Origin of the sequence: Hydrogenophaga taeniospiralis (assembly GCF_020510445.1) — a bacterium.
In the GTDB taxonomy this organism is placed as follows: Bacteria; Pseudomonadota; Gammaproteobacteria; order Burkholderiales; family Burkholderiaceae_C; genus Hydrogenophaga.
On record NZ_JAHBAG010000001.1, the window covers coordinates 274,739 to 330,244 of the forward strand.

Consider the following 55,506-nt stretch of genomic DNA (forward strand, 5'->3'; position numbering starts at 1 on the left):
ACCGGTGGACCGCATCTTTCGCGAACTGCCGGGGCTGCTGCAGCCCGGCGACTTGCTGGTGTTCAACGACACACAGGTCGTGAAGGCCCGGCTGTTCGGCGAGAAGGCCTCGGGGGGCAAGTTCGAGATCCTGATCGAGCGCGTGCTGCTGCCGCACGAGGCACTGGACGGCTCGGGGCAGGAGGTGGTGGCCCACATCCGCGTGAGCAAGAAGCCACAACCCGGTGGCCTGCTGCACCTGGCCGGTGGACTCAAGGGCGGCGGCTTCGACGCCGTCTTCCTCGGCCGCTGGCCCGACGAACAGGGACAGCTCTTCCGCCTGCGTCTGCAAGGCCCAGCCGGCGAAACGCCCTACGAGCTGATGGCGCGCCACGGCCACGTTCCGCTGCCGCCCTACATCACCCACGCGGACGACGCCGACGACGAGCGCCGCTACCAGACCGTGTTTGCCCGCGTGCCCGGCGCCGTGGCCGCGCCCACGGCTGCGCTGCACTTTGACGAAGGCGTGTTGGCCGCGCTCGAAGCGCGCGGCGTGCGGCGCGCCAACGTGACGCTGCACGTGGGCGCGGGCACCTTCGCCCCCATGAAAACCGAGCGCATCGAAGAACACGTGATGCACCACGAGCGCTACGCGATCCCGCCCGAGACCCTGCGGGCCATCGCCGACTGCCGCGCGCGCGGCGGGCGCGTGGTGGCGGTGGGCACCACGACCGTGCGCACGCTGGAGAGCTGGGCGCGCTCGGGCGAGACCACGGGCGACACCAACATCTTCATCACCCCGGGTTTTCGGTTTCGGGTGGTGGACGTGCTGGTGACCAACTTCCACCTGCCCAAGAGCACGCTGATGATGCTGGTGAGCGCCTTCACCGGCCACGAACACGTGATGGCGCTCTACCGCCACGCGGTGGCGCAGGGTTACCGCTTCTTCAGCTATGGCGACGCGATGCTGCTGCACAAAACACCGGTGCCTGGCCAGTCCACTCTGTAACATTTGCTGGCATTTTTCTCAGGTTCGTAACGAGCCCACCCGGCACAATCGCCCCCCAACATCCCAACCCGCACCGAGTGGCCACGTGATCGAAATCTTTCTCCGCCTGGGCCTGGCCCTGATCGTTTCGCTCGGACTGGCCGTGCTGCTGGCCTGGGGCTGGGACAGCTCGGAACGCAGCGCGGCGGGCGACGAAACGATCCAGCTCAGCGCCGACACTCCCCTCGCGCCGAAGCGCTGAGCCAGCCCCCACGCGCCGGCTCCCTAAAATCGGCCGATGCGCTCCCCAGGGCTCCCGGCCCATCCGCTTCCTCTCCACCCGCACGCCCCCGGCCCCATGCCAGCCCCGAGCGCAGGCAACGCATGGTGGCGGGTTGGCCTGTGGCGCACCCTGGCCGGGGTCGCCCTGGCTGGCCTGGGTCTGACGCCCCTGGCCCAGGCCGCCCCCACACCGCTCTACACCCCGCAAGGCCAGTGCGCCGGCCACCCCGGCGTGGCGCTCACCGTGCCGCCGGGCTGGTGCGTGGGCCTGGTGGCCGACGCCCGCGACGGCCTGCGCATGCCGCGGCGCCTGTTGGAGGTGGCGCCGGGCCGGTTCTGGATCGTGGACATGGGCAGCTGGGAGCCGCGCCGGGGCCGGCTGCTCGAACTGCGCAGCGCCGGCCAGCCCGGCGAACCCGGGCGGCTGCGCACCCTGGCCAGCGGGCTGGACCGGCCGCACGCCCTGGTGCGCGGGCCCGACGGCAAGATCTACGTCGGCGAGGCCGGCAGCATCTGGCGCACGCCCGTGGGCGAGACGGTGCAGCGCGAAGACCTGATCACCGGCCTGCCCGCCGACGGCGCGCACCCGCTCAAGGAACTCGCGTTTGGCGCCGACGGCCGGCTCTATATCAATATGGGGTCCATCACCGACGCCTGCCGCGACGAACAGCAGCGCCAACCTCAGCCCTGCCCCGAAACCGCGGGCACGCGGCCGCGCGCGGCGGTGTACGAAGCGGTGCTCGGCGGTCCCGGCTTCACGCTGCAATCGCTGCGGCCTTACGCCACCGGCTTGCGCAACTCGCTGGGGCTGGCCGTGGTGCCGGCCCGGGGGCGCCAGCCGGCGCGGCTCTGGCAGGCCGAGAACTCGGTGGACTACAGCGACGCCCAGGCCCCGGCCGAAGAGCTCAACGAACTGGTGGACGGCGCGCATTTCGGCTGGCCGTACTGCGTGAGCGACGCGCGGGCGCGCAGCGTGGTCGCCCGCGGCTACGAAGGCCGGGCGCGCTGCAGCGGCCCCACGCACCGCCCGCCGCACCAGGCCTGGCCCGCGCACGTGGCGCCGCTGCAGTTGCTGCTGGTGCCACCGGCGGGCGCCGGGCAGGCGGCGACGCCCTGGAGCGGGCGGCTGCTGGCGGTCTGGCACGGCTACCGCGCCCAGGGCCAGCGCATCGTGGCCTGGCGGCTGGGCGCCGACGGCCGGCCGCAGGGTCCGCGCGAGGACCTCGTCTCGGGCTGGTCGGCCGCACCGGGCCTGCGCCCGCTGGGCAACCCGGCCGGCGCCACGGTGGACGCGCAGGGCCGCCTGTGGGTGGTGGAAGACCGCAACCACACCGTGCTGGTGGTGGCCCCGGCCCCGGCCGCGCGCTGACGGCGCCCGTCGCGCCGGCGCGGCGCGACTGTTTCGGATTGAGACGGACACCGCGCGCCTTGACAAAGATCAATCCCGCGCCGGATCCGGCTGCTAGCCTGAAAACATTCCCAGCAAACCCACGGAGAAATGCCCCATGAACCGCCTCTTGATCGCACTGACCACCGCGCTGCTCGCTGCCCAGGCCTGGGCCGCTCCCGGTGACGACCAAATCCTGAAACTCGCCACCAACGCGGGCTGCATGACCTGCCACCACATCGAACCCGGCGGCAAAGGCCCGAACGGCCTGCCCCCCATCGGCCCGGCCTGGCGCGAGGTCGCCGCCAAATACAAGAGCCAGAAAGGTGCCCAGCAGCAGCTCACCGCCACCGTGATGGCCGGCTCCAGCCCCTACGAGAGCCACTGGAAGGGCAAGGTCAGCGGCCTGGCCATGCCACCCAACAAGGTGGTGGTGTCCGAGGTCGATGCCGCCAAGCTGGTGGCCTGGATCCTGGCGCTGGAGTGACCCCCTGCGCCGCTGACGCGGCTTCCCCCTGGAAGGGGGGCCGCGCTGGCGGCCCGGCGAAGCCGGTTCCTCGGCGTGTGCTGAAACAGACACCGGCTTTCCCGCCTGAGCACTCGGCGACAATCGCCCCCATGCTCCAGTTCGACCTGCTCAAGACCGAAGGCCACGCGCGCCGTGGCCGCCTCACGCTCAACCACGGCGTGGTGGAAACCCCCATCTTCATGCCCGTGGGCACCTACGGCACGGTCAAGGGCGTCATGCCCTCCAGCCTGGAAGACATGGGCGCCCAGATCATCCTGGGCAACACCTTTCACCTCTGGATGCGGCCTGGCCGCGAGGTCATGGCCAGCTTCGGCGGCCTGCACGCCTTCGAGCAGTGGCACAAGCCCATCCTCACCGACTCGGGCGGCTTCCAGGTCTGGTCGCTTGGCGCCATGCGCAAGATCACCGAAGAAGGCGTGCACTTCGCGTCGCCGGTGAACGGCGACAAGCTGTTCATGTCGCCCGAGGTCAGCATGCAGATCCAGACCGGGCTGAACAGCGACATCGTGATGCAGCTCGACGAGTGCACGCCGTACGAGACCAACGGCCACCTCACCACCGAGGCCGAGGCGCGCAAGAGCATGGAGATGAGCCGGCGCTGGGCCGTGCGCTCCAAGGACGAATTCGCGCGGCTGGAAAATCCCAACGCGCTGTTCGGCATCGTGCAGGGCGGCATGTTCGAACACCTGCGCCAGGAGTCGCTGGAAGCGCTGGTCGAGATGGACTTCCCCGGCTACGCCATCGGCGGCGTGAGCGTGGGCGAGCCCAAGGAACAGATGCTGCAGATCATGGCGCACACGCCGCACCGCCTGCCCGCGCACAAGCCGCGCTACCTGATGGGCGTGGGCACGCCCGAAGACCTGGTGCAGGGCGTGGCCGACGGCGTGGACATGTTCGACTGCGTCATGCCCACGCGCAACGCGCGCAATGGCACGCTGTTCACCCGCTTCGGCGATCTGAAGATCCGCAACGCCCGCCACAAGACCGACCACCAGCCGCTGGACAGCACCTGCACCTGCTACGCCTGCGCGGGCAAGAGCGGCGTGAGCTGGGACGCCGGCGGGCGCGATGGTTTCAGCCGCGCCTACCTGCACCACCTGGACCGCTGCGGCGAAATGTTGAGCCCCATGCTCGCCACCGTGCACAACCTGCACTACTACCTGAACCTCATGCGCGAGGTGCGCGAGGCGCTGGACGCCGGGCGCTTCGAGGCCTTCCGCGCGCAGTTCAAGGCCGACCGGGCGCGCGGCGTCTGAGACCTGCGGTGACGAGGATGCTCGCCGCCATTGCGCGCCTGCTGGCCGCTGCGTCCAGCGGATTGATCGTGGCCGGCTGCGCCACCCAGGTGGACTTCGCGCCCGTACCCGGCCAACCCGCCTTGCGTGTGCAGCAGCGCCTGCTGCTCACACCGAGCAACGGCGGGTTGCGCATCACCCCCGAAGACCTGCGCCCGGGTGACATCGTGCTCAGTTCGACCCACAGCGTGGTGTCCATGGGTGTGCGCCTGATCACGCTGGCGCCCGTGAGCCACGCCGCGCTCTACCTGGGCGATGGCACCTTCGTCGAAGCGGTCGGTGCGGGCGTGCGCACACGCAGCACGCAGGAATACATGGACGGCGAATCCACCATCGTGGCCTTCCGCCACCCGGGCATTGCCGAGCCCCAGGTGGACGCGCTCAACGCGTTCTCCCGCCTGCACGTGGGCAAGAAATACAACACCGCCGGCATCGTTCTGCAGGCGCCGTTCAGCATCGGGCGGCAGTACTGCGAGCTGCCGCTGATCCCCGGCCTGGTGCGGGATTTCTGCATCCGCGGACTGGCCGCCGTGCAACTCGGCGCCCTCAAGAACGACCGCTTCTTCTGCTCGCAGTTCGTGCTCGAAGCCTACCGCCACGCCCGGCTGCCACTCACCACCGCCGACCCCAGGCTCATCAGCCCGGCCGACCTGCTGCACATGCGCGAAGGCGATGTGCCCTCGGTGCGCACCGAGCAGGCTCTGTTGTATGTCGGGCACCTCAAGTCCGGGCCGGTAGCGGTGGAGGCCGAGGTCGCATCCCGGCAACCGGACTGAACCCAGCGCCGGGCCACCCCAAGCCGGATTCACCCCCCCCTTGGGAGGCAGCGACCTGCGCAGCGGCGGAGCGTGGGAGGTCAATTCCCGACGTGCATCGTGAACATCGCACCGGTGTTCAAACGACAAGTCCCCGAGCCCAACGTGGCCGAGTTCATCGTGTACTGGCAGCTCAGGTAGCTCCCTCGGTTGCCTGCGCCGTTGGCCACGCCATCGCGTGACGAACCGGCCTTGCGCGTGGCCTCGCCCGTGAACGTTTCACCGTTGATGGAGGTGTTGAAACTGCCACGCCCGTGCAGATCGTTCGTCACCGTGGCGTTGACGACGCCGTAAGCGCTGGCCAGATCGTTGGCCGGGTAGAGGCGGGCCGGAAAGGTCAGGGGCAGCGCGGGCGCAGCGACCACTGCGGCATGGGGCGGCGGCACCGCCTGCCCGGTGCGTGGGTCGATCGGCACGACATAACAACCCGCCAATGTGGCGACCGTGGCGGCCAAGCCCAACACAGCCACCCCGCGACGGGTGAAACGAGCAGCAGAAAAGACATCCATAGGGATCCTCAAGGCCCAAGCACATGCTTGTGTCGCGATCCTCGCCAGCGTCGACAAAGAAGTATCGATTTCCGGACAAAGGATCAATACGTTAAACCTTGAGTCGATCCGAACGGTACTTTGAGCCTGGAAACGAGGGTGGCAGTCGGCCTCGAGACCATGCGCCGCCCGGTTTTCCGCCTAGAGTTCGGCCATGACACAGCCCGTCGTCCCCCGCCACATCCTGCCCGTGCTGGTGACGGCGCAGTTCGCCGGCACGTCCCTCTGGTTCGCGGTCAACGCGGTCATGCCCGACCTGCAGCGCGAGCTGGGCTGGCCGGCCCGTGCGGTGGGGCCGCTCACGTCTTCGCTGCAGTTCGGTTTCATCGTCGGCACCCTGGTCTTTGCCTTGCTTGCGATCGCCGACCGCTTCGCGCCGCGGCGGGTGTTCCTGTTCTGCGCGCTCGCGGGCGCGGCCTGCACCGTGGGTGCGTGGGCCATGGTCACGCACTACGAGGCCTTGCTGGCCTGGCGGTTTCTCACTGGCGTCTTCCTCGCCGGCATCTACCCCGTAGGCATGAAGATCGCTGCGCAGTGGTACTCCAAGGGTCTGGGCGCTGCGCTCGGCCTGCTGATCGGCGCGCTGGTGCTGGGCTCGGCCAGCGCCCACGCGCTGCGCGCGCTGAGCGGCGCCCTGCCCTGGCCCACGCTGATGCTCGGGGTGGCCGCGCTCGCGGCAGCGGGTGGTCTGCTGCTGTTTTTCGGCACCAGCGACCCGCCGCACGCGCAGGCCCGCGTGACCACGTTGCAGTGGCGCGCGCTCGGCACGCTCTGGACCGACGGCCGTGTGCGCGCCTCGGTGCTGGGCTACTTCGGCCACATGTGGGAGCTCTACACCATGTGGGTCATGGTGCCGCTGGTGCTGGCCACCCGGCTGCAGGGTGCCGATCTGTCGTGGGCCGCGTTCTGGGTGCTGGGCGCGGGCGCGATCGGCTGCGCCGGCGGCGGCTGGGTGGCGCAACACTGGGGCAGCGCGCGTGTGGCGGCGGCGCAGCTCGCCACGAGCGGCCTGTGTTGCCTGGCCACGCCCTTCGTCATCGATGCATCCGCGCCGCTGTTCTATGGCTGGCTCGTGCTCTGGGGCATCACCGTCTCGGGCGACTCGCCGCAGTTCTCCACCCTCACCGCTCGCAACGCGCCGCCGCAGGCCGTGGGCAGCGTGCTCACGCTCACCAACAGCATCGGTTTCGGCATCTCCATCGCAAGCATCCTGCTGTTCGTCTCGCTGACCGAAACCACCCGCTTGGGCGCGCTGCTGCCGTGGCTGGCCGTGGGCCCGGCGCTGGGCCTGTGGGCGATGGCGAGGCTGGTGCGCGAGGAGCGACAAAAAGTAACAGGCTTCCGGTAAAGTCCGGCCACCAACAACCACCCTGGAGGATTCCCATGCCCGCTCCCGCCTATGTCGCTCAACGCCCCACCGGCGCCTTCATCGGAGCCTCCTGGGCCGCCTTGCTGCTCGGTGCCGTGGTCTACCTCTTGGGTCTGTGGAACGCCCAGATGCTGCTCAACGAAAAAGGCTACTACTTCACGCTGCTGATGTACGGCCTGTTCTCCGCCGTGTCGCTGCAGAAGTCGGTGCGTGACCGCATCGAGGGCATCCCCGTCACCGGCATCTACTACGGCCTGTGCTGGGTGTCGCTGGGCCTGTCGGTGTCGCTGCTGACCGTGGGCCTGTGGAACGCGACGCTGGCCGCCAGCGAAAAAGGCTTCTACGCCATGGCCTTCCTGCTGGCGCTGTTCGGCGCGGTCGCGGTGCAGAAGAACATCCGCGACGTGGCGCAGTTCCGCAGCGCCCACCCCGAGATCGACGGCGCAGCGGCCGAATAAACCTTCCCAGCCGCTGCACTGACTTCAGGCGGCTGCAGCGCCGTCGGGTTCCTGCGGCGGCAGGCCCGCCATGGCTTTCGTCGGCTCAGCCACCGGCTCCTTCGCCGACGCCCCACACGAGAAGCAGTAGCGCGCAAACGCGTTCTTGCGCGTGCTGCAGTGCCCGCAGTGGTCGAACAGGCACAGGCCGCAGTGCGGGCAGAAGTCGGTCTTGCCGTCCTTCATGTCCACCGTGCGCTCGCAGCCCGGGCAGATGTTTTTCGTCATGCGCGCCTGCGCCTGGTCGTAGTCCATCTCGCGCTGGCGCGTCTGGGCCGGCTGCGCCTCGGCGAGCTTCTGCCGCTCCAGGTAGCGCTGCAGTGCCTGGATCGCGTAACGCCCGCCGATCACCGTGAGCACGATGCCGACGATGTAGCGCACATAGCCGCCGTAGCTCGGCAGGTAGGGCACCAGCTCCACGAAAAACGCGAACAGCGCGAAGAAGATGAAGCCCCACACAAAGGGCCACGACGAGCCCTTGCGGTGCTTCTTGAACAGGTAGCCCGCCAGCGCCAGCAGCGGCAGCGTGAGCGCCAAGCGGTAGCCGAACACGCGCAGTTCCTGCGCGCGCTGCTCGTCCACATAGGTGCTGCGGGCCGCGTCTTCGAGGGTGCGCAACTCGGCCTGCGCACGCTGCTGCGCCTGGCGCGCGTCCAGCGCGACCTGCTGCTGCTTTTCCACGGCCGTCAACGCGCTGCGCTCGGCCTGCCGCAGGCCGTCGAGTTCGCGCGTGCGCTGCAAGACCTCTTCGTCCTGCTCCGCGCGTTGCGTCACGCGGCGTGTGGCCAGCCAGTTGTCGAAGGTTTCGCGCGCGGCGCGGTTGTCGGCGCGCGCGGTCTGCAGCTTGAGCTGCGCCTGGTCCAGTGCGGCCTGCGCCTCTTCGGCGGTGCGCTCGGCGGTCTTGATGGACTCTTTGAGCACGGGCGTGCGCTGCGGGTCCATGAAGTCTTCGAGCGAGCGGGTCTGCTCCACCTGCGGCAGGTCGCCCACGATGGTGCTGCCCAGCCCGGTCAGGAACCACGCAAACAGAAACGCCACCAGCCACAGGCCGCGGTGGAACCACTTTTCAGACAGACGCAGGGTCTTGCTCATGTTGTTTCCCTCAGAAGCTGTTGGTTGGGGGCCATTGTGAACCCGCTCACAGCGCCACCCGCTGCGCTGACGAGCCCAGGCCGGTGCGCGCCAGCCAGTCGAGCACCGAGTCCACCGTCACGGTCTCGATGCGGTCGGAAAAGCGCTTGTCATTCGGGTGGTCGTCGAAGCGGATGTGCGCGGAGCTCGCGCTCGCGCCCAGCCGCGTGAGCGCGCCCAGGCGCAGCGTGCTCGGCTGGTAACCCTTGAAGCCCAGCCAGGCCTGCGCCTGCGCGCGGCTCGTGACGCCCGGCTCGGCCGCCATCGCCATCGTCTCCAGCGCCCACTGGTTCGACTGCTGGTAGCGCGTGCCCCAGGCGTAGGCCACCATGTTGTAGTCGCGCTGATGCAGGCGCAGGCTGCGCGCAGGGTCCGTCAACAGCTTGAGCAGCGGCGCCTGCAGCTGCGGCGCAGGCACCGACCACACCGCCTCGTGCCGCCACAGGTCGTCCAGAAAAAACTCGCCCAGACCCTGGCGATAGATCGAACCGGTGCCGGTGCCGCACTGGTTGAGCTTGTGCAACACGCGCCACGGCCCCTCGGCCGTTTTGTAGGCCCAGCCCAGGTGCGAGTAGCGCAGCTGGTACTTGCCCAGGTCCTGCCCCGCGCGGCCCAGCACCACCACGCGTGCGCCGCTGCGGGCGAACTCCGCGTCCAGCGCCTGCACCGTCTGCTGCGCCAACGCCAGACCCTGCGTCAGCGTCTGCGGCGTCATGGGCCGCTGCTCACAGGAGCGGCCAGCGTGCGCGGTGGGCGCCATCAGCAGCGCCGCGGCCAGGGCCAGTGCGGTGGGAATCGCTTGCAACGTCTTGTTCATGGTGACCTTCTATTAATAGGTGATGCGCTCGTTGTGGAGAAGAGCGCGCCCTATCTCGTTGGGGATGAAGCACAGCACCTCGCCCGCCGCCGAGAGCAGCACGCCCGTGCCGATCACGCTCACCGCCACCGCCGTTCCCACGCTCGCCGCCACGCCAGAAGCCGCGCGCCCCGTCAGCTCCACACTGGCCCGCGCGCCGTCGGACGCCCGCTCCAGCACGATCACCGTGCCGCGCGCCGACACCTCAACCGTTTTCACCACCAGCACCGCGCCACTCACCGTGAGCGCCACCGGCAGCGCACTCACCGCCACCGCGCCCGCCGCGGCGCTGCCCGCCACACCCACCACTGAGGCCACCGGCAAAGCCGAGAGCACCAGCGAAGCCTCGCTCTGCGCCCGCGCCGGGCCGGCGGCCAAAGCAAGCGCCAGGCCCATCGCACCGCACACCCGAAGAGGCCAGGCGCTGATCTCGCGCATCACGGAAAAAGGAGAACGGTTGCTGCTTGCCATGTGAAACCTCGTGAGGTTGTTGAAGATGGCGCGGATGGTGCGGGCCGGCACCGGGGACACAGGCCGGATTTATCCACCGGGATCGGAAGAGCCGCCTTCGAGGCTCGTTATTCGGTACTTTTGGCCGCTTACCTCATGGCCCCACAACACCGAGAAACCGTCGATCCTCGAAAAGAGGGTTGTCGTTCACAGCCCTTCAAACCACCATTCACACAGAAAACCATATAAATAACATCACAATATCCAGCTATTTTTGATAGTATTTCGTGCAAATGGTCGGAACCTGCACACTCCAACTCCATGCCCACGGCGCCTGGCACGACGTGGCCAGCGTGCGCCTGCGCGGCCCGGAGAACGAAGGCTGGAAGGCCAAAACCTACTCGGGCTATGCGGTCGAGTGGGCGTTTGAGCACTCGGGCGCGACCGACGCGCACGCCCTGTGCGCCCAATGGCCGGTGGGCCTGGCGCCGCTGCAGGCACCGCACTGGCCGGTGTTCCTCATCGACATGCTGCCGCAGGGCTTTGGCCGGCAAGAGCTGCTGCGGCGCATCGGCCAGTCGGCCACCGCTGGCACCGTGGCCGACTGGAAACTGCTGCTGGCCGGGGCGGGCAACCCCATCGGCCACCTGCGCGTCAAGGAAGCCGCCGAGTGGCTGGGCGCCAACGCCGGCGCCGTGCGCGGTTTCACCGACGACGAAGTGGCGCAGCGTGGTGACGAATTTTCCGAGTACCTGGCCTCACACGGCCTCTTTGTGGCGGGTTCGTCTGGCGTGCAGGGCGAGTGGCCCAAGGTGCTGCTCACAAGGGCCGACGACGGGCTGCTGTACCTGGACCACACGCTGCCCGACGAGCGCGCGGTGCAGCATTTCATCGTCAAGTTCGGGCGCGGCACCGACCCGCAGCTCGCCAGCATCCTGCGGCACGAAGCGCCCTACATGGGCATCGCCCAACAGCTCGGCCTGCGCGTGCACGCGCCCCTGGTGCTGCGCGAGCGCGCGCTGTTCATCCCCCGGTTTGACCGCCAGACAGATCGACGGAACCACGCCGGCGCCGTGACCCGCCTCGCGCAAGAGAGCATCGCCACCCTCACGGGCATGCCCGGCTTCGAGACCGTGCCCAGCCACGACCAGGTCTGCCTGGAGTTGATGCGGCATTGCACCGACCCACAAAGCGAGGTGCTGGAATACCTGAAACGCGATGTCGCCAACCTCGCCCTGGGCAACAAAGACAACCACGCCCGCAACACCGCCGTGCAGCGCGACTTCAACGGCCGCATCGCCCTCACCCCGCTGTACGACTTTGCCCCCATGGTCTTGCACCCCGACGGCATCGCGCGGCGCATCCGCTGGAAAGACAACGACGGCGGCCAGCCCGACTGGGGCCGCGTGCTCGACCGCGTCGGCGAGCTGAGCGCGCAGGTGCAGAAAGAACGCCGCAAAAAAGGCCCTGGCCCGGTGCAACGCGCACCCCTGGTCGAAGGGTTGAAAGCCATGGCGCCCGTGCTGGCGCGCATTGCCGCCGAGGGCGAAACCATGGGCCTGGAATCCGAGCTGCTCCAGCTCCTGCGCCCCGGCATCGTGGCCCGCGCCCAAGAACTCGCCGCACTGGCCTGAACACCATGGACAAGCGCTACAACACCCTCAGCATCGCGCAGCAACTGGACCTGCGCCAACAGGCCGTGGAAGACGTGCTCGCGCACCCGGAATGGTCGCTGCCGCAAGCCGTGCGGCACCTGAAAAAGACCATGCGCCTGACCACCGCCGAAATGGCCAAGCTCTCCGGCATCGCCTACCGGACCATGCAAGACATCGAGCAAGAGCGCAGCGAAGGCAGCGTGCAAACCATGAACCGCATCTTCGGCATGCTGGGGCTCAAGCTGGGTGTGGCGCGGGTGGTTCGGGAGGTGGGAGAGGGCTCTCTTGATCAGGGTTCGGGTGAGGACTGAAGGTGTGGCGATTTGCACACAGGTCTCGAGGTTGCTCTGTGCGCACCGCATGGGCGGACGTGGCGGTAAGTCCCCTCTTGAACCAAAACCGTCGAATATTGACGCGGTTGATTTCTGAGTGCATGGCGACTTGGGTTCAACCCATGTTCCAAAATGGGCAGCGGCCAAGCCGAAACAGCACTTTCCTCTGCGCGCGGCGCAGGCCACCGGTCAAGGTGGGCATCATCCATTGGGGGTATGTCGATGGGGTGCAGCACCATGGAACGCTTGATGCCTGCCTGCCCTGCACGTACCCTGAGACCTTCTTTGACCACCCCTTCGGAGGTTTCCATGCGTGCACCGTTGTCCGTGTTGCTCTTGCCACTGTCAGCCATGGCCCAGAGCGCCATGCCCACCGAATTCCCGGCCGATACGGTGGTGCTCGCCGCGGATGTGCTCCAGCTGCGCATGGCGGGCAAGGTCTACAAGGCCAAGCTGACGGACGGCGCCACCTGGCGCCTGGAATACAAAAGCAACGGCTACATCTTCCTGAACACCGGTTCCGGCTTCAGCGACAGTGGCAAGTGGTCTGTCAAAGGCGAACAACTGTGCTCCGAGTGGACCCGTGCTCCCTCGGGCTGCTCGGAAACCCGGGCCAACAACGAGGCGATCTACATCAAGCGCAGCTCCACGGGCGAGGTGGTGGCTTTGCGCCCCGATTGACGCAGTGGCCGGCCAGACTCCGTCAAGGCACCCACCAATACCGCACCGCATGGAAAAACACCGGGGCGGCGAAGATCACGGAGTCGGTACGGTCGAGCATGCCGCCGTGGCCTTCGATCATGCTGCCCCAGTCTTTCACGCCGCGGTCGCGTTTGATGGCGGACATGACCAGCCCGCCGAAGAAGCCCATGAGGCAGATCAGCAGCGCCATGCCGGCGGCCTGCAGCGGTGAAAAAGGTGTGATGCCGTGCAGGGCCGCGCCCAGCAGGGTGGCGCTGGCCACGCCGCCGATGAGGCCCTCCCAGGTCTTGGAGGGCGACAGCACGGGCGCCACCTTGTGTTGGCCCAGCAGCTTGCCCCAGATGTACTGCAGCACGTCGCTGCCCTGCACCACGATCACAAGAAAGGCGATGAGCAGCATGTTCTTGCCTTCAAACCCGATCACCGGCAGCGTGAGCAAGGCGGGCACATGGCTGATGCAGAACACGCTGACCATCAGGCCCCACTGCACCTTGGAGGCGCGCTCCAGGAAGCGCTGGGTGTCGCCGCCCGTGGCCGCCAGGATGGGCAGCAGCAGGAAGGCGTAGACCGGGATGAAGATGGAGTACATGCCATACCACTCGGTCCACACGAGGAAGTACTGCATGGGCAGGGCCACGTAGAAGGCTGCGGCCATGGCGGTGTGGTCGCCGCGCCGGGTGTAGGCCAGGCTCAGGAATTCGCGCAGGGCGTGGAACGAGATCAGGAAGAACAGCGCGACGACCCCGTTCTTGCCAAACAGGAAGGCGATGCCAATGGCACCCACCATGATCCACCAGGCGTTGATGCGCGAAGTCAGGTTGTCGATGACGGCGTGCGGTGCGCCGTGGGCCACGCGCCACTTGAGCATGGCGGCGATGCTGGAGGCGAGCACGAGCACGCCCGTGACGCCGACGAACAACCAGCCCGTGGGCGTGAAGAGCGCCAAGAAGGTGTCTGCGTTCATGCGCCGCTCCCGGGTGTCTGGGTGTCGTGGCTCGCGGGCGCTGGGGGCGTGGGGTCGGCCTCGCGGTCGTATTCGGGCCGCAGATCCAGCAGAGCCTGGCGCGCGCGCTGCAGGAACTGCTGTTTGTCTTCCTGGGGGATCAGGGCCAGCGGCTCGCCAAAGCGCACGCTGCAGGCCAACGGCACAGGCAACAGGGCGCCTTTGGGCAGCACGCGTTTCAGGTTTTCGATCCACACGGGCACGAAGCGCACATGGCCGAACGACCGAGCGAGGTGGTAGATGCCGCTCTTGAGCGGCAGCAGCACCGCTTCGCTGGTGTTGCGCGTGCCTTCGGGAAAGAGGATGAGCGAGTCGCCGGCGGTGAGCGCCGCGCCCATCTGCGCCAGCGGGTCGCCGCTGCTGGGGCCGCCCGCGCTGGCGTCGCGCCGGATCATGAGGGCGTTGAACACGTCGCGGCCGATGAAGCGGCGCAGCGCCGACGTGTCCCAGTAGTCTTCACCCGCCACGGGGCGGGTGAGCGTGCGCAGGTCGGGCGGCAGCGCGGCCCAGAGCAGCACGAAGTCGCCGTGGCTGGTGTGGTTGGCGAAGTACACGGTCTGGTTGGCTGTGGGGCCGGTGCGGCTCCACAGCGAGCGCAGGCCGGTGATCAGGCTCGCCCCGGTGACGATGGTTTGCCGGGCCAGCCTGGCCAGCAACCGGCGTGGCGACGAACCCTCAGGCTCCATGGGTGGAAGAGGCTGCGGGCGCGTGGAGGGAGAGGAATCTGAGTTCACAACAAACCTAAAAAAACAAGGACGCCAGCGCTGCGGCGGTTTGCAGCAGCACGAGAGCGAGATGCCGCTGGAGAAGGTTGCGGGCACCACGCATGCGGTCGCTCCAAGGACGCTCGGGCAAGGCACCTTTGCGCAACCCGAGGTGGGCCAATGAGGTGTCCAGCGCGTGCAGGCCGGGCATGTGCCCATGGCCCAATTGGTGAAACAAGCGCTCGTCCAGCGCCAGGCGAAAAGCGAAGTACCGCTCCATCAGACCACACAGCAGCACCACGCCCCACAGCCCGGCCGCCGCCCATGAAGCGGGCGGCCAGGCCACGCCCACCAACACGGCAAGCAGGCTCAAGCCCAGCGACCACGTGCCCAGGGTGCGCACGCTGGCGCGCAACAGGGCGGAGAGCGCCAGCGCGTCGGCGCGCTCCGGATCGCCCAGCGGCGACCGGCTCTGCGGCGGGCTCACAGGCCGCCTCCAGCGGCCGCGGGTGCCAGACGTTTCAAGGCATCCAGCCAACCGGGGCCCAGCACCAGCTGGGGCCGGGCCTGGCGGGTGCGGGCTTCGGCCTGGGCCAGATCGGGCACGCCCTCGTGCAGCAACTGCCAGGCCACCACCGCCGCGGCGCTGCGCGAAAAACCCAGCGCGCAACACACCCACACCGGCCCGCCCTGGCGGGCGCCGCGCTGGGCCTGCACCAGGTGCGCCGCGCGCTGCAGGCGGGCTGGGCTCGGCACCACCAGGTCCAGCAGGGGCAGGCAGCGGCTCACCGGCCGGGCGGCGGCGTGCAGCGGCAGTTCCGCGCACAGGCTCACCAGCGCCGGCTGGCCGGCGGCCAGCCACTCGGCGTGGCGCGGGCGCCGCCCCAGCCAGACGCCGGGCACCACCTCCACCCGGGGCGGCAGACCGCGCGTCCAGGCCCAGGCGTTGAGGGCTGCGCCCCATCGGTAAGGCGCCAGCAGCCAGCGCGCCGACCAGTGCATGCGGCCCGAGCGGTCCATGCGAAAACCGCGCGCGCCAAAGCCCAGGTAGTTCAGCGCGACCACGGCCAGCGACACCGCCGGCCAGGCCAGCCAGAGCGCGACACCGCCCCACCCGAGCGCCAGCGCCAGCACGCCGGCACCGCCCGCGAAGTACAGCGCGGCCAGCTTCAGGCGCTGCGGCTCACGGCTCAGCCGCCATGCCGCAGGCAACGCCACTTCGCGCTCCAGCGGCCACAGCCACACGCAGAGCAGACCGAGCAAGGCGCCGGTGGGGATGTCGATGAAATGGTGCTGGTAGGTGGTGAGCACCGAGGCGCAGATGGCGAAGGTCCAGACGTGCAGCAGCGCGCGCTGCCAGGCGCTGCGCATCAACGGCCTGTACCAGTCCCACAGGATCACGGCCAGCGCGATGTGCAGCGAAGGGGCCTGGTTGAAGGGCTGGTCAAAGCCGCGCAGGGCCGCAAACAGGAACCCGGCGGCGCCGTGGGCCTCGGGCTGCCCGAAGCTGAAATGCAGCGGCCACACCACAAAGCAGGCCACGGCGACGAACTGCGCCGTGAGCAGGCGGGCGGCGTGGCGATCGATGCGGTGCTTGCTGCGGCTCAGGAACAGCGACAGGCCGTAGAAGGCGTTGATCGACCAGTAGGGGAAGACCGTCCAGTCCCAGAACGGGATGTGCTGCTCCCAGTCGAACACCACCGTGGGTACCTGCCCGGCGGCCCAACGCTGCACCGCCCACCAGTTGGCCAGGCCATAGGTCAGGTAGAACAGCGGCGCCAGCAGGGCCAGCCAGGCGAGCGAGCGCCGCCATGGCCAGGCTGCGGGCAGGCCGTTGGTCACAGGACGGTCCGGCGCCGTCACTGGACTACCCTCCGGGCTGCGCACTGCGGGGCTGAGCGCCTTCGGAGCGGCCGGGCGGCGCTCATGCCGCCTCGCGCACCGCGAGAGACACCGTGAAGATGCCCCACTCGTCGATGCGCTGGGTGATTTTCCGGAAGCCCGCCGCGGCCACGAGCTGGTCCATCTCCGCCTGCGTGCGGCGGCGCATCACCCAGGCCTGGCCCTGGCGGTGGCTGGTGAGGGCGCGCGCGATCATCTCCAGCTGTGGGTGCCAGGGCTGACCGGTGTAGACCAGGTAGCCGCCCGGCTCCACCGCGTCGGCCACACCGGCCAGCGAACGGGCGACCATGGCGTTGTCGGGGAACAGCTCGTACAGGCCCGAGACCGTGGCCAGCGTGGGGCGCGGCGTAGCGCTGGCCACCTGGGCGCGGTCGAAGGCGTCGGCCTTCTCGAAACGGGCGGAGGACTGCAGGCCGCGCTGCGCGATCAGCGCTTGGCCGTCGCGCACGTTGATGTCGCTGTAGTCGCGCAGCAGCACCGAGGCCACCGGCACCGGGCTGCTGGCCACGGCATCGAGCACATAGCGGCCATGACCGGCGGCGATGTCCATCAGCCGCACCTCGCGCCCAGCGGCGGCCAGGCGTTGCATGGCCTCGCGCAGCAGCTCTTCGACGTGCAGCTTGCGCTGGCGGATGCCACGCCAGCCGATGGAGTCCAGGTACGCGCGGTCGATCAGGCTGCCCACCAGCGGCGCGCCCTTGGCCTGGTTGCGGTACACGTAGTCCAGCGTGCTGCCGGAGTCGAAGCCGGTTTCGTGACCCAGGCGCACGCCGTCGGACAGCAGGCCCCCGAGCTGGAGCCCGGCCCGCGTGCCGGCCCAGTACAGGCCGCGCGGTGACAGCGGCGAGAGCGGTTCGGCGAGCGCGCGCGCCTCGTCGGCCGTGGCGCCGCGCTGGTCGGCTTGCAGCAGGTTGACCGGGGCGGCCGGGGTGTCGAACTGCCTGAGCAGAAAGCCCCGAAGGGCCTGCAGGGCGCTGGCGCGGTCGCGCTCACCCAGGGTGTCGTGAAAGAAGCCCGGCAGCTCCAGTTTCTCTTTCACCGCACTGCCCAGGCGCTCGAAGAACCGGTGTTGCGGCGGGTGGTGCACCACCCAGTCGGCGCCCGAGATGAGCAGCTGCGTGGGCACCACGATGGCCTGGGCGTCGGCCACCACGCGCTCGGCCGCGGTGTACAGATCGAGCAGGATGTTGACCGCGATCGGGCGCGAGATCAGCGGGTCGGCCTCGTAGCTGGCAATGCGTTCGGGGTCGTGGGTGAGGAACTTGGCCCTCACGTAGCTGTTGACGAAGAACAGCCCGCGCAGCTTGTGCATCAGCGCCAGGCCGGCGCGCGCGAAGGGCACGTACAACTTCACCTTGAAGGCGGGCGAGGCCAGCGTCATGCCACGGATGGCGGGGGCGTAATCGTGCGCCCAGGTGGACACCAGCACCGCGCCCACGCTTTGCGCGATGACGTATTGATCGGTCACGGCCACGCCGTGCTCAGAAGCGATGTGGTCCACGAAGGTCTGCACGTCGCGCACCGAGGTGGCGAAGCTCGGGCTGTGGCCGCGCTGGCCCGGCGAGCGGCCGTGACCGCGCGCATCCCAGGCAAAGAAATCGAACTCGGGCAGATTTAGTTCGTCCACCAGGTGCGCCATGCGCGCCCCGTGCTCGTGGCCCCGGTGAAACAGGACCACCGCGCCACGCCGCTGTGCCGCCGTGGCCGGCCAGTGCCGGTAGAACAGCGAGACCCCGTCGTGGGTGGAGAAGTGGCGCTCTTGCGCCGGTCGCGTGGTGTTCATGAACTCCCTTTTGTTGTGGATGGCAAAGATGCAGCGGCGCGCTCGGCCAAAGCCGAACGAACGCGGCGCGCGGTGGTGACAGCAATGAGAAAAGCCAGCGACGGCATCAGCAGCGCCGTCCAGCCCGGCATGGGCAAGCCCAGCGCCAGCACCAGGCCCAGCGCGCCAAACACGAAGGCCCGGTCGCTCTTGCCCATGGGGCCGTCGTAGCGGCGGCTGGCCCCCACGGTGGGGCCCAGCGCGCCCGCGAACTCGGACAGCCCGGCCAGCACGATCACCAGCCCGACCCAGAAGGGGTGGCCCGGCAGCACCAGCGCAAATGGCAGGTACAGCGCTGCGTCGGACACCACGTCGGTGAGTTCGTTGAGGAACGCGCCCAACGGCGTCTGCTGCCCGTGCTCGCGCGCCAGCATGCCGTCCACCGCGTTGAACGCCATGCGCACAAACATCCACAGCGGAACGAGCGCAAAGGCCCGCGGCGATGGCGCCAGGAAGAACAAACCCAGCCCGAGCGCGACCGAGATCACACAGGCCAGCACCGTGACCTGGTTGGCCGTCACACCCCAGGCGTGCAGACGCACCACGCCCGGGCGCAGCAGGTTCTGAAACGCGGGTTTCAATTGATAGATCGACACACGGACCTCCCCTCGCAAACGCTGACCATCATGCGATCAACCCAGCCACGCGCTCCCTCAACCCCTCCGGCGTCACCGCCTCGGCCCGCACCGGCTCACCCACGTTCAGCCCCACCCGGTTGAACACCCCGCGCCGGAAGGGTTTGACCATCGCGGTGGGTTCACCGCCGGCCAGCTCCACGCGGCTGAAGAACGAGCCCCAGAGGTTGGTGAGCGCCATGGGAATGACGTTCACCGCCACGCCGTCGGCCTGGGCGCGCTCCAGGATCTTCATGACGCCGGCCTTGAAGGGTTGCAGCGTGCCGTCGCGGGTGATGCCGCCTTCGGGGAAGATGGCCAGCAGATCGCCCTCGCGCAACACGGCGGCGGCGGCTTCGAACGCGGCCTCGTAGGCGGCCGGGTCTTCCTTCTGCGGCGCGATCGGAATCGCCTTGGCCAGCTTGAACAGCCAGCCCAGCACCGGCACCTTGAAGATGCGGTGGTCCATGAGGAAACGCATGGGCCGCGGGCTGGCGGCCATGAGCAGCACGGCGTCGACAAAGCTCACGTGGTTGCAGACGATGACGGCCGCGCCCTGGGTGGGGATGTGTTCGTCGCCCGCCACCTTGAAGCGGTAGACGAAGCGCGACGCGATCCAGGCCACGAAGCGCAGCAGGTACTCGGGCACCAGCATGAAGATGTAGAACGCGACCACGGCGTTGGCCAGACCCACCAGCAAGAACAGCTGCGGGATGCTCACCCCGGCGCCGAGCAGCGCACCCGCGAGCACCGAGCTGCCGATCATGAACAGCGCGTTGAGGATGTTGTTGGCCGCGATGATGCGGGCGCGGTGCGTGGGCTGGCTGCGCATCTGGATCAGCGCGTACATGGGCACGCTGTAGATGCCGGCAAAGAGCGAGAGCAGCGCCAGATCGGCCAGCACGCGCCAGTGCGCGGCCTCGGCCACGAACTGGCCGAGCGTGAGGGCCGCGGTGGACGGCGGCAGGCTGTGGGAGGCGAAATACAGGTCGATGGAGAACACGCTCATGCCGATGGCGCCCAGCGGCACGAGGCCGATCTCGACATGGCGGCGGCTCAGGATTTCGCACAGCAGCGCGCCGATGCCGATGCCGATGGAAAACACCACCAGCAGCAGCGAGGCCACCTGCTCGTTGCCGTGCAACACGTCGCGCGCGAAGCTGGGGAACTGGCTCAGGAACACGGCGCCGAAGAACCACATCCAGCTGATGCCCAGCAGCGAGCGGAACACAACGACGTTCCCGTGTGCCAGCTTGAGGTTGCGCCAGGTTTCGGTGAAGGGGTTCCAGTTGATCCGCAGCGCCGGGTCGGTGGCGGGTGAGACGGGCACGGCCTGGGCCAGCGCGCGGCCGACGATGGCGAGCAGCAGGCAGGCTGCGGCCACGTAGGTCGGGCCCACCAGCGGCATGGCGATCAGCAGGCCGCCGGCCACGTTGCCGAGCAGGATGGCCACAAAGGTGCCCATCTCGACCATGCCGTTGCCGCCGGTGAGCTCGCGTTCGCTCAGGTGCTGCGGCAGGTAGGCGAACTTCACCGGGCCAAACAGCGTGCTGTGCAGGCCCATGAGGAACACGCAGCCCAGCAGCACCGGCACGTTCTGCTGCATGAAGCCCCAGCCGGCCAGCAGCATGATGGCGATCTCCAGGTTTTTCACGAAGCGGATCAACACCTCCTTGGGGTACTTGTCGGCGAGCTGGCCGCTGGTGGCCGAGAAGATCAGGTACGGGAAGATGAACAGCGCGCCGATCACCAGGCCCGCCATGGCCGGCGGCAGCCAGCTCACCTGCAACTGGTAGGTGACCAGCACGGTGAAGGCGAACTTGAAGATGTTGTCGTTGCCGGCGCCGAAGAACTGCACCCAGAAGAAGGGGCCGAAGCGGCGCTGGGTGAGCAGGGCGAACTGGCCGCCCTCATGGGCGCCGGGGCTGGCGTGGCCGGTGGTCGCCGTGGGAAGCGCGGTGGACGTGGTGGCTGGGCTGCTCATGCGGATCTCCTCCAGAGATGTTGTGATCAGGGTTCCGAGGGCGCCGCGCCGCGGCCCGTTGCCCGCGCATTCTGCCGCATGGCCCGCAGCACCGGCCAGGCGGCCAGACCGGCCACCAGGTGCTTGAGGCTGTGGCCCGACACCACCTCGCCGGTGGCGTGGAACACGGCTTCGTCGCCCAGCTCCAGCAGCTTGGCCAGCGCGTACAGGCCGATCAACACGCCCAGGCGCACCCCCAGGGCGCCGACCCGGGGCTGGTGCAGCGCGAGCCAGACCATGAGCGCCATGCCGCCGAACTGCACCACGGCCCAGGGCAGCACATTGCCGTGGGTGAGCGGCATCGCCGCCGACAGCAGCGCCACCACCAACGTCAGGCGCATCACACAGGCGGCGGGTTTCTGCCCCACGCGCTCGGCCACCGCCAGCGCCAGCGCGCCGGCGAAGGTGACCGCCATGCCCATGCGGTCGAGCACCAGGCCCTGGGCATCGGGCGCCCAGTGGTACCAGGCCGAGCCGAAACCCGTGGCCAACAGGCCACCGAAGAACACGGCCAGGGCCAGCCGCGTACCCGGCGCCCAGGGGCCACCGCGCAGCAGCGCCCACCCGCCCAGCAGACCCGCGACCGCCAGCGACAGGTTGGTCCAGACGTCCATGAAGTTGGGCACGCCCCAGAGGCTTCTGGCGTCCACGAACGGATGGCCGTGGGCATGCAGCGCGGCGTGGCCGTGGGCGTTGAGCGCCAGGCCGCTGTGCGCCAGCCAGGCCGGTCCGGCGATCACGGCCAGCAGCCAGAGCACGAGCAGCGCGGTGCCCACGGTCACCAGCCGCTGCCCGACGGGTGACAAGGGCATGGATCGCAGCACACACAGGGTGGCGGGGCGGGGGGTGACAGACCTGGCGGACAAGGACATAGAGGCACTCCGGTGGCGCAGGGGCCGGGTAAACCAAAGGAACAAGGGGTGAGACCGGGGCGCAGTGTCTGAGCGTCGGGCGCGCAAACGGGTCAACTTCCGATACAGTGCACCCACTTCCAACCCAAGGTATCGGTATTCGATACCCGATCCGCACGAGCGCCGCGCCGCGCCGCGCCAAGCCGGTTCGCGCCGCCATGCACAACACGAAGGCATTCCCATGAGCACCACCCAGGACTTGGTCACCGCCCTCAAGAAGGAACTCAAGACCGCGCAGATGACCTACGCCGACCTGGCGCGGGCCATGGGCATGGCGGAATCGAGCGTGAAGCGCATGCTGGCCAAGGGCGATATGTCGCTCTCGCGCGTGGACGAGATCTGCCGCGCGCTGCGGCTGGACTTCGCCGACCTCGCGCGCCGCGTGGCCGACGCCCAGCCGCTGCTGCGCGAGATGACGGCCGAGCAGGAGCGCGCCGTGGTGGCCGACAAGAAGCTGCTGCTGGTCGCGATCTGCGTGCTCAGCCAGTGGACGCTGGAGCAGATCACCGCGGCCTATCGGCTCAGCGAGGCCGAGTGCGTGGCCTGCCTGGCGCAGCTGGACCGCATCGGCATCATCGAGCTGCGCCCGCTCAACCGCTACCGCCTCAAGCTCGCCAAGACCTTTCGCTGGCGGCCGCACGGCCCGGTGATGAACTACTTTCGCGACCACGCCCTGCTCGACTATTTCGCCGGCGGCTTCGACGGCTCGGGCGAGGGCCTGCTGCTGGTGCACGGCTCGATCAGCCGCGCGCTCGCGCCGATCTTCGTGGAGCGGCTGCAGCGCGTGGCGCAGGACTTTGCCCAGCAGCACCAGACCGACCAGAAGCTGGCCGAGAAGGACCGTGGGGGCTACACGCTGGTGCTGGCGATGCGGGGGTGGGAGTTTGAAGCTTTCGGCAAGTTGAGGAGGTGACCTCAAGCGCTGGCATGATGTCGGGCTTGCCCGACAGCGGGCCCACTTCTTTTCCTGCTCCGCACGCCCCCATGAACGCACCCGCCAACGACACGCCCGACCACACCGCTGCGGCCCCCGCTGAAGCCCGCGCCCCTGAGCCCACCGGCGCCGCACCACGCGGCCAGCGGCCCAACCGTGGCCGCCGCCCGCAACGCCCGGCCGCCGAGCGCCCTGCGGGCCCGGCCCCCGCGCGCCAGCACCCGGTGCTGGACCAGTTGGCCAGCCTGTACCCGGTGCTGTTCGGCGAGGTGCTGCTGCCCCTAAAGCGCGGCATTTTTCAGGACCTGCTGGCCGCGCAACCCGACACCCTGGACAAGGACGGGCTCAAAGCAGCGCTGGCGCTGCACACGCGCTCCACGCGCTACCTGACGGTGGTGGCTTCGGGCCTGCCGCGCCACGACCTCAACGGTCAGGCGGTGGAAGAACTCACGCCAGAGCAGGTGCACCACGCGCTGATCGAGGTGTTTCGCCGCCGCGGCGCGCGCAGCCGCGAAGACCTGCGGCCCAAACTGCGCCAGCGCATTCTGAAAGCGTTTGAGGCCTCCGGGCTGGAACGCGACGAATACGCCGAGCGCGTGCACGGCCGCGACGAGGAAGTGAACCAGCTCACCCGCGACGCGCTGGCCGAAGCCGCCCGCCACGCCGCGCGCGAAGAGGCCCTGCTGCGCACCTTCGAGGCCAGCGGAAAGACGCTCGCCGAGTTCGCCGACATGTACGGTCTGCACGTGCTGGACGCCAACCGCACGCTGGAGCGCGCCCGGGCCCGCCTGAGCCGGGCCACCACACCGGCCACCGAGGCCCCCGCCGCCAACACCGACGCCGCCAGCGCCGAACCCGCGACCGAACCCGGCGACCCCTCCCCCGCCCCATGAACCCGGCCCCGCCCGCCGCCACCGCCGAATCGCCCTACGCCTGGGCCCGGCTGGTGGTGTCGCTGGCGTTGATGACGCTGGGCGGCGCGGGCATGTATGCGGTCACGGTGGTGCTGCCGCGCATCCAGGCCGACTTTGACGTGGCGCGCGGCGACGCCTCGCTGCCCTACACGTTGACCATGGTGGGCTTCGGCCTGGGCGGCATCCTCATGGGCCGCTTGTCGGACCGCTTCGGTGTGATGGTGCCGGTGCTGGGCGGCTCGGTGGGTCTGGGCCTGGGTTTCATCGCGGCGGGCGCGGCCCAGAGCCTGTGGCAGTTCAGCCTGGCGCAGGGCCTCCTGATCGGCCTGCTGGGCACCTCGGCCACGTTCGCGCCGCTGGTGGCCGACACCTCGCGCTGGTTCACCCGCCGCCGCGGCATCGCGCTGGCGATCTGCATGAGCGGCAACTACCTGGCCGGCGCCGTCTGGCCACCGGTGATCCAGCACTTCATCGACCACGGCGGCTGGCGCCAGGCCTACACCGGCATCGGCGTGTTCTGCCTGCTGGTGATGTTGCCGCTGGCGCTGGTGCTGCGGCGCCGCCCGCCCGCGCAGCCCGGCCCGGAACCCGCAACCAAGGGCGGCCACCACCCCGCCGACGCACAGGGCGAGCGCCCGCTCGGCCTCTCGCCCGGCACGCTGCAGGCCCTGCTGTGTGTGGCGGGGGTGTCGTGCTGCGTGGCGATGTCGATGCCGCAGGTGCACATCGTCGCCTACTGCACCGACCTGGGTTTTGGCGCGGCGCGCGGTGCGGAAATGCTCTCGGTGATGCTGGGCATGGGCATCGCCAGCCGGCTGATCTCGGGCTGGATCTCGGACCACATCGGCGGCCTGCGCACCCTGCTGCTGGGCTCGGTGTTGCAGGGCGTGGCGCTGCTGATGTTCCTGCCCTTCGACGGCCTGGTGCCGCTGTACCTGATCTCGGGAATGTTTGGCCTGTTCCAGGGCGGCATCGTGCCGAGCTACGCGCTGATCGTCCGCGAACACTTCTCGCCCGCCCAGGCCGGCGCGCGCGTGGGCACGGTGCTCATGGCCACGCTGCTGGGCATGGCACTGGGCGGCTGGATGTCGGGCGCGATCTTCGACCTGACCGGTTCCTACCAGGCGGCCTTCCTCAACGGCATCGCCTTCAACCTGCTCAACATCGGCATCGTGCTGTTCCTGCTCAAGCGGGCCCGTGGCACGGGTGCCGGCCAAGCACGGGCTGGGGTTGTTACGGCCTGAGCGTTTGCCGTCAGTGTCACCGCCATGCAGAAGCGGTCCAACCCAAGGGCACCGCCGGGCCGGCTTTGCCGGACGGCCAGTGCCGCCCCCCTGAGGGGGTAGCGCGAAGCACTGCGGGGGTGTCGTTCTACGCGGGCATGGTGAACACGGTCAGCACGCCGGTGTAGCCGTAGAGCCTGTGGTGCGCGATTTCGCCGCCGGCGAAAAAGCCGACCAGGGGCACGTCGCCCAGGGCCCGGCGCACGATCTGCAGCTCGGCGCTGGGGGCGCCAAAGTGCGGGCCACCCCGGCCGGCGCAGCTCACGTACACCGCGCCGGCGATGCGACGCGCCGGGTGGGGCGCGGTCTCCAGCTCGTGGGCCGCCAGCGCCGTGGCCACCGGCAGGCTGAGTTCTTCGGGTTCGAGTTCCTCGCGGATCTCCGCGCACACCCGCGTGAGGTCGGCGCGCGCGGCCTGCGCGTTGCGTTCGCACAGCGCCAGCCGCGTGCCCGGGGGCGGCGTGTCGGCGATGGCGATGCCCCGGCGCCCTGGGTCCAGACCGATGATGTGGCGCACCAGGACTTCGGGGCCGAACTGGCCACGCGCCTGGCGCTCGCGCGGGCCGGCGGCGTCGGCCAGCCGGTGCTGCGGCAGGGTGAGGCCCACCAGGGTGGTGCGCAGCCGGTCGATGGCTTCCTGCGGCCGCTCCAGCGTGATGCCCAGGGAGCGTAGCAACACGTCCAGCGCCGGCTCGCCGTCGAGCGAGAGCACGAGGTTTCCTTCGATGGCGCTGATGCCGCGCTCCCGGTCCACCGGTTGCGCGCCCTGCGTGACGCGAGACACCAGACCCACGTCGGGCCCGAAGGCCACGCCGCTCAGACCGCCGTGAAACACGCCACTGGCCGCGCCATGGCCGCGCAGATTGCCCGCGCTGCTGAAGGCGAACTGCACGCTGGCGTCGCGGCTGCCCGCCAGACCACCGAACAGATACCCGCTGGTGGTGCGCTCGGCCACCTCGGCGATCAGCTCGGCCAGCTCGGGGGTGCCGCTGTCGGCGTGCACCAGCGCGGTGTGGGCCACGAAGCCGTCGGCCCCCGGCTCGCGCCCGCTGGCCGAGAGCGGGGCCACGCCGCTGAACACGCGGTACTGGTCGGGGCTGAGGTCGCACAGCATCACGGCCAGCGCGGGTTCGTCGAAGTACTCGACGTTGTTGGCCGACACCCCCACGCCCACCGTGCCGGCCCAGTCGGTCACCTCGGGCAGCTCGGCGCTGAGGTGCTCCAGGATGGCCCGGGCCTCGCTGGCGTAGTGGTCGGTGATGTAAAGCAGCGCCAGCGCAGGCGCCTTGGCGTGGTCGGGCAGCGCCATCTGCGCGCGCAGCTGCGCCAGCACCAGGGCGGCGGCCATGCGCCATTGGGGGTGGGTGGCGTGGGCGTAGGGAAAGAGTTTCATGGGGTATGGACCACGCCGCCGGCGCCGGGTTCAGTCCGCCCGATCAGCGTCGGCGTGCGCCGCGCGCGGCCTTGCCGGTGGCGGCTTTTTTGGCCGTCGCTTTCGGGGGCGCCGCCTTCGCCTTCTTCGCGACCGTGCGGGTGGTGGGGGCCTGGGCGGGCGGGGCCGGCTGGAAGCCGGTCATGGGGAAGAACGAGGTGGGCAGCGGCCAGTCGCCCGCGGACAGCGGCTGGACCGGCGCCGAGCGGGCAGCCGGTGCCGCGGCGGTGCGCGTGCGCGCGGGTGCCTTCCTGGCCACGGGCGCGGGGGTGGCCTTGCGGGGAGCGGTTTTCTTCGCCGCCGGCTGGGGCGTGCTCTTGCGCCCGGTCACGGCCCGCGCCGCCGCCTGGCCCAGGCCGCGCGTGACCTTGCCGGCCACGCCGGTGGCGGTCTTGACGGCCTGCTCGGTCAGGCCGCTGGCCACCTGACGGGTGGTGTCGAGCGCGGTCTGTTTGGCCACGTCTTTCAGCGCGCTGGCCGCGATGGTCTGGAACTGCTGGGACAGGGCGCCCCACCACTGCATGGGGTCCACCACGCCGCCCGCGGGCGCGGTGGCCTGGGCGGCGGCGGCCGGTCCTGCCCGGGTCTTGCGGGGCCGGGCTGCGGGCGGAGGCGCCGGTTCGTGGTCTTCCTCGTCCTCGTCGTCGGTGGTTTCGTCGGCACCATCCGCCCCCGCCTCGGCGGGCGGGGGGCTGCCGTAGGTGCGGGGCGGGATCTCGAGACCGGCGAAGGCGGTGTGGGCGGGGGCGGCGGCGGGCGCGCCACCGGTGAAGCTGGCCACGGTGTCGGCGGCCTTGATCTTGAGCGCGTTGGCCACGTCGCCCAGGCTGAAGTTCATGTTCTTCAGCGTGGCCAGGGTCATCTTCTGCACCTCCAGCGCCTGGATGGTCGCCCCCAGCGCCTTGGAATTCTGGTCGAGCCAGAAGTGCACGGCCTTGAGCTCTTCGATGCGTTTTTCCAGGTCCTCCACGTTGAAGGTGGGAGCCACCCAGTTGCCCAGGTTGGGCAATTGCGGAATGCTGTTGCCGATGCCTTGTGCCACGCCCCCGGCGGCCTGGCCGGCGAGGTTCTGCAGGAACTCAAAGCCCGGCACGAATTTGCCGAAACCGCTGCCCGATGTGTCGCTCATGAAGGTCTCCTGATGGGTCGTTCCGCGGTGGCTCTCAGCCGTCCACGCCGTAGCGGGGCACGCGCCGTTCCCGCAAGGATGCCACACCTTCGTGCACGTCGGGGCCTCCAAATCCCATGAATTCCAGGGCCAGCGAAGTGTCGAACGCCGGGCCTGCCTGGCGCAGCCAGTTGTTGAGCGAGTACTTGGTCCAGCGGATCGCGGTCTGGCTGCCGCTGGCCAGGCGGTCGGCCACTTCATAGGCCTTGTCGAGCAGGGCTTCATCGTCCACCGCGAGCGACACCAGGCCGATGCGTTCGGCCTCTTCGCCGCTGATGGGGTCGCACAGCATCAGGTAGTACTTGGCCTTGGCCAGGCCGCACAGCAGCGGCCAGACGATGGCCGCGTGGTCGCCGGCCGCCACGCCCAGGCGGGTGTGGCCATCGACGATCTTGGCGGACTTCGCGGCGATGGAGATGTCGGCCAGCAGGCCGGCCACCAGGCCCGCGCCCACGGCCGGGCCGTGCATGGCGCTGACGATGGGCTTGTCGCAATTGATCACGTTGTAGACCAGGTCGCGCGCTTCTTTCCAGACGCGGGTGCGCACCCCGAAGTCGCTCGCCATGTCCTGCACCAGCGCCAGATCGCCGCCGCCCGAAAAACCCAGGCCGCTGCCGCGCAGCACGGCGCAGCGCACGCTGTCGTCGCGCCCCACGTCGCGCCAGATCTCGCTCAGTTCCCAGTGGCCTTCGTGGCCGGCGGTGGGCAGCTTGCCGTTGCCCCCCGGGCCGTCGGCGCGCATCTGGATGTCGAGCACCGAGGGCACGCCCTCCACGGGCGGGCCACGACGGGTGATGGCGAGGGTCTGGTAGCGGCTGTAGTCCACAGGGGTCATGCTGGTCTCCGTTGCCGGGGTCTGACGCCCCGGGATCTGGGTGGAATGATCGGGCGATTCTGCCCCGTTTGACCGGCCGAACCGGCCCGATTCGCCGGAAATCCGCGCCACGGCATGGCGCTGGGGCGCAGGCCAAAACCGCGTCCCATCAGGTGGGACTTGACGTGTGTCAACGCCCCTGTCACGGTACAGGCGCAGTATGTCTGTCATGGCGCCGTCGCGAGCCATCGCCCGGAGCGCTTCCGAGAACCACGAGGAGAGCTTGCATGAGTCAGAACGTTTCCGACACTTTCGCCAACCAGCTGCGCGAGATGCGCACCGAGTTGCTGGGCCAGTTGCGTGGGCAGCGCGGCGGCAGGATTGGCCGCGCCGAGGCGGCCGCGGACGCCCGCGAGGCCAGCAGCGATGACTGGGCGCGGGCCGAGACCGAGCGCGACCTGGCCTTCGGGCTGGAGGAACGCGAGTCCGCCGAACTGGTGGCCATCGACGAGGCGCTCAAACGCATCGCCGACGGCAGCTACGGTCTGTGCATCGACTGCGGCGTCGCCATCGCCACCGCACGGCTGCACGCCAACCCGACCGCGTTGCGCTGCGTCGCCTGCCAGGAGAAGGCCGAGCAGGCCTGACCCCGACCGCACCGACCCGCGGCCCATTGCTTTCATTTGTTCAGGAGGTTTCCCATGCCCACTTTTCACGCCGTCGTCTGGATGGACCGCCGCGAGGCCCACGTGTTGAAGTTCGATCGTGAGCATGTCGAGTCCGAGAGCATCAAGTCCCGCTCGCACCACAAAGCCACCGGTGGCCACGTGGGCTCGCACCAGCTGATGCACGGTCGCGGCCCCGCGGCCAGTGGCAACCACTCCCCCGAAGGCGGGCACAGCTCGACCGACGAAAACTTCTACCACGAGGTCGCGCAGGCGCTCCAGGGCGTGCGCGAGATTCTGGTCACCGGCCCGGCCCAGGCCAAGGACGAGTTCCGCACCCATTGCCAGCACCACGAAAAGGACATCGCCAGCGCCATCGTCGATGTGGTCTCCGCCGACCACCCCACCGACCGCCAGCTGGTGGCCATGGCGCGCCAGTATTTCCTGAAGCACGACCAGAACGCCGGCGACCCCACGCAGCGCTGAGCCGCGGCGGCGGCGCTGCACATTCACGGGGGGTTTGCTATCCTGCCCGGATGCCGACCCACAGCCCTCAGACCCTTCCCGCCCGAAGCCTGTTCCACCTGGCGTTTCACGTCACCGACCTGGACGAGGCACGCCGCTTCTACGGTGGCGTGCTGGGTTGCGCCGAAGGCCGAAGCACCGACACCTGGGTGGACTTCGACTTCTTCAGCCATCAGATCTCGCTGCACCTGGGCGAGCCCTTCAAGACCACAAGCACGGGCCGCGTGGGCGACCACCTGGTGCCCATGCCGCACTTTGGTCTGGTGCTGTTGCTGCCCGACTGGCGGGCGCTGGCCGAGCGGCTGGAGCGCGCGGGCACGGACTTCGTGCTGCGCCCGCAGGTCCGTTTTGAAGGCCAGCCGGGGGAGCAGTGGACGATGTTCTTCTGCGACCCGTTCGGCAACCCTATCGAGATCAAGGGTTTTGCCTCGCTCACGCAGGTGTATGCCCAATGATGGCGGCGCGGGTACCGATGCGGTGGGTCGATGAGCGGCCCGTTCGCGGCGCCAGACGTCGCGACACGCGCGTCGGTTGGCCGGTAGCATCGACCCCCTGAACGTCGCTCAAGAGGCGCGCACCCAGCGCCCGAGCCTGCATCCCCAAACACCCCCATTTCCCCACCAAGCCATCATGTGTTCATCCTCTTCCTCCTCCGGTCTTTCGCGACGCACTTTCAGCGGCCTGATCGCCGGCGCAGCCGTGCTGGGCACACCCGCCTTGAGAGCCCAGTCGGGCAACCGGGTGGTGCTGGGCCAGTCGGCCGCGTTCACCGGCGCGGCCGCCCAGCTGGGCATCCAGTTCCACGCCGGTGCCAAGCTGTATTTCGACCAGCTCAATGCCCAGGGGGGCGTGAACCAGACCCAGATCGAGTTGCGCCAGCTCGATGACGGCTACGAGCCCGACCGCTGTGCGGAGAACACGCGCAAGCTGCTGGACGATGAGGTGTTCGCGCTGTTTGGCTACATCGGCACGCCCACCAGCGTGGTGGCGCTGCCGCTGGCGATCAAGGCCCAGACCCCGTTCTTCGCCCCGTTCACCGGCGCCATGGGGCTGCGCCAGCCGTTCAACCGCATGGCGTTTCACATGCGGGCCTCGTACAACGACGAAACCGCACTGATCGTGCGCCAGCTCACCAACCTGGGTCTGAAGAAGATCGCGGTGTTCTACCAGAACGATGCCTATGGCAAGGCCGGCCTGAGCGGCGTGAACCTGGCGCTGGAAGCCCAGTCCCTCAAGCCGGTGGCCACCGCCACCGTGGAGCGCAACTCGGTCGACGTGGCCAGCGCGGTGAACACCATCAACGCGGCCCAGCCCGACGCGGTGGTGCAGATCAGCGCCTACGCGTCCTGCGCCGCCTACATCCGCGCCGCGCGCAAGGCGGGCTACGGCGGCAGCTTCTACAACGTGTCGTTCGTGGGCACGCAGGCGCTGGCCGATACCTTGGGCAAAGAAGGTGCCGGCGTGGCGGTCACGCAGGTGGTGCCTTCACCGTACAGCTCGGCCCGGCCGCTGACGCGCGAGTTTCTGGCGATGATCGCCCAGGGCGGCAACAAGGTGCAGCCCAACTTCTCCAGCATGGAAGGCTTCATGGCGGCCAAGCTGTTCACCGAAGGCCTGCGCCGCGGCGGTGCGGGCCGGCCGACCCGCAACAGCCTGATCGAGGGACTGGAGAGCATCCGCGACCTGTCCATGGGCGGGTTCAACGTGTCGTTCGGCCCCGACAACCACGTGGCATCGAAGTTCGTGGAGCTCTCCATGCTCACCGGCGACGGACGGATCCGCACCTGAGGCCCTGATCGGACAAGCCCCGGGCCGAGCCACCGCTGTGCCCGGACCCGGGACGTGCCCGCGGTCTCAGCGATCCAGCGGCGCGATCTTCTGGTCGATCGCCCCAAAGACGCTCTGGCCGTCCTTGCCCTTCATCTCGATGCGGATGGTGTCGCCGAACTTCATGAATTCGGTGGTCGGCTGGCCGTCCAGAATGGTTTCGATGCATCGCTTCTCGGCGATGCAGCTGTAGCCCTTGGGCCATTCCTGGCGCCCGTCCACCTCGATCGCCTTGTTGCTCACGGTGCCCGAGCCCACGATGGAGCCGGCGCGCACGTTGCGCGTCTTGCATATGTGGGCGATCAGCTGGCCGAAGTGGAAGGTCATCTCCGGGCCGGCGTCGCACATGCCGACCTTGCGGCCGTTCCAGGTGGACTGCAACGTGAGGTTGACCCGGCCACCGGCCCAGGCGTCGCCCAGCTCGTCGGGCGTGACCGCTACCGGGCTGAAGGCGCTGGCGGGCTTGCTCTGGAAGAAGCCGAAGCCCTTGGCCAGTTCGGCCGGGATCAGGTTGCGCAGCGACACGTCGTTCACCAGCATCAGCAGGCGCACGCCGTCCAGCGCCTGCTCGGGGCTGGCTCCCATGGGCACGTCGCCCGTGACCACGGCGATCTCGGCTTCGAAGTCGATCCCGAAGTCTTCGCTGGGCACGACCACGTCGTCGCAAGGGCCAATGAAGTCGTCGCTGCCGCCCTGGTACATCAGCGGATCGGTGTAGAACGAAGCTGGCACCTCACTGCTGCGCGCCGCGCGCACCAGCTCCACGTGGTTGATGTAGGCCGAGCCGTCGGCCCACTGGTAGGCCCGCGGCAGCGGCGCCATGCACTGGGCGGGGTCAAACGGGAACGCGTGGCGCGCCTTGCCCTGGTTGAGCGTGACGTACAGGTCGTGCAGCTGGGGGGCGTGGAAGTTCCAGTCGTCCAGCGCCTGCTGCAGCTTGTGGGCGATGCCCGTCGCATAATGAGCGGTTGACAGATCGCGTGAAACAACCACCAGTTGTCCGTCGCGTGAGCCGTCTTTGTAAGTGGCGAGTTTCATGCAAGTCTCCTGCTGCGGGTTCTTTGAGATGCCATGATTCTGCCCCCGGCCAACCGCTCACGCGACCGACCGCCGGGTGGCGCTCCCCAGGGAGCCATCATGCACATGGAATTACGAATAGTGAAATCAGTTAACCTATCCGTAAGAACCGGATTCTAGAACAAAGTCCCGACGCGCATGCAATGACCCCGGAATTCCCCCTGGAACCCGCCCACGGTCCCACCGTGCAAAACCGAACGCCCACCATGCCCGCTGCCCCCCGCCCCTCCGCCACCGCTGTCGCACCGGCCCGCGCACCGCGGCGCACGGCCCCACCCGCCACGGAACCGAGCGACGATGACGAGCCCTTGCGCGCGGGCATCCAGTCGGTCGAGGTCGGCTTCGAGCTGCTCAACGCGCTGTCCAACGCGCCGGGCTCGCTGATGCTGCGCGACCTGGCCGCGGCCGCCGGCATGAGCGCGGCCAAGGCACACCGCTACCTCGTGAGCTTCCAGCGCATGGGCCTGGTGATGCAGGACCCGGCCACCACCCGCTACGACCTCGGCCCCGCGGCCCTGCGCCTGGGCCTGGCCAGCCTGAGCCGGATCGATGGCGTCAAGCTCGCTCGCGAGCGGGTCGAGGCCCTGCTGCTGGAGACCGGCCACACCCTGGCCATCGCGGTCTGGGGCAACCAGGGTCCGACCATGGTGCACTGGGCCGAAGCCCCCCAGACGGTGCCGGTCACGCTGCGCCTGGGCGACGTGATGCCGCTGCTGACCTCGGCCACCGGACGCTGCTTTGCCGCGTTCATGGGCCACGAAGGACGCGATGCCCAACGCATCGCGCCCATGATCCGCGACGAGCTCGCGCGCCTCAAGAAACTGCCGCGCAACGGATTCGCGGTGGCGGATCTGCCGCAAAGCCAGGCCGACGTGCAGGCCATGCTGGAGGAAACCCGCCGCCACGGCCTGGGGCGTGTGGTCCACAGCCTGCTGCCGGGCGTGGGGGGCTTCTGCGCCCCGGTGTTCGATGCCCAGGGCCATCTGGCGCTGGGCCTGGTGGTGCTGGGCTCGGTGACCACGCTCGACACGGCCTGGGACGGTGCACCCGCCACCGCCCTGCTGCGCTGCGCGCGCCAGCTCAGCGCCGATCTGGGCCACACCCCGTCGCGCTGAAAACGGTCCTTCCCGCTTGCTCCGCCCCATGTCCCGTTCCCGTCTCGATGCCCCACCCCGCTGGACCGTGCTGCTGGGCCTGGCCGCCGCTGTGCTGGCGCTGCACCTGCTGCTGTTGAGCGGCGGCGTGTCCAGCTGGTCGCTGGACCTGCTGGATGCCCCCGAGTCGGACACCGGCGTGGCGGCCTTGCCCGCGGATCCAACGGCCCAACCCGAGGCGGCCGCAGCGCCGCTGCCAGACGCGCCGCCCCCCGTGACCACCAGCACGGTGCGCTGGATCGTGCCCAAGCCCGTGCCCCCGGCGCCGCCACCGCCTCCCCCAAAACCCAAGGTGGAGAAGAAACCGCCGCCACCGGCGCCCGAACCCGAAGAACCGCCACCGGTCGAGGTCGCTGAAGCGCCGCCGGAGCCACCGCCGGTGGAACCCGAACCCAAGCCGACCCCACCCGCCGAGCTTGCTCCGCCGCCGGAGCCTGCGCCCGAAACACCCGCGGTCGACACCGCGGCGACCAGCGCGGCCCGGGAAAGCGCGAGCGCGGTCGACGCTTCGTTGCAGAACGCCCTGCTCTCGCCCAGCGCCGATCTGCGCTACGACGTGAGCGCCGACGCCAAGGGCATGCCCTATTCGGCCCGGGGCCATCTGACATGGGAACAAGACGGGCGGCGCTACAAGGCCCGCATGGAAATCAGCGTGCTGTTCCTGGGCAGCCTGGTACAGACCAGCGAGGGAACGATCGGCAGCAAGGGCCTGGTGCCCGAGCGCTTCACCGACCGCAAGCGCAGCGAACGCGCGGCCCATTTTGACCACGCCACCCAACGCATCCGCTACAGCAACAACGCTCCCGACGCCCCCCTGCTGCCCGGGGTCCAGGACCGGCTCACGATCAACCTGCAGCTGGCCGCCCTGTTCAACGCCCAGCCATCGGCCTTTCACGAGGGCCAGACCCTGCGCTTGCCGGTCAGCGGCATCGATGCGGCGGAAATCTGGCTGTTCCAGATCGGACCCCAGACCCGACTGACCGTGCCCGCGGGCGATTTCGATGCCCGCAAGCTGACCCGCAACCCGCGCCGGCCCTACGACCGCATGGTCGAAATCTGGCTGGCCCCGGCCCTGCACCACCTGCCGGTCCGCATGCGCGTCACCGAGCCCAACGGCGACTACTTTGATCTGCAGCTGCGCACGATGCCGGAACTCGGCGCCGCGGCGCCGCCTCTGCAATGAGCCGGCACGCTCCGGACCCGGTCGCACACGAGTAAGTCCCCACACACAGATGTGGCCGATCCGTGCCTTGAACCTCGGGAATGTGCCAAAAATGACACGCATCTTGAATCTTCACCGGCCGTGACCATCTAAATCACCAGACGGACTGCATAAGTCCGACCAATTGCCGATATAAGGTTCATGAGGAACACAGGTTTCTCTCTTTCAAGGATGTCAGTCATGCACATGCTCTACGACTCGGATGCCTTTGCCGTGGTCCACATCCTCGCCAACGCCCAGATCGAAGGCGAGGTCGAGCAGGACCAGGGTCCACAAATCCCGCGCCACGGTTTCGAAATCGTGGACAAACGGTCGGGCAAAGAGGTCTACCTGGACGGCTCCTGGGCCGAAATGTTCCAGATCCAGATCACCGCCTGGCAACAGAACACCCCTTCGCAGGAAGAGGTGGAAGACACGCTCGAAGGCTATGCCACGCTGGCGCAGATGCCGGTGGTGATGCATTGAGGCTCCCCCCGCGCCGCGCCTAGGGGCGCGTCACCCCCCGGGGGGCGATGCCTGCGGTCCGGCGGAGCCGGTTCCGCGGCATCCTTGGTTGAACTGCCCCTCACTCCCACAGCCCGGTCAAGACCGGGCTTCGTTTTTTCAGGCCTTGTCTTTGCGACTCAGCCAGCGGTACACCGGCTCGGCCAGCACCAGCACCGCCACCAGGCGGCAGACCTGAAACGCGGTGACCACCGGGACGCCGAGCTGCAGCACCTTGGCGGTGATGGCCATCTCGGCGATGCCGCCGGGTGCCGTGCCGAGCACCAGCGTGGCCGGGTGCAGGCCGGTGAGCGCCGCCAGCAGCCAGGCGAAGCCGGCGCACAAGCCCATCATCACGGCGCTGGCGAACGCCACCGAGGCCAGCCAGCGCGGGGCGGTGTGCACAAACGCCGGGTTGAAGCGCACGCCCAGGCTCACGCCGATGACGAGCTGGGCTGCGGCGCTGAGCCACCCCGGGATGGCCGACAGCGTCACCCCCGACAGCGTGAGCAGCATGGTGACCAGCAACGCCCCCATGAACCAGGGGTTGGCACGGCGCAGCCGCCGCATCAGCAACACCCCCGCCAGCGTGAGCAGGCCGAGCCAGAGAAGGCCGCTGGCCTGCACCACGCGCGAGGCGGGCGGCAAGGCGTCCAGGCCGCTCACGCCCCAGAACTGCATCGCAAACGGGACCGTCAGCGTCACCAGCAGCACGCGCAGGCTGTGCGCGGCGGCCACCAGATCGGTGCGCGCGCCCTGGCGCTCGGCGATCAGGGTCATTTCGGACGCACCCCCGATGGACCCCGCGAAATAGGTGGTGCTGCGCAGCTGCGCCGGGGTGAGCCCGCTCAGGTGCCCGGCGTGCACGCGGCGCATCCAGGCACCAAACCCCAGACCGAGCGCCAGCGCCCAGGCGATGCCCAGCGCCACGCCCCACCACAGCCCCGCCACCAGCGCACCGACGGCGGGCGTGAAATACAGACCCAGCGCGGTGCCGATGACCCACTGCCCCGCGTTGCGCAATGGAATCCAGCTTTCCGTGGGGGCCCCCAGCACCGACACCAGGGACGTGGCCACCAGCGGGCCGATCATCCATGGAATGGGCGTGCCCAGCCACACGCACAGCTGGGCCGCCGCACAAGCCAGCAGCAGGGTCAGGGCCGTGCGCGTCCAGGACGCGGGCCGCAACGGGAAAGAGAACATCGCGCGGAGATCGGAAAGACGGACGGCGTCGGGTGGGCCGGGGGACGTAGTATCGGCGGATGAACTGTCGAAGCCCTGTCATCCGGGTGGCGGCCTGGACCGCGGTGTGGGCGGTGGCGGCCGCGCTGCTGTCCGGTTGTGCGGCCTCCCTGGCGCCGCGGCCCGACCCCGACGCATCGGCGGGCGCGCTGCTGGAGCGCCTGCTGCCCACACCCCTGCTGCTGGTGGGCGAACAACACGACGCCCCCGAACACCAGGCGCTGCAGCGCGCGCTGGTGCAGCAGTTGGCCGCGCGCCAACGGCTGGCCGCGCTGGTGGTGGAGATGGCCGAGTCCGGCACGCGCACCACCGGTCTGCCCCGCGATGCGAGCGAAGCCCAGGTGCGGCAGGCCCTGCGCTGGGGCCCGGACAACGGCGGCTGGCCCTGGCCCACCTATGCGCCGGTGGTGATGGCGGCGGTGCGCGCCGGGGTGCCGGTGCTCGGCGGCAACCTGCCCCGCGCCGAGATGCGCGCGGCCATGGGCCAGGCCGAGCTGGACGGGCTGCTGCCCAGCGCCTCCCTGGAGCGCCAGCGCAGCGCCATCCAGGAAGGCCACTGCGACCTGCTGCCCGCGCCACAGATCGCGCCCATGACCCGCATCCAGATCGCCCGCGACCAGGCCATGGCCCGCACCGCGGCGGCGGCCGTGCGGCCCGGGCAGACGGTGCTGCTGGTGGCGGGCAACAACCATGTGCAGCGCGCCCTGGGGGTGCCGCTGCACCTGCCGACGGGGCTGGCACACCGCGTCGTGTTGTCGCTGGCCCTACCCGCAAACGCCGAAGCGGCGCCGCCGAGCGGGTCCACGCCAGGGTCCGACGCGGTCTGGAGCAGCCCACCGCGCGCTCCGCGCGACTACTGCGGCGACATGAAGCGCAGCCTGGGCCGTTGACCAGCCAGACCGGCAGCGGCACATGCGGAAGGTCTGCTTGTCAAAGCGAGCCCGTTCAGTACACCACGCCCAGGGCCATTTTGCCCACCGTCGGCAATCCCGCTGCCGTCCAGGCCGGCAGGCCACCCCGGTACCAGTACACCTGCGCATGGCCGGCCTGCACCGCCCGCAGCGCCGCATTCGCCGACAGCCAACCCGCCCTCGCTCCGCCATAGAACACCAGCGGCTGTGTAGGATCGGGTGAGGCGGCCCGGATCAAACCCTCGAACCGCTGGTGAACGGCGGCCTCCTGGGAGGCGTCATCGAAGGCACCTCCCGCCCCCAGCAAGGCGAATGCCCCGGGCACCATGCCTTCGTCGGGCGACACATCCACCACGATCGGGAGCTTGACGTCCTTGAGCATGCGCACCAGCTCCGCCGTGTCGATGCGCTCCACACCGCGCAGCCTGCAGGGCGCCGCTGTATCGAAACCCGCCTGCTCCAGCGGTTTGCGCTGCCAGACCTCGCCGCTGCAGAAGTCGGCCTTCTCATTGGCCACCGCCCCGGGAGATGCGGGCGGCAACTGGGCCAAGGCCTCCCGGGTCTGACGAGACTGCCATTCGAACAGCGGCCGGAGATCCTGGTCGTCCAGCGCAAGCAGACGGCACAGCCTGGGCTTGCCGTTGCGCTGGTTGCACCCAAGGAGCGCTCGGGCCATGGCCAGCTCGGGGGAACTGGCCCCACCCGTTACGTGCGCCCGAGTCATGGGTCCACCCGACATCCCTTCATCCCAGGCGATGGCCCGGTGCACAGGCGCCATTGCGAAGGTCTTGAAAAAATTCTCCAGTTCCGGGCAGTCCCCTTTGGGGCAAAGTTCCTGACGCACTTGTTGCGCCCAGGCCGCCAGATCGAAGGGCGCGTCGTTCACCGCCCGACCAAAGAGCCTGAGCTGAAGTCGCATCGAGACCGGCAGGTCCACCGCGACGGTCTCGCGCTGCGTCACCAGACCCAGGGTGAAGGCATCCTTGCCTTCCTGCGGCTTGCAGGTTGTGGGTTGGTGCGCATTGAGGCACAGCGCGGCCTGACTGGCCTGGGCCGGATTGCGCTCGATGTCGCGCAGGATCAGAAAACCACGGGGGTCCTTGAAACCATAGATCGCCTCGTTGATCAGTCCGTCGTTCATCGCCGTCCCGATCTGGCGGCGGAAAAACGCATAGAGGGCAGGCCCGATGCCATGGGCAAGCCGCCCCGAGTCGATGTCGTAGCCCCCGTGAATGCCCAGCAGGGTGCTGCCCGGGGTCCGGCCCGACCCGAAGCCGCGCGTCTTTCCCGCCACGAACATCACGGCACAGGCCGACAAGCACCTGCCCACGGCCACCGTGTCCAGCCCGGCATCCCGAACGGCTTCTCCGACCGTCAACGCGGTCCAGAGGTCCCCGCCCGGCGAATCCACCAGGACCAGACGACGCAGCCCAGGCTGGGACAGCTGTGCCCTGAACGACTGAAAGTCCTCGCCACCAACCGCCCCTGTCGCGAACAGGGTGTCCTCCACCCGCTCCAGGGTCATCGCCCCCGCCGCCAGGTGCGCCAGCAGGCAGATCCCGGCCAGCCACCCCTTCATTCCCCTTCGCACGGTTTCCATCAAGTTCCATTCCCCACTCTTGCGGCGTCCTCGCCGCACGGGATTTCACCATACGGGCCGTCCACCACCCTGCGACAATCGCCCACCATGAACCACACCTACGTTCTCACCCTGTCGTGCCAGGACCGTCCCGGCATCGTGCATGCCGTCTCGGGCTTCCTGCTGGAGCGCGGCGGCAACATCGAAGAAGCCGCCCAGTACAACGACCACGACACCGGCCTGTTTTTCATGCGGGTGCAATTCACCTGCAGCCAGCTCACGCAGGACGACCTGCGCACGCACCTCAAGCTGTTCGCCGAGCCCTTCGCCATGCGCTGGAGCCTGCACCCGCTGGCCGAGCCGATGAAGACCGTGATCTTCGTCAGCAAGGAAGGCCACTGCCTGAACGACCTGATGTTCCGCTGGAAGAGCGGCCTGCTGCGGCTGGACATCCGCGCCATCGTGAGCAACCACCGCGACTTCTACCAGCTCGCCGCCGGCTACAACGTGCCCTTCCACCACATCCCGGTGAGCGCCGCGACCAAGGAACAAGCCGAAGCGAAACAGCTGGAGGTGATCCGCAGCGAAGGCGCGGAGTTGGTGGTGCTGGCGCGCTACATGCAGATATTGAGCAATCACCTGTGCCGCGAACTCTCGGGCAAGGCGATCAACATCCACCACAGCTTCCTGCCCAGCTTCAAGGGCGCCAAGCCCTATTACCAGGCGCACGACCGCGGCGTGAAACTGATCGGCGCCACGGCCCACTACGTGACGGCCGACCTCGACGAAGGGCCGATCATCGAGCAGGACGTGGCCCGCGTGGACCACACCGACGACGTGGAAGACCTCACCGCACGGGGCCGGGACACCGAAAGCCAGGTTCTGGCCCGCGCCGTGAAATGGCACAGCGAGCACCGTGTGCTGCTCAACGGGCACAAGACGGTCGTCTTCAAGTGATGAACAGGACGCCCCCGATGCGGCCCTGAGGTGACTTCGTGACGATCCGCATCCCTCCGATCCAGTGCCTGCTGACGTTTGAAGCGCTGGCCCGTCTGCGCAGCGTGACGCAGACCAGCGAGGAACTGTGCGTCACACCCAGCGCGGTGAGCCACCGCATCAAGCAGCTGGAGCAGATCCTGGGTACCAAGCTGTTTGGGCGGGCCGACTTCTCGCTCACCACCGAGGGCAGCGAATACCTGGCCCACGTGCGCGAAGGCCTGGCCACGCTGCAGAAATTCCCGAGCAATGCGGCCACGCCCGGGCGGCGCAAGCTGCGCCTGGCGGTCACGCCCACCTTCGCCCGCTCCATCCTGCTGCCGCGCCTGAAGCAGTTCAGCGAGGCCTACCCGGAGATCGACCTGACACTGCAGGTCAGCATTCCGCTGCTGGACGTGGTGGCCGAGGACGCCGATCTGATGATCCGTTTCGGCACCGGCCGTTACGCCGACGTGGAACACGTCTGCCTGATGAAGGACGAGATCACGCCGCTGGCCTCACCGGCCTTCGCGCGCGAACACGGTCCGTTCGAAACACCCGAAGACCTGGAGGGCGTGCCGCTGCTGCGCAGCCCGCTGGAACCCTGGCGCACCTGGTTCGCGGCGCACGACCTGGACTGGCCTGAGCCGGTGGACGGCTCGCAATTCAACGACATCGGCCTCATGTGCGACGGCGCCGCCGCCGGCATGGGAGTGGCGCTGGTGCGGCTCAAGCTGGCCGCGCCCTGGCTGGAACACGGCACGCTGGTGCCGCTGTACGAACGGCATGTGCCCAGCCCGCACGCCCACTACCTGTGCTGGCGCACCGGCACCATGGACCGCTGGGAATGCGCGGCGTTCGCCGAGTGGCTCAAGAAGAGCCTCAGTTGAGCTTCTGCGCCAACCGGCGCGCACAGGCCTGCCGCGAAAAGGCGCACGGGACGAACGCCAGAACGGGTGACGGAGCGCGTGCCTTCCTGTCAGGGCAGCCGTGGAACCGGCTTTGCCGGGCCACAGGGCTGCGCCCCCCTCCCGCCGCAGGCGAGAGAGGGGGCTGAGGACCGCGGCTCCTAAGCCTGCCTGCGCAGGCTTGGACGGGACGAAGAGGCATCGCCTCTGGCGATGTCGCGGCCGGCAAGGCGCGCGTCAGCGGCGCAGGGGGTGCTTATTCGATATTCAGGCGTTGGCCGGCCAGCGCCACCTTCTTGGGCAGGGTCAGCGTCAGCACCCCGTTTTCGTACTTGGCCCTGGCGCTCTGGTTGTCGATGTCGGTCGCCAGCTGGAAGCTGCGGGACACCGCGCCGTAATAGCGCTCGGTGCGCAACACCTTCTCGTCCTGGCTCTGGCTGTCTTCCTGCTTGATCTCGGCCCGCAGGGTCACCACACTGCCCTCGACCGTGACGTGGATGTCTTCCTTGGACACACCGGGCACTTCGGCCACCACGGTGTAGGCCGACGGGGTTTCCTTCACATCGATCTTGATCTGGGACGGTGACGGCAAGGAGTCGCCGTGCAGGGGACGGACGTAAAAACCCGGGGCAACGTCCCTGAAGAAGTCGTCGAACAGACCGGAACGGGCGATCAGATGGTTCATGGCATGGACTCCTGAATGGATGGGAAAAACGGGCGGTCACAGCGCCGCCCATGGCGAATACATAGCGGTGCACCCGGCGGTTTCAAGACCCCGGTGTTTGAGCTGCATCAAGCCGCTGCCTCACAGGTCCTTGCAAGTTTCTTCAACCCGCGGCGTGGTCCCCTGTCCTAAACTGGCGTGCATGAACGCCCCCACCGCCAGCGCCGACATCACCCGGGCCGAACGCGCCGCCCGCCAATCCGACGTGGTGCGCGCGCTGCAGGCGGTGCTGCCCGCCCACGCGCTGCTCTGGCACAACGAAGACACGACGCCTTACGAATGCGACGGCTTGACCGCCTACCGCCAGCGGCCGCTGGTGGTGGCCCTGCCCGAGACCGAAGACCAGGTGGCGGCCGTGCTCAAGGCCTGCCATGCGCTGGAGGTGCCCGTGGTCGCGCGCGGCGCGGGCACCGGTCTGTCGGGCGGTGCCATGCCCCACGCGCTGGGCGTGACCCTGTCGCTGGCCAAGTTCAACCGCATCCTGCGCATCGATCCGCGCTCGCGCACGGCCCTCGTGCAGGCCGGTGTGCGCAACCTCGCCATCAGCGAGGCCGCCGCGCCCCACGGCCTGTACTACGCGCCCGACCCGAGCAGCCAGATCGCCTGCACCATCGGCGGCAACGTGGCCGAGAACTCCGGCGGCGTGCACTGCCTGAAATACGGCCTCACCGTGCACAACGTGCTGCAGGTGCGCGGCTTCACGATGGAAGGCGACCCGGTGCGCTTCGGCGGCGAGGCCCTCGACGTGCCCGGCCTGGACCTGCTCTCGCTGGTGATCGGCAGCGAGGGCATGCTGGCCGTGGTCACCGAAGTCACCGTGAAGCTGGTGCCCAGGCCCCTGCTGGCGCGCTGCATCATGGCCAGCTTCGACGACATCCGCAAAGCCGGCGACGCGGTGGCCGCCGTGATCGCCGCGGGCATCATCCCGGCCGGCCTGGAGATGATGGACAAGCCCATGACCGCCGCCGTGGAAGATTTCGTGCACGCCGGCTACGACCTCAGCGCCGCGGCGATCCTGCTGTGCGAGAGCGACGGCACCCCCGAGGAAGTGGAAGAAGAGATCGGCCGCATGAGCACCGTGTTGCGCGACCACGGCGCCACCGCCATCGCGGTGAGTCGCGACGAAGCCGAGCGCCTGCGCTTCTGGAGCGGGCGCAAGAACGCTTTCCCGGCCAGCGGTCGCATCAGCCCCGACTACATGTGCATGGACTCCACCATTCCGCGCAAGCGCCTGGCCGACATTCTGCTGGCCATCGGCGAGATGGAACAGAAGTACGACCTGCGCTGCGCCAATGTGTTCCACGCCGGCGACGGCAACCTGCACCCGCTGATCCTGTTCGATGCGAACGATGCCGACCAGTTGCGACGCTGCGAGCTGTTCGGCGCCGACATTCTGGAAACCAGCGTCGCCATGGGAGGCACGGTGACCGGTGAACACGGCGTGGGCGTGGAAAAGCTCAACAGCATGTGCGTGCAGTTTTCGGCCGAGGAAAACGCGCAGATGTTCGGTGTCAAACGGGCTTTCGATACCAAAGAACTACTGAACCCGGGCAAAGTCATACCCACACTGCAACGTTGTGCCGAATACGGCAAGATGCTGGTGCGCGGCGGGCGGCTGGCATACCCCGATCTGGACCGTTTCTGACTGTCAAATTTGACGATGCAAACAGAGGGGCCTCAGGTACAGTAACGCGCAATGAGCGCGCCTTTCCCCGAGTCAGAGCAACGCCAGGCTGCGCTTCCCCGCGATCTGGTCGGTTCGGCGCGCGAGCAGGCGCTTTTGCGCGAGATCGAAGTCCTGAGGGCCGAGAACCTGCGCCTGCGCAACCTGCAGGCCAGCCCCCCCGGCACGGCCACCGACACCGACCTGCTGCTGCCGCTCGACCACCCGCCGCCCGCGGCCCACGAACCCGCCGAAGCGGCCACCGACCAACTGGAATACCAGGCGCTGTTTGCGGCCTTGGCCAGCGCGTTTCCGATCGGCATTTTCCGCACCGATGGCGTGGGCATGTTCACGCATGTGGACGACGCTCTGCTGCGCATCTTCGGTCTGGACGCGCAGGACTTCCACCACATGGGCTGGCTGCGCCGGGTGCACCCCGACGACCTGGAGCGTGTGAAGGCGTGCTGGAGCCAGGGGGTCGCGCGTGCCCAGAGCCAGAGCGTCGAATTCCGGTTGCAGCGCCCGGACGGCGAAGTCGTGCACCTGTCGATGCGCAACGTGCCGGTGCACGACGCCGAAGGCCATTTCCTGAGCCAGCTGGGCTTTGTGCAGGAGATCACCCAGCTGCGCACCCTGGAGGCCGAAGCGCGCCTCAAGGACGAACTCAACCGCCAGATCATCGCCAGCAGCCCGGACTGCACCAAGGTGCTCGACCTGCAAGGCCATGTGCTGCAGATGACCGCGCAAGGCTGCCGGCTGGTGGAGGTTGACGACTTCGAACAGGTCCGCGGCAGCGACTGGACCAGCTGGTGGCCCGAGGGTGGGCAGGAACTCGCCCGCGCGGCGATCGGCTCCGCCTGCCGGGGGGAAAACGCCCGCTTCATCGCCTTTGGCGAAACCTTCAAGGGCACGCCCAAATGGTGGGACACCATGGTCTCACCGATCCGCGACGCGCAGGGCCATCCGGTGATGCTGCTGGCGATCTCGCGCGACATCACCGAACTGCACCAGCAGCAGGAAGCGATCCAGCGCTTCAGCGCCGAGCTGGAAGACCGCGTGCGGGAACGCACCGAGGAACTCGCCGCCGCCAACACCCGGCTGAGCCAGACCTTGCGCGAGGCACAGGACCTGTACGACCAGGCGCCGTGCGGTTACTACTCACTGGATGCGCGGGGCGTGATCCAGATGATCAACCAGACGGCGCTGCAGTGGCTGGGCCTCCCGCGCGAGGACGTCGTGGGCCGCCTGAACTTTCGCGACCTGGTGCAACCCGAATACCTGGCGCAACAGGAGTCCCGCCGCCATCTGCTCCACAGTAACGGACGGCTCGAACCCGAAGAAGTGGGCATCAGGATGCCCGACGGCAGGCCCTTCATCGCGCTGGCCTCCAGCACCGCCGTGTACGACGACCAGGGCGTGTTCCTGCGCACCAACAGCACCCTCCTCAACATCACCGAGCGCAAGGTGGCCGAGCAGGCTCTGCGCGAGAACCAGCGTTTCCTGCAGACCGTGACCGACCAGGTTCCCGGGCTGATCGCCTACCTCGACGCATCCCTGTGCTTCCGCTTCGCCAACGCCGAACACCAGCGCATGTACGGCATGGACCCGGCCAGGATCATCGGACGGCCGGTCCGCGAATGCATCCCGCCCGAGGTGTGGGCAGAGATCGGCCCATACCTGCAGGCCGCGCTCGCCGGCCAGATGCAGAGTTTCGAGACCTGGCGCCGGTTGACCGACGGAACGCCGGTCTACGTGAGCACCAAGTACCTGCCCGACGTCCACGAAGGACGGGTGCATGGCGTGTTCGTACAGACCATCGACATCACCGAGCGCAAACGCGTCGAGGAGCGCGTGCGCCAGCTCAACGACGAGCTCGAACAGCGCATCCAGGAGCGCTCGGCGGAGCTGCTCGAGAGCGAGCAGCGTTTCCGCCTCATGGTGGACAACCTGCGCGAGTACTGCATCTTCTTCATGGACGCCGATGGCCTCATCACCGACTGGACCGACAGCGCCCAGCGCCTGGAAGGCTACGCACCCACCGAAACGCTGGGGCGGCACTACTCGGTGCTGTTCCGACAGCACGACCCCAGCGAGGCCTTGGACAGCGCCAACCAGATGCTGCGGCTGGCGGCCTCGCGTGGGCAGCACGAGCTGCACAGCTGGCACGAGCGCAAGGATGGATCGCGGTACTGGTCCCACTCGCTGCTGATTGCGCTGCGCGACGACGGCGGTGAACTGCGCGGTTTTGCCAAGATCAACCGCGACATGAGCGATGCCAAGCGGCTCGACGATCTCATGCGCAACATCAACGACGAGCTGGAGAACCGGGTGGCCGAGCGCACGGAACAGCTGCTGGCCGCCAACAAGGACCTGGAGTCGTTCTCCTATTCGGTCTCGCACGACCTGCGTTCACCGCTGCGCCACATTTCGAGTTTCGTCAGCCTGCTGGAGGAACATCTGGACGGCCAGATCGATGAGACCACGCAGCGTTACCTCGGCACCATCGGCGGCTCGGCGCGGCACATGAGCCAGCTCATCGACGGCCTGCTGGCGTTCTCCCGCCTGGGCCGCTCGGCGGTCAACCTCACGGCGGTGGACTTCACCCTGCTGGTGGACGCGGTGGTCAGCCAGCTGGCCCACGACACCGAAGGCCGTGTGGTGGACTGGGTGATCGCCCCCGACCTGCCCGTGGTCCAGGGCGACGCCTTGCTGCTGCGCGAGGTCTGGGCCAATCTGCTGGGCAACGCCTACAAATACACCCGGCCACGCGAACGGGCCCGCGTCGAAGTGGGCTGGAGCGTGGACCCGGTGGCGGGCTACACCTTCTATGTGCGGGACAACGGCGTCGGCTTCGACACCAAGTATTCACAGAAACTGTTCGGCGTGTTCCAGCGCCTGCACCGCGCTTCCGAATTCGAGGGAACCGGCATCGGGCTGGCCCTGACGCGACGCATCCTGGAGAGGCACGGTGGTAGCATCTGGGCAGAAAGTCAGTTGGGTGAAGGCAGTGTGTTTTATTTCTCGCTCCCTTTTGAGGGGGCCAGTCCTACTGATTTTTCGCGGGACACCATTCCCGCGGCACTCGAACCATGAACAAGAACGCCGAAGCCATCCTGCTCGTTGAGGACAACCCCGACGACGCCGAGCTGACCAAACTGGCGCTTGCGCGCCATGGGCTGGATGGGCGTGTGACCCACGTCTCCGACGGCATGCAGGCGCTGGACTACCTCTACCGCCGCGACCGCTACAGCGACCGCAGTGGTGGCAACCCGGTGCTGGTTCTGCTGGACCTGAAGATGCCGCTGCTCGATGGCATCGGCGTGCTGCGCGAGATCAAGGGCTCGGACATCCTGCACAACATCCCGGTGGTGGTATTGACCTCCTCGACCGAACCCAGCGACCTGCAACGCGCCTACGACGCCGGCACCAACGCCTACATCGCCAAGCCCACCGAGTTCTCGCAGTTCCTCAGCGCCATGAAACACGTCTGCGAGTTCTGGATCAACATCAACCAGTCCGCGCCGCAGTCCAACCCCTCGGGCATGCGCGGCACCGGGTTCGGCGAACTCGCCTGAAGTCCCCCCCGCGCCACCTGCGGCGTCACCCCCCAGGGGGCGGCACTGGCGGCCCGGCAAAGCCGGTTCCGCGGTGCCCTGGGCTATATCGTTTCATGCGTCGGGGTAGCGCTCCGGAAACGGATACGGCTCCTCACCAGGTATCGATGAAGCGTGGCCCAGCGGGCTCGGCCACGCGCGCGCCCGCCAGCCCCCGGGCCAGCCACTCACGGGTCTGCGCCGGGTCGATCACCGCGTCGATCTCCAGTGTGGTGGCCATCTGCTGGGCCGAGCCGTTGGCCACCTGCCGCTGCAGCAACGACTCGAACAAGGCCTCGCGCTGCGGCCCTTCGGGCAGCGCCTCCAACTCCTTGCGGTAGCCCAGGCGCACCGCGCCCTCCAGCCCCATGGCGCCGAACTCGCCGCTGGGCCAGGCCACGGTGAACACGGGCGCGTGAAAGCCCCCGGCCGTCATGCCCATGGCGCCCAGGCCGTAGCCCTTGCGCAGCACCACGCTGAAGAACGGCACCCGCAAGCTGGCCGCGGTCACGAACAGGCGGCTCACATGCCGCACCTGGGCCCGCTCCTCCATGGCGGGGCCGACCATGAAGCCCGGCGTGTCCACCAGGCTCACCAGAGGCAGGCCGTGCGCGTTGCACAGCTGCATGAAACGCGCGGCCTTGTCGGCGGCGTCGGCGTCGATGGCGCCGCCCAGGTGCAACGGGTTGTTGGCCATCAGGCCCACGGGCCGGCCTTCGATGCGCGCCAGTGCGGTGTGGATGCCGACGCCGAAGCCCGTGCGCAGCATCAGCAGGCTGCCCTGGTCCACCAGCCCGCCCATCGCGGCGCGGGTGTCGTAAACCCGCAAACGGTTCTCGGGCACCAGGTCGCGCAGCCCCTGCGCATCGGGCGCGACCCAGTCCGGCAGTCGTCCCTGGAAGAACGACAGGTAGTGGCGCGCGGCGGCCACGGCCTGCGGCTCGTCGTCCACCAGCAGGTCGATCACGCCATTGGCGTGCTGCACCTCGGAAGGGCCAATGTCTTCGGGCCGGAACACGCCGAGCCCGCCACCCTCCACCATTGCCGGGCCGCCCATGCCGATGTTGCTCCGGCGGGTGGCGATGATCACGTCGCTGCACCCGAGCAAGGCCGCATTGCCGGCAAAACAGCGGCCCGCTGCGATGCCCACCACCGGCACCTGCCCCGACAGACGCGCGAAGGCGGCGAAGCTGCCCACATGCAGGCCGGCCACGATGGGCATGTCGGTGTCGCCCGGACGCCCGCCACCGCCTTCGGCGAACAGCACCACCGGCAGCTTCTGCGCCAGTGCGATGCCCAGCAGGCGGTCGGTCTTGGCGTGGTTGCGCAGGCCCTGCGTGCCGGCCAGCACGGTGGCGTCGTAGGCCATCACCACGGTGCGCGCGCGCTCGGCACCATAGATGAGGCCGTTGACCGAGCCGATGCCGGTCACCATGCCGTCGGCCGGCGTGTTCGCGATCAGGTCGTCTTCCGAACGTCGGCTGCGCTGCGCGGCCACCGCGAGCGCGCCGTATTCGAGAAAGCTGTCGTCGTCGCACAGGTCGGCGATGTTTTCGCGCGCCGTGCGCAGACCGAGTGCATGGCGCCTGGCCACGGCCTCGGGACGGGCCTCGTCCAGCGTGTGCGCCAGCCGCTGCTGGAGCCGCCGCAGGTCCTCGCGCGGACCGGGTGGCGCCCCGTTCGCGGCCGGCACCGAAGCAGGACTATCGACACCCGCGCCGACCACCTGCTGCGGTGTCAGCGGGTCCAGACGCAGCAGCACCGCCCCGGCATCCACCGTCTCCCCTTCGGCGAAAAACCGTTCGGTCACGCGCCCGGCGCGCTCGGCGCGCAGCTCGTGTTCCATCTTCATGGCTTCGAGCACCAGCAGCAGGTCCCCGGCCTGCACCGCGTCGCCAGGGGCGACGAGCCATTGCACGATCTGGGCCTGCAGGGGAGCGCGCACGGTGTTCATGCGGCCATTCTGGCGGCCGTGCCGTTTTCACGCACCCGGCGCCCGTCGTGCGGGCGACAGGCCGCTCAGTGCGCCGGCCCGGCGAACAGCGCCACGTTGCCGCCCGCCGCCGTGGTGTTGATGGTCAGCGTCTGCTCGGCACAGAAGCGCAGCAGGTAGTTCGGTCCACCCGCCTTCGGACCGGTGCCGGAGAGGCCTTCGCCACCGAAGGGCTGCACGCCCACCACGGCGCCGATCATGTTGCGGTTCACGTAGACGTTGCCCACGCGCGCGGCCGTGGCCAGTGCCTGGGCCCGGCTGTCGATGCGGGTCTGGATGCCCAGCGTGAGGCCGTAGCCCAGCGCGTTGATCTGGCGGATCACGTCCATCGGGTCGCCGCCCCAGCGCACCACCTGCAGCACCGGGCCGAAGATCTCGGCCTTCACATCGGCGATGGCACCCACCTCGAACATCTGCGGCGGGATCAGGTTGGGCAGCATGGTGGCCGGCGTCGCAACCGGCAGCAAGGGCTTCGCTTCCGCGTGCAAGCGCTGCAGATGGCGGGTGATGCCGTCAAAGGCTTCGGCGTCGATCACCGGGCCGAGGTCGGTCGCCAGCTCGGCGGGGTTGCCCGCCACCAGCTCTTTCGCCGCGCCCTGGATCATTTCGATCACGTGGTCGGCAATGCCTTCGTGCAGGCACAGCAGGCGCAGGGCCGAGCAACGCTGACCCGCGCTGCGGAAGGCGCTCTGCACCACCGCGTCGGCCACCTGCTCGGGCAGGGCCGTGCTGTCCACCAGCATGGCGTTGATGCCGCCGGTCTCGGCGATCAGCGGCACGATGGCGCCGTCCTTCGCGGCCAGCGCGCGCTGGATGATCTTGGCCACCTGGGTGGAGCCGGTGAACACGACGCCGGCAATGCCCGGCTGCGCCACCAGCGACGCGCCCACCGTCTCGCCCGGGCCGTGCAGCAGCTGCAGGGCCTTGGCCGGCACGCCGGCGGCGTGCAGCAGCTTCACCGCTTCGAGTGCGACCGCCGGGGTCTGCTCGGCGGGTTTGGCCAGCACCGTGTTGCCGGTCGCCAGCGCCGCAGCGACCTGGCCCATGAAGATGGCCAGCGGGAAGTTCCAGGGGCTGATGCAGACCCAGGCGCCACGGCCTTCCAGCCGCAGCGTGTTGCTCTCGCCCGTGGGGCCGGGCAGGGTTTGCGGCGCCATCACGCGCTCGGCGTCGTTGGCATAGAAGCGCAGGAAGTCCACCGCCTCGCGCACCTCCGATACGGCGTCGCCCCAGGTCTTGTGCGCCTCTTTCACCAGCAGGGCGCAGAAGCGCGGCAGCTGCTGTTGCAGCGCGTCGGCTGCGCGCCTCAGCGTGGCGGCACGCTCGGCCACCGGCGTGTGGTTCCAGCCGGCGAAGGCGGCCACGGCTTGGGCGCACGCGGCATCCACCTCGGCGGAGCTCGCCTCGGCAACGGCGGGCATCGGCGTGCTGGCCAGCGCGGCCAGCAGCGGCTCGCGCATCGAGGCCACCGCCAGGTCCAGGCCCGCGCTGTTGGCGCGCTTCGCGCCGTACAGCTCGGCCGGCAGCGGCAGCGAGGGCTGGGGTTCGAGACGCAGCGGCGAGATCAGCAGCTCGTCCATGCCCACCGACTCGTCGGCCAGCTGGTGCACGAAGGACGAGTTGGCGCCGTTCTCCAGCAGGCGGCGCACCAGGTAGGCCAGCAGGTCGCGGTGCGCGCCCACCGGGGCGTACACGCGGCAGGCCACCAGCGGGTTCTTCAGCACCTCGCGGTAGATGCCCTCGCCCATGCCGTGCAGGCGCTGCAGCTCAAACGGCACACCGTGGCGGGCCGACATCTGCAGGATGGCCGCGATGGTGCCCGCGTTGTGCGTGGCGAACTGCGGAAAGATCGCGTCCGGCGCGTCCAGCAAGGCCCTCGCGCAGGCGAGGTAGCTCACGTCGGTGTGGTGTTTGTGGGTGAACACCGGGTAGGTGGGCAAGCCCTGTTCCTGCGCGCGCTTGATCTCGGCGTCCCAGTACGCGCCCTTGACCAGGCGGCACATGAACCTGATCTTGTACCGGCGCGCCAGCGCGGCCACGTGTTCGATCAACTCGACCGCGCGGGTCTGGTAGGCCTGCATCGCCAGGCCCAGGCCGGCCCACCGCGGGCAGTGCTCGGCCACCAGTTGGGCCAGCGCCTCGAACACGTCGAGCGAGAGCTCCAGCCGGTCCACCTCCTCGGCGTCGATGGTGAGGTTGAGGTTGGCCTCAGCGGCCGCGCGGCACAGCGTCCACACGCGCGGCACCAGCTCGTCCATCACCCGCCCGTGCTGCACGTCTTCATAGCGCGGGTGCAGGGCGCTGAGCTTGATGGAGATGCCGTCGTTGTGCGCGGGCGAGCGCGCCGGGTCGGCGGTGCGTGCGATCGCGGCGATGGCGTTCTGGTAGCTCGCGAGGTAACGCAGCGCGTCGGCATCGGTGCGCGCGCCCTCGCCCAGCATGTCGAAACTGAAGCGCAGCTGGTCCAGCTTCTTGCGCGCCGAGGCGGCTTCCTTCATGCCCTCCTCGATCGTCTGGCCCAGCACGAACTGGCGGCCCAGCAACTGCACCGCGCGCAGCGTGGCGGCCACCACGGTCTTGGCGCCGAGCTTGGCCATCAGGCCCGTTTCGCCGCCCGATTCCGGTAGAAATTTCTTGGACATGGCGATGGCGGTCGAGGACAACCGAGCCAAGGTGGAGTCGGCCGCGCTGTCAAAGTCGGCCCGGCCCAGTTGGTCCGCGGTCAGCGCGATGGCGGTTTCTGCATCGGGCACGCGCAGCAGCGCTTCGGCCAGGCGCATCAGGGCCAAACCCTCGGCGCTGGAGATCGGGTATTCCTTGAGCAGGCTTTCCATCGCCCAGAAGGGCGGCGGGTTCTCGCGCACGGCGCGCACCCAAGGCGCGGCCACGGTGGCGGCTGCGGCCCAGTCCAGCGCGCCCTGCAGCGCGGCCAGGCGCTGGGCGACGATGGCCGTCTCAGGCCGGTAGGGGAAGGGCAGGCGGTCGGTGGTGCGGGGCATGGAAGTCTCCGAGAATCGGCTGGGGTGGTGAATTCCGTGATGGTGCCGGCTCGTATGGTGAATTTCTGACTGTTTTTAACCGTTACACCGGATAATTCACCATCCATGAGCGAAACCACCCACGAACTCGATCGCATCGACCTGCGCATCCTGAATGTGCTGCAGTCCGACGGCCGCATCGCCAACCTGAAGCTGGCCGAGGCCGTGGCGCTCTCGCCCACCGCCGTGCTCGCGCGCACCCAGCGCCTGCAGCGCGACGGCTACATCCTGGGCTACGAGGCGCGGTTGAACCCGCTCAAGCTCGGCCGCGGGATGATGGTGTTCGTGGAAGTGCTGCTGGACCGCACCACGCCCAACGTCTTCAACGAGTTCAAGGCTGCGGTGCAGGTGCGCGACGAGATCATGGAATGCCACATGGTGGCCGGCGGTTTCGACTACCTGCTCAAGACCCGCATGGCCGACATGGCCGCCTACCGCGACTTCGCCGGCAACGTGCTGTGGCAGTTGCCCGGCGTGCGCGAGACGCGCACCTACGCCGTGATGGAAGAAGTGAAGAACAGCACCCGGCTGCCGCTTTGAAAAGACACCGGCCGGGGCGACAATGCACCCCATTTTCTGGAGCCCCTATGATCAAACCCATCTCCGCCGCCCTGCTGACCGCCCTGACGCTGTGCGCCACCGCCTCGCTGGCCCAGAGCACCCGACCGGGCCTGTGGGCCGTCGAACACAAGATGGGGGGCAACCCGGAGCTTGAGCAGGCCATGGCCCAGATGCAGAAGCAGCTGGCGTCCATGCCGCCGGAGCAGCGCAAGCAGATGGAGGCCATGATGGGCCAGCAGGGCGTGAGCATGGCGCCCGGCGCCAAGGGCGGCATGGCCCTGAAGATCTGCATCACCCCGGAGATGGCGGCGCGCCAGGAACTGCCCAGCCAGACCGAGGGCGACTGCACCACCACCATCCACTCGCGCAGCGCCAGCGCGCTCAAGATGAGCTACGTCTGCAAGAACCCGCCGTCGTCCGGCGAAGGCACCTACACCTTCAGCGGCGACACCGCCTACACCATGAAAATGGTCATGAACACCACCCGCCAGGGCAAGCCCACGTCCATGACCATGGAAGGCCAGGGCAAATGGCTCTCGACGGACTGCGGCAGCATCAAGCCGATGGCGCTGCCCAAGCGCTGAACCTCCCTGGCGCCAGCGCAGGCGTGGCATCAGCCCCCGCGGCGCTTGCCGCGCAGGAAGACGTGGATCAGGTGGCCGCTGGGGTCGACGGCTCTGGCGGCGCGGCGCGGCTGCCGAACACCGCCCGCCCCACGCGCACCATGGTGGACCCGGCGGCCACCGCAGCCTCCAGATCGTCGCTCATGCCCATGGACAGGGTGTCGAGCCCGAAGCCCCGGGCATTGAGCCCGTCGAACAACGCGCGGGCCTGCAGGAACACCGCGCGCTGGGCTTCAAACTCGGCCGCGGGCTCGGGAATGCACATCAGCCCGCGCAGGCGCAACCCGGGCAAGGGGGCCACCGCCTCGGCCAGCGCGGTCAGGTCGGCAGGTGCCACGCCCGACTTGGTCGGCCCGCCGTCCACGTTCACCTGCAGACACACCTGCAGCGGCGCCATGCCGGTGGGGCGCTGCTCGCTCAGGCGCTGGGCAATCCTGACCCGGTCCACCGACTGCACCCAGTCAAAATGCGCCGCCACCAGACGCGTCTTGTTGCTCTGGATGGGGCCGATGCAGTGCCATTCGATCGCGGCGCCCGGCCGGGTTTCGCGCAGGGCCAGGATCTTCTCCACCCCTTCCTGGATGTAGTTCTCGCCAAAAGCGTGCTGGCCCGCGGCCAGCGCCTGCTGCACCGCCTCAGGGCCGAAGGTCTTGGAGACCGCCAGCAGAGTGACGGCTTGCGCATCGCGTCCCGCCAGGGCACAGGCCCGCGCCAGGCGCTCGTTCACTTGTTGGAGATTGTCTGAAATCGTCGTCATAATCCATCGTCATACCACCACAGCACGGGACCCCTGGATGGATATCACGCAACTGCTCGCCTTCAGCGTCAAGAACAAAGCCTCCGACCTTCACCTCTCGGCCGGGTTGCCACCCATGATACGGGTGCATGGCGACGTGCGCCGCATCAACGTCGAGCCGCTGGACCACAAGATGGTTCACAGCATGGTGTACGACATCATGAACGACAGCCAGCGCAAGCAGTACGAAGAATTCCTGGAATGCGACTTCTCGTTCGAGATCGAAGGCCTGTCGCGTTTTCGCGTCAACGCCTTCAACCACAACCGCGGCGCGGGCGCGGTGTTCCGGACCATCCCGAGCAAGATCCTCACGCTGGAGCAGCTCAACGCGCCCAAGATCTTTGGTGATCTCTCCCTGCGTCCGCGCGGCCTGGTGCTGGTGACCGGCCCCACCGGCTCGGGCAAGTCCACCACCCTGGCAGGCATGGTCAACCACCTCAACGAAACCGAATACGGTCACATCCTCACGGTGGAAGACCCGGTCGAATTCGTGCACGAGTCCAAGAAGTGCCTGGTCAACCAGCGCGAAGTCGGCCCGCACACCCTGAGCTTTGCCAACGCGCTGCGCTCGGCCCTGCGCGAAGACCCGGACGCGATCCTGGTGGGCGAAATGCGCGACCTGGAAACCATCCGCCTGGCCATGACGGCGGCCGAAACCGGCCACCTGGTGTTCGGCACCCTGCACACCTCCAGCGCGGCCAAGACCATCGACCGGATCATCGACGTGTTCCCCGCCGAAGAAAAAGACATGGTGCGCGCCATGTTGTCCGAATCGCTGGTGGCCGTGATCTCGCAGACCCTGTGCAAGACCAAGGACGGCTCCGGCCGGGTGGCTGCGCACGAAATCATGCTGGGCACCAGCGCCATCCGCAACCTGATCCGCGAGGCCAAGGTGGCCCAGATGTATTCGGCCATCCAGACCGGCAACAGCGTGGGCATGCAGACGCTGGACCAGAACCTGTCCGACCTCGTCAAGCGCAACGTGATCAGCGCGGCCGAGGCACGCAGCAAGGCCAAGATTCCCGAGAACTTCCCAGGCTGAACATGCACTCCCCGTTGCGGGCTTCTTCAAAGACAAGGTAAGACCTCATGGAACGCGATCAGGCATCCAAATTCATCAACGACCTGCTCAAGCTCATGCTCAGCCGCGGGGGCAGCGACCTGTTCATCACGGCCGACTTTCCGCCGGCGATCAAGGTGGATGGCAAGGTCGTCAAGGTTTCACCGCAGCCGCTGAACGCCTCCCACACGCTGGCGCTGGCGCGCGCGATCATGAACGACAAGCAGGCCGCCGAGTTCGAGCGCACCAAGGAGTGCAACTTCGCCATCGCGCCGCCGGCCATCGGGCGCTTCCGGGTCAGTGCATTCATCCAGCAGGGCAAGATCGGCATGGTGCTGCGGACCATTCCGGCCGTGCTGCCCACCATCGACAAGCTCGGCCTGCCCCAGGTGCTCAAGGACGTGGCGCTGTCCAAGCGTGGGCTTTGCATCCTGGTGGGCTCCACCGGCTCGGGCAAGTCCACCTCGCTGGCGGCCATGGTGGACTGGCGCAACGAAAACACCCACGGCCACATCATCACCATTGAAGACCCGGTCGAATTCGTGCAC

The 55,506-nt window shown here is 68.7% G+C and carries 53 protein-coding genes (2 of these 53 only partly in view); 31 read left to right on the forward strand and 22 right to left on the reverse strand.

What is annotated here, in order from left to right; translation table 11 throughout:
- From queA to KIH07_RS01300, 6 genes are all read left to right on the forward strand, one after another.
- Nucleotides 1-988, forward strand: the 3' portion of a protein-coding gene (queA, locus tag KIH07_RS01275) for a tRNA preQ1(34) S-adenosylmethionine ribosyltransferase-isomerase QueA (RefSeq protein ID WP_226490225.1). It extends 137 nt beyond the left edge of the window; 988 of the gene's 1,125 nt are visible here — the last part of the coding sequence; its start codon lies beyond the left edge, outside the window; the stop codon is at nt 986-988.
- 85 nt (nt 989-1,073) lie between these two features.
- Nucleotides 1,074-1,229, forward strand: a complete 156-nt coding sequence (locus KIH07_RS01280; protein WP_226490226.1) for a hypothetical protein — start codon at nt 1,074-1,076, stop codon at nt 1,227-1,229.
- Between the two features lie 96 nt (nt 1,230-1,325).
- A complete protein-coding gene (locus tag KIH07_RS01285) occupies nt 1,326-2,618 on the forward strand; it encodes a PQQ-dependent sugar dehydrogenase (protein WP_226490227.1) in 1,293 nt (430 codons plus the stop codon).
- A 136-nt stretch (nt 2,619-2,754) separates the two neighbouring features.
- Nucleotides 2,755-3,123 carry a c-type cytochrome gene (locus tag KIH07_RS01290; protein WP_226490228.1) on the forward strand — a complete coding sequence of 123 codons (369 nt, stop codon included), beginning with the start codon at nt 2,755-2,757 and terminating at the stop codon, nt 3,121-3,123.
- 131 nt (nt 3,124-3,254) lie between these two features.
- Complete coding sequence (gene tgt / locus KIH07_RS01295) at nt 3,255-4,421, forward strand: tRNA guanosine(34) transglycosylase Tgt (protein WP_226490229.1); 1,167 nt, start codon at nt 3,255-3,257, stop codon at nt 4,419-4,421.
- A gap of 17 nt (nt 4,422-4,438) precedes the next feature.
- Entirely contained in the window at nt 4,439-5,236 is a 798-nt protein-coding gene (locus tag KIH07_RS01300; protein WP_226490230.1) for a distant relative of cell wall-associated hydrolase, read from the forward strand.
- An 80-nt stretch (nt 5,237-5,316) separates the two neighbouring features.
- Here KIH07_RS01300 and KIH07_RS01305 read toward each other — a convergent pair whose 3' ends face one another.
- Entirely contained in the window at nt 5,317-5,739 is a 423-nt protein-coding gene (locus KIH07_RS01305; RefSeq protein ID WP_226494604.1) for a hypothetical protein, read from the reverse strand.
- Nucleotides 5,740-5,977: 238 nt separating this feature from the next.
- On the opposite strand from KIH07_RS01305, the gene KIH07_RS01310 reads away from it, so the two are divergent.
- Both KIH07_RS01310 and yiaA read left to right on the forward strand, forming a co-directional pair.
- Entirely contained in the window at nt 5,978-7,171 is a 1,194-nt protein-coding gene (locus KIH07_RS01310) for an MFS transporter (RefSeq protein WP_226490231.1), read from the forward strand.
- Between the two features lie 35 nt (nt 7,172-7,206).
- The gene (yiaA, locus tag KIH07_RS01315; RefSeq protein WP_226490232.1) at nt 7,207-7,650 is read left to right on the forward strand and encodes an inner membrane protein YiaA; all 444 of its coding nucleotides are present in this window, start codon (nt 7,207-7,209) and stop codon (nt 7,648-7,650) included.
- Between the two features lie 24 nt (nt 7,651-7,674).
- On the opposite strand, the gene KIH07_RS01320 is transcribed toward yiaA, so the two are convergent.
- Genes KIH07_RS01320 through KIH07_RS01330 form a run of 3 tightly spaced genes read right to left on the reverse strand, consistent with a single transcriptional unit; the run spans nt 7,675 to nt 10,114 of the window.
- Nucleotides 7,675-8,781, reverse strand: a complete 1,107-nt coding sequence (locus tag KIH07_RS01320) for a zinc ribbon domain-containing protein (protein WP_226490233.1) — start codon at nt 8,779-8,781, stop codon at nt 7,675-7,677.
- A 46-nt stretch (nt 8,782-8,827) separates the two neighbouring features.
- Nucleotides 8,828-9,637: a DUF2145 domain-containing protein gene (locus tag KIH07_RS01325; RefSeq protein WP_226490234.1), complete on the reverse strand. Its 810-nt coding sequence runs from the start codon at nt 9,635-9,637 to the stop codon at nt 8,828-8,830.
- Between the two features lie 12 nt (nt 9,638-9,649).
- Entirely contained in the window at nt 9,650-10,114 is a 465-nt protein-coding gene (locus tag KIH07_RS01330) for a hypothetical protein (protein ID WP_226494605.1), read from the reverse strand.
- Nucleotides 10,115-10,419: 305 nt separating this feature from the next.
- Between KIH07_RS01330 and KIH07_RS01335 the strand changes: the two genes are divergently transcribed.
- The 3 genes from KIH07_RS01335 to KIH07_RS01345 all read left to right on the forward strand — a co-directional run bounded on the left by KIH07_RS01335 (nt 10,420) and on the right by KIH07_RS01345 (nt 12,794).
- A complete protein-coding gene (locus tag KIH07_RS01335; RefSeq protein ID WP_226494606.1) occupies nt 10,420-11,760 on the forward strand; it encodes a type II toxin-antitoxin system HipA family toxin in 1,341 nt (446 codons plus the stop codon).
- A gap of 5 nt (nt 11,761-11,765) precedes the next feature.
- Nucleotides 11,766-12,092, forward strand: a complete 327-nt coding sequence (locus KIH07_RS01340) for a helix-turn-helix domain-containing protein (RefSeq protein ID WP_226490235.1) — start codon at nt 11,766-11,768, stop codon at nt 12,090-12,092.
- A 330-nt stretch (nt 12,093-12,422) separates the two neighbouring features.
- Nucleotides 12,423-12,794, forward strand: a complete 372-nt coding sequence (locus tag KIH07_RS01345; protein ID WP_226490236.1) for a hypothetical protein — start codon at nt 12,423-12,425, stop codon at nt 12,792-12,794.
- Nucleotides 12,795-12,816: 22 nt separating this feature from the next.
- Here the strand turns inward: KIH07_RS01345 and KIH07_RS01350 are convergent, their stop codons facing one another.
- From KIH07_RS01350 to KIH07_RS01385, 8 genes are all read right to left on the reverse strand, one after another.
- On the reverse strand, nt 12,817-13,779 hold the full coding sequence (locus KIH07_RS01350; protein ID WP_226490237.1) for a phosphatidate cytidylyltransferase: 963 nt from the start codon (nt 13,777-13,779) through the stop codon (nt 12,817-12,819).
- On the reverse strand, nt 13,776-14,504 hold the full coding sequence (locus KIH07_RS01355; protein ID WP_226490238.1) for a lysophospholipid acyltransferase family protein: 729 nt from the start codon (nt 14,502-14,504) through the stop codon (nt 13,776-13,778). The genes KIH07_RS01350 and KIH07_RS01355 overlap by 4 nt, the downstream gene beginning before the upstream one ends.
- A gap of 55 nt (nt 14,505-14,559) precedes the next feature.
- A complete protein-coding gene (locus tag KIH07_RS01360; protein ID WP_226490239.1) occupies nt 14,560-15,009 on the reverse strand; it encodes a hypothetical protein in 450 nt (149 codons plus the stop codon).
- Nucleotides 15,006-16,364: a phosphatase PAP2/dual specificity phosphatase family protein gene (locus KIH07_RS01365; RefSeq protein ID WP_226490240.1), complete on the reverse strand. Its 1,359-nt coding sequence runs from the start codon at nt 16,362-16,364 to the stop codon at nt 15,006-15,008. Before KIH07_RS01365 ends, KIH07_RS01360 begins: the two co-directional genes overlap by 4 nt.
- An 82-nt stretch (nt 16,365-16,446) precedes the next feature.
- A complete protein-coding gene (locus tag KIH07_RS01370) occupies nt 16,447-18,207 on the reverse strand; it encodes a bifunctional alpha/beta hydrolase/class I SAM-dependent methyltransferase (protein ID WP_226490241.1) in 1,761 nt (586 codons plus the stop codon).
- On the reverse strand, nt 18,204-18,842 hold the full coding sequence (locus tag KIH07_RS01375; RefSeq protein ID WP_226490242.1) for a CDP-alcohol phosphatidyltransferase family protein: 639 nt from the start codon (nt 18,840-18,842) through the stop codon (nt 18,204-18,206). Before KIH07_RS01375 ends, KIH07_RS01370 begins: the two co-directional genes overlap by 4 nt.
- 28 nt (nt 18,843-18,870) lie before the next feature.
- Nucleotides 18,871-20,844 carry an MFS transporter gene (locus KIH07_RS01380; RefSeq protein WP_226490243.1) on the reverse strand — a complete coding sequence of 658 codons (1,974 nt, stop codon included), beginning with the start codon at nt 20,842-20,844 and terminating at the stop codon, nt 18,871-18,873.
- Nucleotides 20,845-20,870: 26 nt separating this feature from the next.
- Nucleotides 20,871-21,695 (reverse strand): hypothetical protein, encoded by an 825-nt coding sequence (locus KIH07_RS01385; protein ID WP_226490244.1) that lies wholly within the window; start codon nt 21,693-21,695, stop codon nt 20,871-20,873.
- A gap of 280 nt (nt 21,696-21,975) precedes the next feature.
- On the opposite strand from KIH07_RS01385, the gene KIH07_RS01390 reads away from it, so the two are divergent.
- The 3 genes from KIH07_RS01390 (at nt 21,976) to KIH07_RS01400 (ending at nt 24,886) form a co-directional block, all read left to right on the forward strand.
- Complete coding sequence (locus tag KIH07_RS01390) at nt 21,976-22,707, forward strand: helix-turn-helix domain-containing protein (protein WP_226490245.1); 732 nt, start codon at nt 21,976-21,978, stop codon at nt 22,705-22,707.
- A gap of 71 nt (nt 22,708-22,778) precedes the next feature.
- Nucleotides 22,779-23,621 (forward strand): ProQ/FINO family protein, encoded by an 843-nt coding sequence (locus tag KIH07_RS01395; RefSeq protein WP_226490246.1) that lies wholly within the window; start codon nt 22,779-22,781, stop codon nt 23,619-23,621.
- Nucleotides 23,618-24,886: an MFS transporter gene (locus KIH07_RS01400; RefSeq protein ID WP_226490247.1), complete on the forward strand. Its 1,269-nt coding sequence runs from the start codon at nt 23,618-23,620 to the stop codon at nt 24,884-24,886. Before KIH07_RS01395 ends, KIH07_RS01400 begins: the two co-directional genes overlap by 4 nt.
- Before the next feature lie 127 nt (nt 24,887-25,013).
- Here KIH07_RS01400 and KIH07_RS01405 read toward each other — a convergent pair whose 3' ends face one another.
- The 3 genes from KIH07_RS01405 to KIH07_RS01415 are packed head-to-tail and all read right to left on the reverse strand — an operon-like array spanning nt 25,014 to nt 28,360.
- Nucleotides 25,014-26,318 carry an FIST C-terminal domain-containing protein gene (locus tag KIH07_RS01405; RefSeq protein ID WP_226490248.1) on the reverse strand — a complete coding sequence of 435 codons (1,305 nt, stop codon included), beginning with the start codon at nt 26,316-26,318 and terminating at the stop codon, nt 25,014-25,016.
- Between the two features lie 43 nt (nt 26,319-26,361).
- Complete coding sequence (locus KIH07_RS01410; RefSeq protein WP_319004771.1) at nt 26,362-27,486, reverse strand: PhaM family polyhydroxyalkanoate granule multifunctional regulatory protein; 1,125 nt, start codon at nt 27,484-27,486, stop codon at nt 26,362-26,364.
- 34 nt (nt 27,487-27,520) lie between these two features.
- Nucleotides 27,521-28,360 (reverse strand): enoyl-CoA hydratase/isomerase family protein, encoded by an 840-nt coding sequence (locus tag KIH07_RS01415; RefSeq protein WP_226490249.1) that lies wholly within the window; start codon nt 28,358-28,360, stop codon nt 27,521-27,523.
- Between the two features lie 266 nt (nt 28,361-28,626).
- Between KIH07_RS01415 and KIH07_RS01420 the strand changes: the two genes are divergently transcribed.
- The 4 genes from KIH07_RS01420 to KIH07_RS01435 all read left to right on the forward strand — a co-directional run bounded on the left by KIH07_RS01420 (nt 28,627) and on the right by KIH07_RS01435 (nt 31,317).
- The gene (locus tag KIH07_RS01420) at nt 28,627-28,986 is read left to right on the forward strand and encodes a TraR/DksA family transcriptional regulator (RefSeq protein WP_226490250.1); all 360 of its coding nucleotides are present in this window, start codon (nt 28,627-28,629) and stop codon (nt 28,984-28,986) included.
- A gap of 54 nt (nt 28,987-29,040) precedes the next feature.
- Complete coding sequence (locus KIH07_RS01425; protein ID WP_226490251.1) at nt 29,041-29,490, forward strand: hypothetical protein; 450 nt, start codon at nt 29,041-29,043, stop codon at nt 29,488-29,490.
- Between the two features lie 50 nt (nt 29,491-29,540).
- Entirely contained in the window at nt 29,541-29,984 is a 444-nt protein-coding gene (locus tag KIH07_RS01430) for a VOC family protein (protein WP_226490252.1), read from the forward strand.
- A 175-nt stretch (nt 29,985-30,159) separates the two neighbouring features.
- Nucleotides 30,160-31,317, forward strand: coding sequence for an ABC transporter substrate-binding protein (locus KIH07_RS01435; protein ID WP_226490253.1), 1,158 nt, complete (start codon nt 30,160-30,162; stop codon nt 31,315-31,317).
- Nucleotides 31,318-31,383: 66 nt separating this feature from the next.
- Here the strand turns inward: KIH07_RS01435 and KIH07_RS01440 are convergent, their stop codons facing one another.
- Nucleotides 31,384-32,394 (reverse strand): fumarylacetoacetate hydrolase family protein, encoded by a 1,011-nt coding sequence (locus KIH07_RS01440; protein ID WP_226490254.1) that lies wholly within the window; start codon nt 32,392-32,394, stop codon nt 31,384-31,386.
- A 245-nt stretch (nt 32,395-32,639) separates the two neighbouring features.
- On the opposite strand from KIH07_RS01440, the gene KIH07_RS01445 reads away from it, so the two are divergent.
- The 3 genes from KIH07_RS01445 (at nt 32,640) to KIH07_RS01455 (ending at nt 35,274) form a co-directional block, all read left to right on the forward strand.
- Nucleotides 32,640-33,548, forward strand: coding sequence for an IclR family transcriptional regulator (locus KIH07_RS01445; RefSeq protein WP_226490255.1), 909 nt, complete (start codon nt 32,640-32,642; stop codon nt 33,546-33,548).
- A 28-nt stretch (nt 33,549-33,576) separates the two neighbouring features.
- A complete protein-coding gene (locus KIH07_RS01450; protein WP_226490256.1) occupies nt 33,577-34,770 on the forward strand; it encodes a DUF3108 domain-containing protein in 1,194 nt (397 codons plus the stop codon).
- Nucleotides 34,771-34,989: 219 nt separating this feature from the next.
- Nucleotides 34,990-35,274: a DUF3567 domain-containing protein gene (locus KIH07_RS01455; RefSeq protein ID WP_226490257.1), complete on the forward strand. Its 285-nt coding sequence runs from the start codon at nt 34,990-34,992 to the stop codon at nt 35,272-35,274.
- 138 nt (nt 35,275-35,412) lie between these two features.
- Here the strand turns inward: KIH07_RS01455 and KIH07_RS01460 are convergent, their stop codons facing one another.
- Nucleotides 35,413-36,495, reverse strand: a complete 1,083-nt coding sequence (locus KIH07_RS01460) for an AbrB family transcriptional regulator (protein WP_226490258.1) — start codon at nt 36,493-36,495, stop codon at nt 35,413-35,415.
- Between the two features lie 59 nt (nt 36,496-36,554).
- On the opposite strand from KIH07_RS01460, the gene KIH07_RS01465 reads away from it, so the two are divergent.
- Nucleotides 36,555-37,424 carry a ChaN family lipoprotein gene (locus KIH07_RS01465; protein ID WP_226490259.1) on the forward strand — a complete coding sequence of 290 codons (870 nt, stop codon included), beginning with the start codon at nt 36,555-36,557 and terminating at the stop codon, nt 37,422-37,424.
- Between the two features lie 55 nt (nt 37,425-37,479).
- On the opposite strand, the gene KIH07_RS01470 is transcribed toward KIH07_RS01465, so the two are convergent.
- Entirely contained in the window at nt 37,480-39,045 is a 1,566-nt protein-coding gene (locus KIH07_RS01470) for a rhodanese-like domain-containing protein (protein ID WP_226490260.1), read from the reverse strand.
- Nucleotides 39,046-39,132: 87 nt separating this feature from the next.
- Here KIH07_RS01470 and purU point away from each other — a divergent pair, with 87 nt between their 5' ends.
- The gene (gene purU, locus KIH07_RS01475; RefSeq protein ID WP_226490261.1) at nt 39,133-39,981 is read left to right on the forward strand and encodes a formyltetrahydrofolate deformylase; all 849 of its coding nucleotides are present in this window, start codon (nt 39,133-39,135) and stop codon (nt 39,979-39,981) included.
- Between the two features lie 38 nt (nt 39,982-40,019).
- Entirely contained in the window at nt 40,020-40,889 is an 870-nt protein-coding gene (locus tag KIH07_RS01480; protein ID WP_226490262.1) for a LysR substrate-binding domain-containing protein, read from the forward strand.
- Between the two features lie 274 nt (nt 40,890-41,163).
- Here KIH07_RS01480 and KIH07_RS01485 read toward each other — a convergent pair whose 3' ends face one another.
- Nucleotides 41,164-41,592: an Hsp20/alpha crystallin family protein gene (locus KIH07_RS01485; RefSeq protein ID WP_226490263.1), complete on the reverse strand. Its 429-nt coding sequence runs from the start codon at nt 41,590-41,592 to the stop codon at nt 41,164-41,166.
- Nucleotides 41,593-41,773: 181 nt separating this feature from the next.
- Here KIH07_RS01485 and KIH07_RS01490 point away from each other — a divergent pair, with 181 nt between their 5' ends.
- Genes KIH07_RS01490 through KIH07_RS01500 form a run of 3 tightly spaced genes read left to right on the forward strand, consistent with a single transcriptional unit; the run spans nt 41,774 to nt 46,869 of the window.
- Complete coding sequence (locus tag KIH07_RS01490; RefSeq protein ID WP_226490264.1) at nt 41,774-43,276, forward strand: FAD-linked oxidase C-terminal domain-containing protein; 1,503 nt, start codon at nt 41,774-41,776, stop codon at nt 43,274-43,276.
- A 51-nt stretch (nt 43,277-43,327) separates the two neighbouring features.
- Nucleotides 43,328-46,387, forward strand: a complete 3,060-nt coding sequence (locus tag KIH07_RS01495) for a PAS domain S-box protein (RefSeq protein ID WP_226490265.1) — start codon at nt 43,328-43,330, stop codon at nt 46,385-46,387.
- Nucleotides 46,384-46,869, forward strand: a complete 486-nt coding sequence (locus KIH07_RS01500; RefSeq protein WP_226490266.1) for a response regulator — start codon at nt 46,384-46,386, stop codon at nt 46,867-46,869. The genes KIH07_RS01495 and KIH07_RS01500 overlap by 4 nt, the downstream gene beginning before the upstream one ends.
- Before the next feature lie 133 nt (nt 46,870-47,002).
- On the opposite strand, the gene KIH07_RS01505 is transcribed toward KIH07_RS01500, so the two are convergent.
- Together KIH07_RS01505 and KIH07_RS01510 are read right to left on the reverse strand one after the other, a co-directional pair.
- Nucleotides 47,003-48,832, reverse strand: a complete 1,830-nt coding sequence (locus KIH07_RS01505) for a carboxyl transferase domain-containing protein (RefSeq protein WP_319004846.1) — start codon at nt 48,830-48,832, stop codon at nt 47,003-47,005.
- A 74-nt stretch (nt 48,833-48,906) separates the two neighbouring features.
- Nucleotides 48,907-51,879 carry an L-glutamate gamma-semialdehyde dehydrogenase gene (locus KIH07_RS01510; protein WP_226490268.1) on the reverse strand — a complete coding sequence of 991 codons (2,973 nt, stop codon included), beginning with the start codon at nt 51,877-51,879 and terminating at the stop codon, nt 48,907-48,909.
- Nucleotides 51,880-51,984: 105 nt separating this feature from the next.
- On the opposite strand from KIH07_RS01510, the gene KIH07_RS01515 reads away from it, so the two are divergent.
- Nucleotides 51,985-52,458 (forward strand): Lrp/AsnC ligand binding domain-containing protein, encoded by a 474-nt coding sequence (locus KIH07_RS01515; protein WP_226490269.1) that lies wholly within the window; start codon nt 51,985-51,987, stop codon nt 52,456-52,458.
- 47 nt (nt 52,459-52,505) lie between these two features.
- Nucleotides 52,506-53,063 carry a DUF3617 domain-containing protein gene (locus KIH07_RS01520; RefSeq protein WP_226490270.1) on the forward strand — a complete coding sequence of 186 codons (558 nt, stop codon included), beginning with the start codon at nt 52,506-52,508 and terminating at the stop codon, nt 53,061-53,063.
- A 67-nt stretch (nt 53,064-53,130) separates the two neighbouring features.
- On the opposite strand, the gene KIH07_RS01525 is transcribed toward KIH07_RS01520, so the two are convergent.
- Nucleotides 53,131-53,859 carry a YggS family pyridoxal phosphate-dependent enzyme gene (locus KIH07_RS01525; RefSeq protein WP_226490271.1) on the reverse strand — a complete coding sequence of 243 codons (729 nt, stop codon included), beginning with the start codon at nt 53,857-53,859 and terminating at the stop codon, nt 53,131-53,133.
- A gap of 37 nt (nt 53,860-53,896) precedes the next feature.
- Between KIH07_RS01525 and KIH07_RS01530 the strand changes: the two genes are divergently transcribed.
- Entirely contained in the window at nt 53,897-54,940 is a 1,044-nt protein-coding gene (locus tag KIH07_RS01530; RefSeq protein ID WP_226490272.1) for a type IV pilus twitching motility protein PilT, read from the forward strand.
- Between the two features lie 47 nt (nt 54,941-54,987).
- A protein-coding gene (locus KIH07_RS01535) for a PilT/PilU family type 4a pilus ATPase (protein WP_226490273.1) crosses the window boundary here: on the forward strand, nt 54,988-55,506 show its beginning. The gene runs 618 nt beyond the window's last position; the window shows 519 of its 1,137 coding nt (coding positions 1-519); its start codon is at nt 54,988-54,990; its stop codon lies off the right edge, out of view.

What these genes read in the sequence shown, in the direction of transcription:
- KIH07_RS01285 (WP_226490227.1), top strand. Translation starts at nt 1,326, where the DNA reads ATGCCAGCCCCGAGCGCAGGCAACGCATGGTGGCGGGTTGGCCTGTGG.
- KIH07_RS01290 (WP_226490228.1), top strand. Translation starts at nt 2,755, where the DNA reads ATGAACCGCCTCTTGATCGCACTGACCACCGCGCTGCTCGCTGCCCAG.
- tgt (WP_226490229.1), top strand. Translation starts at nt 3,255, where the DNA reads ATGCTCCAGTTCGACCTGCTCAAGACCGAAGGCCACGCGCGCCGTGGC.
- KIH07_RS01300 (WP_226490230.1), top strand. Translation starts at nt 4,439, where the DNA reads ATGCTCGCCGCCATTGCGCGCCTGCTGGCCGCTGCGTCCAGCGGATTG.
- KIH07_RS01310 (WP_226490231.1), top strand. Translation starts at nt 5,978, where the DNA reads ATGACACAGCCCGTCGTCCCCCGCCACATCCTGCCCGTGCTGGTGACG.
- yiaA (WP_226490232.1), top strand. Translation starts at nt 7,207, where the DNA reads ATGCCCGCTCCCGCCTATGTCGCTCAACGCCCCACCGGCGCCTTCATC.
- KIH07_RS01320 (WP_226490233.1), bottom strand. Translation starts at nt 8,781, where the DNA reads ATGAGCAAGACCCTGCGTCTGTCTGAAAAGTGGTTCCACCGCGGCCTG.
- KIH07_RS01325 (WP_226490234.1), bottom strand. Translation starts at nt 9,637, where the DNA reads ATGAACAAGACGTTGCAAGCGATTCCCACCGCACTGGCCCTGGCCGCG.
- KIH07_RS01330 (WP_226494605.1), bottom strand. Translation starts at nt 10,114, where the DNA reads ATGCGCGAGATCAGCGCCTGGCCTCTTCGGGTGTGCGGTGCGATGGGC.
- KIH07_RS01335 (WP_226494606.1), top strand. Translation starts at nt 10,420, where the DNA reads ATGGTCGGAACCTGCACACTCCAACTCCATGCCCACGGCGCCTGGCAC.
- KIH07_RS01340 (WP_226490235.1), top strand. Translation starts at nt 11,766, where the DNA reads ATGGACAAGCGCTACAACACCCTCAGCATCGCGCAGCAACTGGACCTG.
- KIH07_RS01345 (WP_226490236.1), top strand. Translation starts at nt 12,423, where the DNA reads ATGCGTGCACCGTTGTCCGTGTTGCTCTTGCCACTGTCAGCCATGGCC.
- KIH07_RS01350 (WP_226490237.1), bottom strand. Translation starts at nt 13,779, where the DNA reads ATGAACGCAGACACCTTCTTGGCGCTCTTCACGCCCACGGGCTGGTTG.
- KIH07_RS01355 (WP_226490238.1), bottom strand. Translation starts at nt 14,504, where the DNA reads ATGGAGCCTGAGGGTTCGTCGCCACGCCGGTTGCTGGCCAGGCTGGCC.
- KIH07_RS01370 (WP_226490241.1), bottom strand. Translation starts at nt 18,207, where the DNA reads ATGAACACCACGCGACCGGCGCAAGAGCGCCACTTCTCCACCCACGAC.
- KIH07_RS01380 (WP_226490243.1), bottom strand. Translation starts at nt 20,844, where the DNA reads ATGAGCAGCCCAGCCACCACGTCCACCGCGCTTCCCACGGCGACCACC.
- KIH07_RS01385 (WP_226490244.1), bottom strand. Translation starts at nt 21,695, where the DNA reads ATGCCCTTGTCACCCGTCGGGCAGCGGCTGGTGACCGTGGGCACCGCG.
- KIH07_RS01390 (WP_226490245.1), top strand. Translation starts at nt 21,976, where the DNA reads ATGAGCACCACCCAGGACTTGGTCACCGCCCTCAAGAAGGAACTCAAG.
- KIH07_RS01395 (WP_226490246.1), top strand. Translation starts at nt 22,779, where the DNA reads ATGAACGCACCCGCCAACGACACGCCCGACCACACCGCTGCGGCCCCC.
- KIH07_RS01400 (WP_226490247.1), top strand. Translation starts at nt 23,618, where the DNA reads ATGAACCCGGCCCCGCCCGCCGCCACCGCCGAATCGCCCTACGCCTGG.
- KIH07_RS01405 (WP_226490248.1), bottom strand. Translation starts at nt 26,318, where the DNA reads ATGAAACTCTTTCCCTACGCCCACGCCACCCACCCCCAATGGCGCATG.
- KIH07_RS01410 (WP_319004771.1), bottom strand. Translation starts at nt 27,486, where the DNA reads ATGAGCGACACATCGGGCAGCGGTTTCGGCAAATTCGTGCCGGGCTTT.
- KIH07_RS01415 (WP_226490249.1), bottom strand. Translation starts at nt 28,360, where the DNA reads ATGACCCCTGTGGACTACAGCCGCTACCAGACCCTCGCCATCACCCGT.
- KIH07_RS01420 (WP_226490250.1), top strand. Translation starts at nt 28,627, where the DNA reads ATGAGTCAGAACGTTTCCGACACTTTCGCCAACCAGCTGCGCGAGATG.
- KIH07_RS01425 (WP_226490251.1), top strand. Translation starts at nt 29,041, where the DNA reads ATGCCCACTTTTCACGCCGTCGTCTGGATGGACCGCCGCGAGGCCCAC.
- KIH07_RS01430 (WP_226490252.1), top strand. Translation starts at nt 29,541, where the DNA reads ATGCCGACCCACAGCCCTCAGACCCTTCCCGCCCGAAGCCTGTTCCAC.
- KIH07_RS01435 (WP_226490253.1), top strand. Translation starts at nt 30,160, where the DNA reads ATGTGTTCATCCTCTTCCTCCTCCGGTCTTTCGCGACGCACTTTCAGC.
- KIH07_RS01440 (WP_226490254.1), bottom strand. Translation starts at nt 32,394, where the DNA reads ATGAAACTCGCCACTTACAAAGACGGCTCACGCGACGGACAACTGGTG.
- KIH07_RS01445 (WP_226490255.1), top strand. Translation starts at nt 32,640, where the DNA reads ATGCCCGCTGCCCCCCGCCCCTCCGCCACCGCTGTCGCACCGGCCCGC.
- KIH07_RS01450 (WP_226490256.1), top strand. Translation starts at nt 33,577, where the DNA reads ATGTCCCGTTCCCGTCTCGATGCCCCACCCCGCTGGACCGTGCTGCTG.
- KIH07_RS01455 (WP_226490257.1), top strand. Translation starts at nt 34,990, where the DNA reads ATGCACATGCTCTACGACTCGGATGCCTTTGCCGTGGTCCACATCCTC.
- KIH07_RS01460 (WP_226490258.1), bottom strand. Translation starts at nt 36,495, where the DNA reads ATGTTCTCTTTCCCGTTGCGGCCCGCGTCCTGGACGCGCACGGCCCTG.
- KIH07_RS01465 (WP_226490259.1), top strand. Translation starts at nt 36,555, where the DNA reads ATGAACTGTCGAAGCCCTGTCATCCGGGTGGCGGCCTGGACCGCGGTG.
- KIH07_RS01470 (WP_226490260.1), bottom strand. Translation starts at nt 39,045, where the DNA reads ATGGAAACCGTGCGAAGGGGAATGAAGGGGTGGCTGGCCGGGATCTGC.
- purU (WP_226490261.1), top strand. Translation starts at nt 39,133, where the DNA reads ATGAACCACACCTACGTTCTCACCCTGTCGTGCCAGGACCGTCCCGGC.
- KIH07_RS01485 (WP_226490263.1), bottom strand. Translation starts at nt 41,592, where the DNA reads ATGAACCATCTGATCGCCCGTTCCGGTCTGTTCGACGACTTCTTCAGG.
- KIH07_RS01490 (WP_226490264.1), top strand. Translation starts at nt 41,774, where the DNA reads ATGAACGCCCCCACCGCCAGCGCCGACATCACCCGGGCCGAACGCGCC.
- KIH07_RS01495 (WP_226490265.1), top strand. Translation starts at nt 43,328, where the DNA reads ATGAGCGCGCCTTTCCCCGAGTCAGAGCAACGCCAGGCTGCGCTTCCC.
- KIH07_RS01500 (WP_226490266.1), top strand. Translation starts at nt 46,384, where the DNA reads ATGAACAAGAACGCCGAAGCCATCCTGCTCGTTGAGGACAACCCCGAC.
- KIH07_RS01510 (WP_226490268.1), bottom strand. Translation starts at nt 51,879, where the DNA reads ATGCCCCGCACCACCGACCGCCTGCCCTTCCCCTACCGGCCTGAGACG.
- KIH07_RS01515 (WP_226490269.1), top strand. Translation starts at nt 51,985, where the DNA reads ATGAGCGAAACCACCCACGAACTCGATCGCATCGACCTGCGCATCCTG.
- KIH07_RS01520 (WP_226490270.1), top strand. Translation starts at nt 52,506, where the DNA reads ATGATCAAACCCATCTCCGCCGCCCTGCTGACCGCCCTGACGCTGTGC.
- KIH07_RS01525 (WP_226490271.1), bottom strand. Translation starts at nt 53,859, where the DNA reads ATGACGACGATTTCAGACAATCTCCAACAAGTGAACGAGCGCCTGGCG.
- KIH07_RS01530 (WP_226490272.1), top strand. Translation starts at nt 53,897, where the DNA reads ATGGATATCACGCAACTGCTCGCCTTCAGCGTCAAGAACAAAGCCTCC.